Source organism: Spirillospora sp. CA-108201 (assembly GCF_050936235.1).
GTDB lineage: Bacteria > Actinomycetota > Actinomycetes > Streptosporangiales > Streptosporangiaceae > Spirillospora.
On record NZ_JBNJNE010000001.1, the window covers coordinates 1015407 to 1071702 of the forward strand.

51 protein-coding genes (2 of these 51 only partly in view) are annotated in these 56296 nt (G+C 74.5%); 25 read left to right on the forward strand and 26 right to left on the reverse strand.

What is annotated here, in order from left to right:
* The 3 genes in view from ACQEU6_RS04875 to ACQEU6_RS04885 are tightly spaced (each overlapping or abutting the next) and all read right to left on the reverse strand, a layout consistent with a single transcriptional unit that may run on beyond the window.
* A protein-coding gene (locus ACQEU6_RS04875; RefSeq protein ID WP_499329386.1) for a cyclase family protein crosses the window boundary here: on the reverse strand, positions 1-117 show its 5' portion. It extends 702 nt beyond the left edge of the window; 117 of the gene's 819 nt are visible here — the first part of the coding sequence; it begins with the start codon at positions 115-117; the stop codon falls past the left edge of the window.
* Positions 114-965, reverse strand: a complete 852-nt coding sequence (locus tag ACQEU6_RS04880) for an HpcH/HpaI aldolase/citrate lyase family protein (protein WP_499329387.1) — start codon at positions 963-965, stop codon at positions 114-116. Before ACQEU6_RS04880 ends, ACQEU6_RS04875 begins: the two co-directional genes overlap by 4 nt.
* The gene (locus tag ACQEU6_RS04885) at positions 962-2149 is read right to left on the reverse strand and encodes a CaiB/BaiF CoA transferase family protein (RefSeq protein ID WP_499329388.1); all 1188 of its coding nucleotides are present in this window, start codon (positions 2147-2149) and stop codon (positions 962-964) included. The genes ACQEU6_RS04880 and ACQEU6_RS04885 overlap by 4 nt, the downstream gene beginning before the upstream one ends.
* A 235-nt stretch (positions 2150-2384) precedes the next feature.
* Here ACQEU6_RS04885 and ACQEU6_RS04890 point away from each other — a divergent pair, with 235 nt between their 5' ends.
* From ACQEU6_RS04890 to ACQEU6_RS04935, 10 genes are read left to right on the forward strand one after another with little or no spacing between them, the layout of a single operon-like run.
* Positions 2385-3635 carry an ABC transporter substrate-binding protein gene (locus ACQEU6_RS04890; protein ID WP_499329389.1) on the forward strand — a complete coding sequence of 417 codons (1251 nt, stop codon included), beginning with the start codon at positions 2385-2387 and terminating at the stop codon, positions 3633-3635.
* Positions 3632-4648: a branched-chain amino acid ABC transporter permease gene (locus ACQEU6_RS04895; protein WP_499329390.1), complete on the forward strand. Its 1017-nt coding sequence runs from the start codon at positions 3632-3634 to the stop codon at positions 4646-4648. The genes ACQEU6_RS04890 and ACQEU6_RS04895 overlap by 4 nt, the downstream gene beginning before the upstream one ends.
* The gene (locus ACQEU6_RS04900; RefSeq protein WP_499329391.1) at positions 4645-5697 is read left to right on the forward strand and encodes a branched-chain amino acid ABC transporter permease; all 1053 of its coding nucleotides are present in this window, start codon (positions 4645-4647) and stop codon (positions 5695-5697) included. Before ACQEU6_RS04895 ends, ACQEU6_RS04900 begins: the two co-directional genes overlap by 4 nt.
* Positions 5694-6443, forward strand: coding sequence for an ABC transporter ATP-binding protein (locus ACQEU6_RS04905; RefSeq protein ID WP_499329392.1), 750 nt, complete (start codon positions 5694-5696; stop codon positions 6441-6443). Before ACQEU6_RS04900 ends, ACQEU6_RS04905 begins: the two co-directional genes overlap by 4 nt.
* Positions 6430-7131 (forward strand): ABC transporter ATP-binding protein, encoded by a 702-nt coding sequence (locus tag ACQEU6_RS04910; RefSeq protein WP_499329393.1) that lies wholly within the window; start codon positions 6430-6432, stop codon positions 7129-7131. Before ACQEU6_RS04905 ends, ACQEU6_RS04910 begins: the two co-directional genes overlap by 14 nt.
* Positions 7128-8474 (forward strand): MmgE/PrpD family protein, encoded by a 1347-nt coding sequence (locus ACQEU6_RS04915; RefSeq protein ID WP_499329394.1) that lies wholly within the window; start codon positions 7128-7130, stop codon positions 8472-8474. Before ACQEU6_RS04910 ends, ACQEU6_RS04915 begins: the two co-directional genes overlap by 4 nt.
* The gene (locus tag ACQEU6_RS04920; protein ID WP_499329395.1) at positions 8471-9112 is read left to right on the forward strand and encodes an aspartate/glutamate racemase family protein; all 642 of its coding nucleotides are present in this window, start codon (positions 8471-8473) and stop codon (positions 9110-9112) included. The genes ACQEU6_RS04915 and ACQEU6_RS04920 overlap by 4 nt, the downstream gene beginning before the upstream one ends.
* The gene (locus ACQEU6_RS04925) at positions 9109-10503 is read left to right on the forward strand and encodes an FAD-dependent oxidoreductase (RefSeq protein ID WP_499329396.1); all 1395 of its coding nucleotides are present in this window, start codon (positions 9109-9111) and stop codon (positions 10501-10503) included. Before ACQEU6_RS04920 ends, ACQEU6_RS04925 begins: the two co-directional genes overlap by 4 nt.
* Before the next feature lie 10 nt (positions 10504-10513).
* Complete coding sequence (locus ACQEU6_RS04930) at positions 10514-11983, forward strand: dihydroorotase (RefSeq protein WP_499329397.1); 1470 nt, start codon at positions 10514-10516, stop codon at positions 11981-11983.
* Between the two features lie 22 nt (positions 11984-12005).
* On the forward strand, positions 12006-12782 hold the full coding sequence (locus ACQEU6_RS04935; RefSeq protein ID WP_499329398.1) for an IclR family transcriptional regulator: 777 nt from the start codon (positions 12006-12008) through the stop codon (positions 12780-12782).
* Here ACQEU6_RS04935 and ACQEU6_RS04940 read toward each other — a convergent pair.
* Positions 12779-13507: a phosphodiesterase gene (locus ACQEU6_RS04940; RefSeq protein ID WP_499329399.1), complete on the reverse strand. Its 729-nt coding sequence runs from the start codon at positions 13505-13507 to the stop codon at positions 12779-12781. The two genes, ACQEU6_RS04935 and ACQEU6_RS04940, sit on opposite strands and share 4 nt — an antisense overlap.
* 46 nt (positions 13508-13553) lie before the next feature.
* Between ACQEU6_RS04940 and pdxR the strand changes: the two genes are divergently transcribed.
* From pdxR to ACQEU6_RS04955, 3 genes are all read left to right on the forward strand, one after another.
* Complete coding sequence (gene pdxR / locus ACQEU6_RS04945) at positions 13554-14942, forward strand: MocR-like pyridoxine biosynthesis transcription factor PdxR (RefSeq protein ID WP_499329400.1); 1389 nt, start codon at positions 13554-13556, stop codon at positions 14940-14942.
* A gap of 143 nt (positions 14943-15085) precedes the next feature.
* Positions 15086-15631 carry an AAA family ATPase gene (locus ACQEU6_RS04950; protein WP_499329401.1) on the forward strand — a complete coding sequence of 182 codons (546 nt, stop codon included), beginning with the start codon at positions 15086-15088 and terminating at the stop codon, positions 15629-15631.
* A gap of 111 nt (positions 15632-15742) precedes the next feature.
* Entirely contained in the window at positions 15743-16114 is a 372-nt protein-coding gene (locus ACQEU6_RS04955; RefSeq protein WP_499340089.1) for a VOC family protein, read from the forward strand.
* 15 nt (positions 16115-16129) lie between these two features.
* On the opposite strand, the gene ACQEU6_RS04960 is transcribed toward ACQEU6_RS04955, so the two are convergent.
* From ACQEU6_RS04960 to ACQEU6_RS04975, 4 genes are all read right to left on the reverse strand, one after another.
* Positions 16130-16342 carry a hypothetical protein gene (locus tag ACQEU6_RS04960; RefSeq protein ID WP_499329402.1) on the reverse strand — a complete coding sequence of 71 codons (213 nt, stop codon included), beginning with the start codon at positions 16340-16342 and terminating at the stop codon, positions 16130-16132.
* 90 nt (positions 16343-16432) lie between these two features.
* Positions 16433-17107, reverse strand: coding sequence for a response regulator (locus ACQEU6_RS04965; protein ID WP_499329403.1), 675 nt, complete (start codon positions 17105-17107; stop codon positions 16433-16435).
* Positions 17108-17180: 73 nt separating this feature from the next.
* Positions 17181-18236 (reverse strand): sensor histidine kinase, encoded by a 1056-nt coding sequence (locus ACQEU6_RS04970; protein ID WP_499329404.1) that lies wholly within the window; start codon positions 18234-18236, stop codon positions 17181-17183.
* 139 nt (positions 18237-18375) lie between these two features.
* Complete coding sequence (locus ACQEU6_RS04975) at positions 18376-18831, reverse strand: MarR family winged helix-turn-helix transcriptional regulator (protein ID WP_499329405.1); 456 nt, start codon at positions 18829-18831, stop codon at positions 18376-18378.
* An 82-nt stretch (positions 18832-18913) separates the two neighbouring features.
* On the opposite strand from ACQEU6_RS04975, the gene ACQEU6_RS04980 reads away from it, so the two are divergent.
* Entirely contained in the window at positions 18914-20419 is a 1506-nt protein-coding gene (locus tag ACQEU6_RS04980) for an MDR family MFS transporter (RefSeq protein ID WP_499329406.1), read from the forward strand.
* On the opposite strand, the gene ACQEU6_RS04985 is transcribed toward ACQEU6_RS04980, so the two are convergent.
* Genes ACQEU6_RS04985 through ACQEU6_RS04995 form a run of 3 tightly spaced genes read right to left on the reverse strand, consistent with a single transcriptional unit; the run spans position 20416 to position 22713 of the window.
* Entirely contained in the window at positions 20416-21081 is a 666-nt protein-coding gene (locus tag ACQEU6_RS04985; protein ID WP_499329407.1) for a response regulator transcription factor, read from the reverse strand. The two genes, ACQEU6_RS04980 and ACQEU6_RS04985, sit on opposite strands and share 4 nt — an antisense overlap.
* Before the next feature lie 20 nt (positions 21082-21101).
* On the reverse strand, positions 21102-21530 hold the full coding sequence (locus tag ACQEU6_RS04990) for a pyridoxamine 5'-phosphate oxidase family protein (protein WP_499329408.1): 429 nt from the start codon (positions 21528-21530) through the stop codon (positions 21102-21104).
* On the reverse strand, positions 21511-22713 hold the full coding sequence (locus tag ACQEU6_RS04995) for a sensor histidine kinase (protein WP_499329409.1): 1203 nt from the start codon (positions 22711-22713) through the stop codon (positions 21511-21513). Before ACQEU6_RS04995 ends, ACQEU6_RS04990 begins: the two co-directional genes overlap by 20 nt.
* Positions 22714-22884: 171 nt before the next feature.
* Between ACQEU6_RS04995 and ACQEU6_RS05000 the strand changes: the two genes are divergently transcribed.
* Positions 22885-25551 carry an alpha/beta fold hydrolase gene (locus ACQEU6_RS05000; RefSeq protein WP_499329410.1) on the forward strand — a complete coding sequence of 889 codons (2667 nt, stop codon included), beginning with the start codon at positions 22885-22887 and terminating at the stop codon, positions 25549-25551.
* A 108-nt stretch (positions 25552-25659) separates the two neighbouring features.
* Here ACQEU6_RS05000 and ACQEU6_RS05005 read toward each other — a convergent pair whose 3' ends face one another.
* The 10 genes from ACQEU6_RS05005 to tkt all read right to left on the reverse strand — a co-directional run bounded on the left by ACQEU6_RS05005 (position 25660) and on the right by tkt (position 39312).
* Positions 25660-25992, reverse strand: a complete 333-nt coding sequence (locus ACQEU6_RS05005; protein ID WP_499329411.1) for a cupin domain-containing protein — start codon at positions 25990-25992, stop codon at positions 25660-25662.
* A gap of 43 nt (positions 25993-26035) precedes the next feature.
* Positions 26036-27241 carry a L,D-transpeptidase gene (locus ACQEU6_RS05010; protein ID WP_499329412.1) on the reverse strand — a complete coding sequence of 402 codons (1206 nt, stop codon included), beginning with the start codon at positions 27239-27241 and terminating at the stop codon, positions 26036-26038.
* Positions 27242-27380: 139 nt separating this feature from the next.
* Entirely contained in the window at positions 27381-28148 is a 768-nt protein-coding gene (gene pgl / locus ACQEU6_RS05015; protein WP_499329413.1) for a 6-phosphogluconolactonase, read from the reverse strand.
* On the reverse strand, positions 28145-29251 hold the full coding sequence (opcA, locus tag ACQEU6_RS05020) for a glucose-6-phosphate dehydrogenase assembly protein OpcA (protein ID WP_499329414.1): 1107 nt from the start codon (positions 29249-29251) through the stop codon (positions 28145-28147). The genes pgl and opcA overlap by 4 nt, the downstream gene beginning before the upstream one ends.
* Positions 29252-30778 carry a glucose-6-phosphate dehydrogenase gene (zwf, locus tag ACQEU6_RS05025; RefSeq protein ID WP_499329415.1) on the reverse strand — a complete coding sequence of 509 codons (1527 nt, stop codon included), beginning with the start codon at positions 30776-30778 and terminating at the stop codon, positions 29252-29254.
* Between the two features lie 132 nt (positions 30779-30910).
* Positions 30911-32521, reverse strand: coding sequence for a hypothetical protein (locus tag ACQEU6_RS05030; protein WP_499329416.1), 1611 nt, complete (start codon positions 32519-32521; stop codon positions 30911-30913).
* Complete coding sequence (locus ACQEU6_RS05035) at positions 32518-34200, reverse strand: phosphoheptose isomerase (protein ID WP_499329417.1); 1683 nt, start codon at positions 34198-34200, stop codon at positions 32518-32520. Before ACQEU6_RS05035 ends, ACQEU6_RS05030 begins: the two co-directional genes overlap by 4 nt.
* A 123-nt stretch (positions 34201-34323) precedes the next feature.
* The gene (locus tag ACQEU6_RS05040) at positions 34324-35979 is read right to left on the reverse strand and encodes a glucose-6-phosphate isomerase (protein WP_499329418.1); all 1656 of its coding nucleotides are present in this window, start codon (positions 35977-35979) and stop codon (positions 34324-34326) included.
* Positions 35976-37091 carry a transaldolase gene (gene tal, locus ACQEU6_RS05045; protein ID WP_499329419.1) on the reverse strand — a complete coding sequence of 372 codons (1116 nt, stop codon included), beginning with the start codon at positions 37089-37091 and terminating at the stop codon, positions 35976-35978. Before tal ends, ACQEU6_RS05040 begins: the two co-directional genes overlap by 4 nt.
* Positions 37092-37185: 94 nt before the next feature.
* The gene (tkt, locus tag ACQEU6_RS05050) at positions 37186-39312 is read right to left on the reverse strand and encodes a transketolase (RefSeq protein ID WP_499329420.1); all 2127 of its coding nucleotides are present in this window, start codon (positions 39310-39312) and stop codon (positions 37186-37188) included.
* 541 nt (positions 39313-39853) lie between these two features.
* Between tkt and ACQEU6_RS05055 the strand changes: the two genes are divergently transcribed.
* From ACQEU6_RS05055 to ACQEU6_RS05065, 3 genes are all read left to right on the forward strand, one after another.
* A complete protein-coding gene (locus tag ACQEU6_RS05055; RefSeq protein WP_499329421.1) occupies positions 39854-40843 on the forward strand; it encodes a heme o synthase in 990 nt (329 codons plus the stop codon).
* Between the two features lie 77 nt (positions 40844-40920).
* Positions 40921-42144, forward strand: coding sequence for a PrsW family intramembrane metalloprotease (locus ACQEU6_RS05060; RefSeq protein ID WP_499329422.1), 1224 nt, complete (start codon positions 40921-40923; stop codon positions 42142-42144).
* Between the two features lie 82 nt (positions 42145-42226).
* Entirely contained in the window at positions 42227-43225 is a 999-nt protein-coding gene (locus ACQEU6_RS05065; RefSeq protein ID WP_499329423.1) for a COX15/CtaA family protein, read from the forward strand.
* A gap of 7 nt (positions 43226-43232) precedes the next feature.
* Here the strand turns inward: ACQEU6_RS05065 and polX are convergent, their stop codons facing one another.
* The 5 genes from polX to ACQEU6_RS05090 form a co-directional block, all read right to left on the reverse strand.
* Positions 43233-44951: a DNA polymerase/3'-5' exonuclease PolX gene (polX, locus tag ACQEU6_RS05070; RefSeq protein WP_499329424.1), complete on the reverse strand. Its 1719-nt coding sequence runs from the start codon at positions 44949-44951 to the stop codon at positions 43233-43235.
* A gap of 38 nt (positions 44952-44989) precedes the next feature.
* Positions 44990-45826, reverse strand: coding sequence for a proteasome subunit beta (gene prcB, locus ACQEU6_RS05075; protein WP_499329425.1), 837 nt, complete (start codon positions 45824-45826; stop codon positions 44990-44992).
* Positions 45827-45897: 71 nt separating this feature from the next.
* The gene (locus tag ACQEU6_RS05080) at positions 45898-46857 is read right to left on the reverse strand and encodes an EamA family transporter (protein WP_499329426.1); all 960 of its coding nucleotides are present in this window, start codon (positions 46855-46857) and stop codon (positions 45898-45900) included.
* 3 nt (positions 46858-46860) lie between these two features.
* Complete coding sequence (locus ACQEU6_RS05085) at positions 46861-47577, reverse strand: ABC transporter permease (protein WP_499340090.1); 717 nt, start codon at positions 47575-47577, stop codon at positions 46861-46863.
* 50 nt (positions 47578-47627) lie between these two features.
* Positions 47628-48554, reverse strand: a complete 927-nt coding sequence (locus tag ACQEU6_RS05090) for an ABC transporter ATP-binding protein (protein WP_499329427.1) — start codon at positions 48552-48554, stop codon at positions 47628-47630.
* Between the two features lie 173 nt (positions 48555-48727).
* Here ACQEU6_RS05090 and ACQEU6_RS05095 point away from each other — a divergent pair, with 173 nt between their 5' ends.
* From ACQEU6_RS05095 to sufB, 7 genes are all read left to right on the forward strand, one after another.
* Entirely contained in the window at positions 48728-49969 is a 1242-nt protein-coding gene (locus tag ACQEU6_RS05095; RefSeq protein ID WP_499329428.1) for an arginine deiminase, read from the forward strand.
* Positions 49969-50970 (forward strand): ornithine carbamoyltransferase, encoded by a 1002-nt coding sequence (gene argF, locus ACQEU6_RS05100; protein ID WP_499329429.1) that lies wholly within the window; start codon positions 49969-49971, stop codon positions 50968-50970. The genes ACQEU6_RS05095 and argF overlap by 1 nt, the downstream gene beginning before the upstream one ends.
* Before the next feature lie 29 nt (positions 50971-50999).
* Positions 51000-51935: a carbamate kinase gene (gene arcC, locus ACQEU6_RS05105; RefSeq protein ID WP_499329430.1), complete on the forward strand. Its 936-nt coding sequence runs from the start codon at positions 51000-51002 to the stop codon at positions 51933-51935.
* Positions 51932-53395 carry an amino acid permease gene (locus tag ACQEU6_RS05110; RefSeq protein WP_499329431.1) on the forward strand — a complete coding sequence of 488 codons (1464 nt, stop codon included), beginning with the start codon at positions 51932-51934 and terminating at the stop codon, positions 53393-53395. The genes arcC and ACQEU6_RS05110 overlap by 4 nt, the downstream gene beginning before the upstream one ends.
* Positions 53388-54434: a universal stress protein gene (locus ACQEU6_RS05115; protein WP_499329432.1), complete on the forward strand. Its 1047-nt coding sequence runs from the start codon at positions 53388-53390 to the stop codon at positions 54432-54434. The genes ACQEU6_RS05110 and ACQEU6_RS05115 overlap by 8 nt, the downstream gene beginning before the upstream one ends.
* 135 nt (positions 54435-54569) lie before the next feature.
* The gene (locus ACQEU6_RS05120; RefSeq protein WP_499340091.1) at positions 54570-55361 is read left to right on the forward strand and encodes a helix-turn-helix transcriptional regulator; all 792 of its coding nucleotides are present in this window, start codon (positions 54570-54572) and stop codon (positions 55359-55361) included.
* Positions 55358-56296 carry the 5' portion of a Fe-S cluster assembly protein SufB gene (sufB, locus tag ACQEU6_RS05125; protein WP_499329433.1) on the forward strand. The gene runs 474 nt beyond the window's last position, so only the first 939 of its 1413 coding nucleotides appear in the window; it begins with the start codon at positions 55358-55360; the stop codon falls past the right edge of the window. Before ACQEU6_RS05120 ends, sufB begins: the two co-directional genes overlap by 4 nt.

The following is a 56296-nucleotide window of genomic DNA, read 5'->3' on the forward strand; positions in this document are numbered from 1 at the left end:
CATGCGGAACCCGGGATGGTTGGGCGAGCAGGGCATCCCGGTGAAGAAGGGCTGGCCCAGCTCGATCAGCCGGACTCCTCCGGCGACGGCCGCGAGCAGCGGATCCTGCGTGTTCATCGATGGCCTTCCTTGACGGGCCGGGCGGCGGTGGCGGCGGACGCCGCGGCGTCGAGCAGCCAGGCGGCGCGCTCGACGACCGCCTTGTCCACGAACCGGCCGGCGGAGTCGATCCATGCGGCCTCGCGGTGCTCGGCGAGCCGGCTCATGAGGTCCCGCGCCCACGCGACCTCGTCCGGGTCGGGCGCGAACGCCTCGTGCACGACGGGGATCTGCGCGGGGTGGACGACCGAGCGCCCGAAGAACCCGGCCCGCCGCCCCGCGAGGGTGTCGGCGCGCAGGCCGTCGAGGTCGCGGACGGCCGTCCAGACGCTCTGCGGCGGGGACGGGAGCCCGGCGGCGCGGGCGGCCACGACGACGCGCGAGCGCGGCCACGCCAGCGCGTCGCCGCCCGCCACCCGCAGGTCGGCGGACAGGTCGGCCTCGCCCAGGGAGATCCCGGCGACGAGCGGGTGCGCGGCGGCGAGCGCGAAGGCGTTCTCCACGCCGAGGGCCGACTCCAGGACGGGGAACACCGGGACGCCGAGCGCGTCGGCGGCGCGGCGCAGTTCGGCCGGGTCCTCGCACTTGGGGATCCGTACCCCGGCGAGGCCGCCCGGAGCGCCCGCCAGGAGCGCGATGTCCTCGGCGCCGTCCGGGGTGGCGGGCGCGTTGATCCGCACGTGGGCGGCGCGCTCGCCGTCCAGGCAGCCGAGGGCGTTCAGGACGGCGCGCCGGGCGGCCCCCTTGACCGGTGGCGCGACCGCGTCCTCCAGGTCGAGGACCACCGCGTCGGCGTCCGAGGCGAGCGCCTTGGCGATCCGGTCCGGGCGGTCGCCCGGGACGTAGAGCCAGGTCCGCGGCGTCACCCGATCACGCCCTTGGCCCGCAGGTCCCTCAGCCCGGCCCCGTCCACGCCGTAGCGGGCGAGGATCTCGGCGGTGTGCGCGCCGAGCGGCGGCCCGGCCGAGGTGATCCGGCCCGGCGTGCCCGACAGCCGGAACAGCACGTTCTGCATCCGCACCGGGCCGAGCTCGTCGTCGGGGACGGAGGCGATGGTGCCGAGCGCCTCGAACTGCGGGTCGGCCATCACGTCGGCGGCGGTGTAGACGGGGGCGACGGCGGCCTGCGCCTCCTCGAACGCCTTGACGACCTCGTCGCGGTCGCGGCCGGCGATCCACGACCCGACCGCCTCGTCCAGCACGTCGGCGTGCCGGGCGCGCTGCGCGCCCGTCGCGAACCACGGCTCCTCGATCAGCTCGGGGCGGCCGACCAGCCGCATCACCCGCTCGGCGATCGACTGCGCGCTGGTGGAGACCGCGACCCAGCCGCCATCGCGGGTCTGGTAGGTGTTGCGCGGCGCGTTGTTGTGCGAGCGGTTCCCGGTGCGGGCCTGGAGCTCGCCCAGCTGGTCGTAGGCGATGATCTGCGGGCCGAGCAGGGTGAGGATCGGCTCGATGATGGCCAGGTCGACCACCTGGCCCTCGCCGGTCGCCTCCCGCGCACGCAGCGCCGTCATCACCGCGAACGCGGTGGTGAGCGCGGCGATCCCGTCGGCGAGGCCGAAGGGCGGCAGGGTCGGCGGGCCGTCCGGCTCCCCGGTGATCGCCGCGAATCCGCTCATCGCCTCGGCGAGCGTGCCGAACCCGGGCCGGCGGGCGTAGGGGCCGGTCTGCCCGAACCCGGTGACCCGCGCCAGCACGAGCCGCGGGTTGATCTCGCGCAGTTCGTCCGGGCCGAGCCCCCAGCGCTCCAGCGTCCCGGGGCGGAAGTTCTCGATCACCACGTCGGCGTCGGCGGCCAGCCGCCGGAACAGCTCCTGCCCCTCGGGCGAGCCGAGGTAGAGGGTCATTGCCTTCTTGTTGCGGGCGAGCATCTTCCACCACAGGCCGACGCCGTCGCGCTGCGCGCCGTGGCTGCGCACGGGGTCGCCCGCCGGATGCTCGATCTTGATGACCTCGGCCCCGAAGTCGCCCAGCAGCGTCGCGGCGAGGGGGCCGGCGAACAGCGTGGCCGTGTCGAGGACCCGGACTCCGGACAGGGCGTCGGTCATGGACGGCACCGCCTTCGCAGGTTGTTTCTCTTAGAGAAACAATGATGGATGTTGTGTCCGGATCGCGCGACGACCCGGGGCCTTCAAGTTGGCACTGCTTATCGAGTTCCGTCAAGTTTCACCTAGATATTGACCCGATGGCGTGACGGATGCCACCATGACGCCACAGTGACCTGCTGTTCCTCTAGGCGGAACACATGTCGGGGGAGCAGGGACAGACGGGCAGGAGGGATGAATGTCGGCTCGCAAGCTCGCCGCCGGACTCGGCGCGTGCGCGGTCCTGCTGGCCGCGGCCGGCTGCGGCGGCTCGGCGCCGTCCGGCGCGGCCGGGGTGGCGGCCGGGCGCGACGAGGGCCCGGTCAAGATCGGCGCCCTGCACCCGGTCAGCGGCGCCAACGCCGTCGACGGCCAGCAGATGCGGCGCGGCGCGCGGATGGCGGTGGAGGCGATCAACGCCGCCGGCGGCATCCGGTCCCTCGGCGGCCGCAAGGTCGAACTGGAGACCGGCGACACCCAGGGCAAGGCCGAGGTCGGCCAGAGCGAGGCCCAGCGCCTCATCTCCGCCGGCGCCGTCGGGCTCGTCGGCACCTACCAGAGCGCCGTCAGCACGAACGTCGCGGTCGTCGCCGAGCGCAACCGGGTGCCGTTCGTCATGGACGTCACCGCCTCGGACGCGATCTTCTCCCACGGCTACACGTACGCGTTCCGGGTCCAGCCGGGCAGCGCCGCCATCGCGGGCGCCGCCGCCCGCTACCTCAAGGAGGTCTCGGAGCGGGCGGGCAGGCCCGTGCGCAAGGTCGCGTTCCTGCACGAGCAGACCGACTTCGGCAGCGGCGCCGCCGAGGCGTTCACCGCGGCGGCGAAGCGGCTCGGCATCGAGGTCGGCCCGGACATCAGCTACGACGCGCTCACCGTGTCCGACCTCACCGCGCAGATCACGCAGGTCAAGGCGTCCGGAGCGGACGTCCTCGCCGTCGCCGGCTACTACCGCGACAGCCTGCTCGCGGCCAAGGCCGTCGCTTCGGTCAAGCCCGCCCTGAACGCGATCTGGGGCGTGTCCAACGGCGCCTACGACCAGCCCAAATTCGTCGCCGACGGCGGCGCTGCCGCCGAGCGGATCTTCAGCACCAACTACCACTTCGACGCACGGAGCCCCCAGACGGAGCGGCTGCGGGCCGACTACCAGCGGCGCTACGGCGCCCCCATGCGCACGGGCGCGGTCCTCGCCTACGACGCGGTCCAGGTGATCGCGCAGGGCGTGGAGCGCGCGGGCACCACCGACGCGGAGAAGGTGCGCGACGCGATCGCGTCCTCGAAGGTCGAGCCCCTCACGGTCGGCACCGGCCCGATCTCCTTCGCCCCGAACGGGGACAACCGCAACGCCCTGCCCGTCCTCATGCAGGTGCAGGGCGGCGGGGTCAAGCAGGTCTACCCGCCGGAGAAGGCCGAATCCCAGCCCAACTACTCGGTGACGTGGCGGTCATGAGCGACATCGGAACCAAGGCCCAGTCCCCTCCCACCCCCGCCGTCCGGCGCCGCCTCCCCGGCGGCGTGACGGCGGCCGTCCTCAAGCGCGCCGCCGTCACCGGCGGCCTGGTGGCGGCCGCGATCGCGGTCGCCCTGATCAAGTCCGGCAGCGGCCTCGTCGTCTGGCAGTCGGTGGTCACCGGCCTGCTGATGGGCGGGCTGTACGGGCTCATCGCGATGGGCCTCACGCTCATCTTCGGCGTGCTCGACATCGTGAACTTCGCGCACGGCGCGCTGCTCGCCATCGCGATGTTCATCGCGTTCGGCGTCGTGCAGGGCACCGGTCTGCACCCCTACCTGGCGCTGCCGGTCGCCGTCCCCGCCCTGTTCCTGATCGGCGCGGCCGTGCACCGCGGCCTGCTCGGCGGGACGGGCGGCGCGTCGCTGGAGAACCAGCTGCTCATCACGCTCGGCCTGTCGCTGCTGCTGGAGAACGGGCTGCTGATGTTCTTCGGCGCCGAGCCCAAGAACGTCGCGCTGCCCGGCGACTTCCAGTTCTCGCTGTTCGGCGCGGTCGTGCCGGGCGCCCGGCTGTACGCCTTCCTCGGCGCCGTCCTGATCGGCGCGGCGCTGTTCTGGATGCTGCGCCGCACCCGGTTCGGGACGGCGATCCGCGCGGTGGCCGCGAACCGGCCGGGCGCGGAGCTGGTCGGCGTGAACGTCCGCCGCGTCCACACGCTGACGTTCGCGATCGGCACCGCGTGCGCCGGGGCGGCGGCGGTGCTGGCCGCGCCGCTCGTCACGGTGACGCCCACGCTCGGCGAGCAGTTCAACATCACCGCCTTCGTCGTGGTGGTGCTGGGCGGGATGGGCAACGTCGCGGGGGCCCTCGCGGGCGGCCTGCTCATCGGGCTGGTCGAGCAGCTCACCACGATCTACATGGACGGCCAGAGCTCCCTGCTCGGCGTGTTCGCCGTCTTCCTGGTCGTGCTCTTCCTCCGCCCGCAGGGGCTGTTCGGGAGGCGGGCATGACCGGCATCACCCTCACCGGCCGTCCCGGCGCCGGCGCGGCCCCGGTGAAGGCGCCGCCGCTGCGGCCGCAGAACCGGCAGCTCGCCGTCCTGGCCGTGCTGCTGCTCCTGGCGATCCCGCTGCCGCTGGTGCTGCCGCCCGCGCAGGGCGCCGTCGCCGTCCGCATCCTGATCTTCGCCCTGATGGCGATCGGCTGGAACGTGATGAGCGGGTTCGGCGGCATGTTCAGCTTCGGGCACGCCGCGTTCTTCGGCCTCGGCGCCTACACCAGCGCCTACCTGCTGGTCGAGCACGGCGTGTCGCCCTGGATCGGGATGCTCGCCGGGATGGCGGTGGCGGCGGCCGTCGCCGTGGTCATCGGGTTCTTCGCGTTCCGCTACCGGCTCAAGGGCGCCTACTTCGCCCTGGCGACGTTCGCGTTCGCCGAGATGCTCCGGCTGGTGGCCACCACGTCGGAGTTCACGGGAAAGGCGGTCGGGTTCACCGTCCCGCTGATCCAGGGCTCCTCGCTCTGGAAGATCCAGTTCGCGGCGGACTCGCCCGCCTACTTCTGGGTCGCGCTCGCCCTCGCGGGCCTCGCCGCCCTGGCCAGCATCCTGTTCCTGCACTCGCGGACCGGACGCTACGTCGCCGCGATCCGCGACGACGAGCTCGCGGCGGCGTCCCTGGGCGCCCCGGTCCTGCGGTACAAGCTGGTCACGGTCGCGCTGTCGGCCGCGATCACCTCCGTCGCCGGAGCCCTCTACACGCAGTACTACCTGTTCGTGAACCCGGACCTGGCGTTCGGCTCCTCGGTGTCGATCCAGGCGATCGCGGCCGTGGTCATCGGCGGGATCGGCACGGTCTGGGGCCCGGTCGCCGGGGCGGTCATCCTCGGCGCGCTGGCGGACGTCACCGCGACGCTGCTGCGGACCCCGCCCGGCTTCCTGGACTTCCTGCAGGGGCGCAGCGGCCTGGACGTCGCGGTCTACGCCGTCCTGCTCATCCTGATCGTCCGGCTGCTCCCCAAGGGCATCGTCGGCACGATCGCGGCGAGGTGGCGCGGATGAGCCCGTCCGGAGAGACCGTGCTGACCGTGTCCGGCGTCGGCAAGCACTTCCGGGGCCTGCGCGCGCTGGCCGACGTCGACCTGCGGGTCGCCGAGGGCGAGATCCTCGGCGTGATCGGCCCGAACGGCGCCGGGAAGACGACGCTGTTCGACGTCATCTGCGGCGCCCTCGCCCCCGACGAGGGCCGGGTCGAGTTCGGCGGCCGGGACGTCACCGGCGCCTCGCCCGACCGCATCGCCCGCGCCGGGATGGTCCGGACGTTCCAGCTGATGCGGCCGTTCGGGAGCATGACCGTCCTGGAGAACGTCGCCCTGGCCGCCCAGCACCGCCGCCAGCCGCCGCACCGCCTGCGCGCGCGGTCGATGGACGTCGTGGAGCGGGTCGGGCTCGGGGAGTGGGCGCACCGGGGCGCCACCGAACTGCCGACCGCCGGGCTCAAGCGCCTCGAACTCGCCCGCGCGCTCGCGATGCGGCCGAAGGTGCTGCTGCTGGACGAGGTCCTCGCCGGGCTCGTCCCGGCCGAGCGCGAACCCGTCCTGGACCTGCTCGCCGCGCTGCGCGAGGAGGACGGCACGACGCTGCTGTTCATCGAGCACATCATGGCGGCCGTGATGCGGCTGTCGGACCGCGTCCTCGTCCTGGACCAGGGCCGGGTGCTGGCCGCCGGGACGGCCGCGGAGGTCACCTCCGACCCCCGCGTGATCGAGGCGTACCTCGGAGAGGAGCCGGACGATGCTGACGATTGACGGGCTCTGCGCCGGCTACGGCCGCATGCGGATCCTGCACGAGGTCGACCTGCGGCTCGGCGAGGGCGAGATCGTCGCGCTGGTCGGCGCGAACGGCGCGGGGAAGACGACCACGCTGCGGGCGGTGTGCGGGCAGGTGCGGCCCATGTCCGGGACGGTGACCTTCGCGGGCGCGTCCACGGCCGGGCGGCGCCCCGACCAGCTCGTCCGGGACGGCCTCGTGCACGTCCCCGAGGACCGCGCGCTGTTCGGCGCCCTCACGGTCGAGGAGAACCTGCGGATGGGCGCCTGGACCCGCCCGCCCGCCGAGTCCGCCGCGCGGATGCGGGAGGTGTTCGAGCTGTTCCCCGTCCTCGCCGAGCGCCGCGCGCAGGTCGCGCAGACGTTCAGCGGCGGGCAGCAGCAGATGCTCGCGATCGGCCGCGCGCTGATGGCGCGGCCGAAGCTGCTCATGCTGGACGAGCCGTCCACGGGCCTGTCGCCCAAGCTCACGTGGGCGATGCTCGACGCGGTCAGGCGGATCCGCGACACGGGCGTCGCCGTCCTGCTCGTCGAGCAGAACGCCAAGCAGGCGCTCGGCATCGCCGACCGCGCCTACGTCATGGAGAGCGGATCGACCGTCCTGCACGGGACGGGCCGCGAGCTGGCCGGATCCGCCGAGGTCAGGAAGGCGTACCTGGGACTGTGACGGATGCGGTGGAGGCCACGGCGCGGCTGGGGGAGTGGGTCGCGCGGCTGGACGCGGCGCGGGCCCCGGAGCCGGTGCTCGAACGGCTGTCGCTCGTCCTGCTCGACGTGATCGGTGTGACGGCGCTCGGCGCGGGGCTGGAGGAGGCGCGCGCGATCCGCGGGGCGTGGAACGCCCCCGCCGGGCCCGCGCCGCTGATCGGCGCCGGGCGCTGCGTCTCGGTCGACGCCGCCGCCTGGCTGAACGCGACGGCGCTGGTCTGCCTCGAACTGGACGAGGGCAACAAGTACGCCAGGGGGCATCCGGCGGCGCACGGGTTCCCGGCCGTCCTGGCGCTGGCCTCGGAGGTGGACGCCTCCGGCGCGGACACGGCCGCCGCCCTGCTCGCCGCCTACGAGGTGGCGTCCCGGTTCGGGCGGGCGTCCCGGCTGCGGCCGGGCGCGCACCCGCACGGCAGCTGGGGCGTCGCGGGCGCGGCCGCCGGATGCGCGCGGCTGCTCGGCCTCGGCCCGGACGCCGTCGCCGCCGCGATCGACACCGGGGCGGGGCTGCCGGTGGCGGGGCACTTCGCGTCCGCGACCGACGGCAACCCGGTGCGCGACGCCTGGATGGGCGCGGCCAACATGTCCGGCCTGGTGGCGGCCCGCATGGCCTCGGCCGGGTCCGCCCGCAACACCGGGACGGCCGCGCTCTCGCTCGGGACCCTGCTGGGGGAGTTCGACCCGTCCGAGCTGACCGCCGGGCTCGGCGACCGCTGGGACATCGCGCGCGGCTACTTCAAGCGGCACGCCTCCTGCTCGTTCACCCATCCGGCCGCGGACGCCGTCCTGGACCTGCGGCCCGGGCTCGACCCGTCCCGGATCACCGAGATCGTGGTCGAGACGCACGCGCTCGGCGCCGGGCTGGCCTCGCCGCGCTGGGACAACCGGCTGTCGGCGATGTTCTCCACGCCGTTCGCCGTGGCCGCGGCCCTCCTGCACGGCGAGGTCGGCCCGCGCACGCGCCTGGAGGACCCGCGCCTGCGGGCCCTCGCCCGGCGCGTCCGGCTGGTCGCGGCGGACGACCTGACGGCCCGGCTCCCGGACGAGCGCGCCGCGCGCGTCACCGTCGCGCTGGCCGACGGGACGTCCCGCATCCGCGAGGTGCCGAACCCGGTGGGCGACGCCGACCACCGCCCCCTGGACGAATGGGAGCTCCTCGCCCTGCTGAGGCGGTGGCTGCCCGGCCGCGGGGACCTGATCGGCAGGGCCGCGGCCTTCGCCCGCGACCTGCCCGCCCTGGACCACGCCGGCGGGCGCCTGCGCGAACTCGCCGGCGGAGACGAGACGGAGGAGCCGAGATGATGCGCGCCCTTGCGGTGACGCCGATCCACCTGCCGCCGGAGGAGATCCGGAGAAGGCAGGCCCGCTACGACCGGCTCGCCCCGCCGGGGCTGTCGGTCGAGCTGCGCGACGTCGGTCCCGCCGCACCCGGGTCGCTGGACGACGAGGCGTCGATCCGCGCGTCCGAGAGCGAGGTCGCCGCCGCCCTGGCGCGGGCCGGGGACGGCTTCGACCTCGCGTTCCCCGACTGCGTGCTGGACCCGGCCGTGCCCGACCGCCCCGCCCCTGACCAGGAGGTTCCGGTGAACGGGCTGCTCAGACTGAGTAGTCTGTACCTTTCTGCGATGAATGTACGGTTCGGTGCGGTGGTGCGGAACGAGGCGATCGGTGCGGAGCTGGGCCGCCGCCTCGCCGCCTACGGCCTGGACGCCCACACCGCCGGGATCGAGGTGCTGGACCTGCCCTTCGACGCCGTCGCCGACGCGGGCGCCTGGAACGCCGCCCTCGGCGCGGCCGTGGACGCCCTCGCCGCCCGCGGCGCCGCCGCCGTGATCAACGGCTGCTCGGCCGTCGACGTCGAGAGGCACCGCCTCGCGGCCCGGATCGTCGACCCCACGGACCTGGCCCTGCGGCTCATGGCGGTCGGGAGGGACGCGTGACCGGCGGACCCGACCTCGTCGTCGCGGGCGCCGGCGGCGGCCTCGCCGGGGCGCTGCGCGCCGCCGAGCTCGGCCTCGGCGTGCTCGTCGTCGAGGCGAGCGAGCACTACCGGCGCGGCAACAACACCTCGATGTCGACCGCGATGTTCCCCGGCGCGGGCACGCGCTGGCAGGAGGCCGCGGGCGTCGAGGACTCCCCGGACCGCTTCGCCGCCGACATCGCGGCCAAGACCGGCGGCCGTGCCGACGCCCGCCTCGCCCGCACGCTCGCCGAGGTCAGCGGCCCCCTCGTGGAGTGGCTCGCCGACTCGGCCGGGCTGCCGCTCTCCCTGGTCACCGACTTCAACTACCCCGGCCACTCCGTGCACCGCTGCCACTCCGTCCCCGGCCGGCACGGCTCCAGCGTGATCGACCACCTCGCCCGCCGCGTCCGCGAGCACCCCGGCATCGACCTGCTCGTCCCGGCCGAGCTCGTGGACGTGACGACCGCGCCGGGCGCCCCCGGCGTCCCCGCCGCCGTGCGCGGGGCGGTCGTCCGGTACCCGGACGGGACCGAGGAGGAGATCCCCGCGGGGGCCGTGCTCCTCGCCACCAACGGCTTCGGCGCCGACCGCGCCCTGGTGGAGCGCCACCTGCCCGAGATCGCGGGGGCCCTCTACCAGGGCGGCGAGCGGTCCCGCGGGGACGCGCTGCGGATCGGCGGCGGGCTCGGCGCCGCCACCGGCTACCTGGACGCCTACCAGGGCCACGGCGCCGTCGCCGCCGGCGCGGGCACCCTCGTCGGCTGGGCCACGATCATCCACGGCGGGATCATGGTGGACCTCGCCGGCCGCCGGTTCGGCGACGAGACCCGCGGCTACTCCGAGTACGCCGCCGAACTGGCCGCCCGCCCCGGCTCCACCGGCTGGATCGTCCTGGACGAGACGATCTTCGAGCAGTGCCGGCCGTTCCAGGACTTCCGCGACACCGTCGAGTCGGGCGTGCTGGTCTGGGCCGACGACGCCGAAGGCCTCGCCGAGGCCACCGGGCTGCCCGCCGAGGCCCTCGCCCGGGAGCTGGGGGCCGGCGCCGCCGCCGCGCGCGGGGAGCATCCCGACGAGCACGGCCGCACCCACTGGGAGCGGCCGCTCGCCCCGCCCTACGCCGCCGTCCGCGTCGTCCCCGCGCTCTTCCACACCCAGGGCGGGCTGCTCGTCGACGGGGACGCCGCCGTCGTCGACCCCGGCGACCGCCCCATCCCCGGCCTGTACGCGGCGGGCGGCGCCGCCGCCGGGATCTCCGGCCACGGCGCCGGCGGCTACCTGCCCGGCAACGGCCTGCTGCCCGCCTTCGGGCTGGCCTACCTGGCGGCCGGCGCCATCGCCCGCCGCACGACCACCCGAGAGAACTGAGGAGACCACCATGGCGACGACCGAGCTGCTGCTGAAGAACGTGCGGGTGGTCCGCCCCGACGCCCCCGACGGCACCGAGCCCGAGCCCCTGGACATCGCCGTGAACGACGGCGCCGTCGCGCGGGTCGCGCCCGGGCTGCCGGACGACGACGCCGCCACCGTGATCGACGGCCGAGGGCGGCTCGCCTTCCCCGGCGTCGTGGACGCCCACCAGCACTGGGGCATCTACAACGAGCTCGCCGCCGACACCCGCACCGAGAGCCGCGCCGCCGCGCAGGGCGGCGTCACCACCGCCCTGACCTACATGCGCACCGGCCAGTACTACCTGAACAAGGGAGGGCCGTACCGCGAGTTCTTCCCCGAGGTGCTCAGCGCGGCCCGGGGCAACGCCTACGTCGACTACGCCTTCCACCTCGCGCCGATGATGGCGCGGCACATCGAGGAGATCCCGTACCTGGTCGAGGAGCACGGCGTCACCTCGTTCAAGGTCTTCATGTTCTACGGCAGCCACGGCCTGCACGGGCGCTCCTCCAGCCAGAGCGACTTCCTCATGACGCCCCCGGAGGAGCGCTACGACGTGGCGCACTTCGAGTTCGTCATGCGCGGCGTCCAGAAGGCCCGCGAGCAGCTCGCCGAGTACGCGCCGCACATCTCCCTGTCGCTGCACTGCGAGACCGCCGAGATCATGACCGCGTACACCCGGATGGTGGAGCGCGACGGGTCGCTGACCGGCCTGCGCGCCTACAGCGCGTCCCGCCCCCCGCACTCGGAGGGCCTCGCCGTCACCATCGCGTCCTACCTCGCGCACGAGACGGGCCTGCCCAACATCAACCTGCTGCACCTGTCGTCGGAGAAGGCGCTGTCGGCCGCGCTGACCATGGCCGGCGCCTTCCCGCACATCGACTTCCGCCGCGAGGTCACCATCGGGCACCTGCTCGCCGACGTCGACACCGCGCACGGCCTGGGCGGCAAGGTCAACCCGCCGCTGCGCGAGCGCTCCGACGTCGAGGCGCTGTGGCGGCACGTCCTCGCCGGCGAGGTCGACTGGGTCGTCAGCGACCACGCCTGCTGCCGGGACGAGATGAAGTTCGGCGCCGACCGCGACGACGTCTTCCTCGCCAAGTCCGGCTTCGGCGGCGCCGAGTACCTGCTGCCCGGCCTCGTCGGCGAGGGCCTCAAGCGCGGCCTGTCCCTCCAGCGCGTCGCCCGGCTGACGTCATGGAACCCCGCCCGGCGCTACGGACTGCTCAACAAGGGCGCCATCGCCGAGGGGTACGACGCCGACATCGCCCTGGTCGACCCGGACGTGTCCTGGACGGTCCGCGCCGCCGACTCCGAGTCGACGCAGGAGTACACGCCGTTCGAGGGCTTCGCCATGACCGCGCGGGTCACCGACACCTTCGTGCGGGGCCGCCGCGTCTACGCCGACGGCGAGATCACCGGCGCACCCGAGGGCCGCTACCTTCACCGCGGCCGCTGACCCCGTTCCCTAGGATCGTCCAGTGACCAACCAGACCGCCGCTCCGGCCCCGGGGGGAACCGAGGTCGCCGGGCGCGTCGCCGACGTGCTCCTGCTGTTCGCAGGCGGGCCCGAATACCTCGGCGTCACCGCCATCGGCCGCGAGCTCGGCATCTCCAAGGCCGTCGTGTACCGCATCCTGCAGTCGCTCGTGTCGCGGGAGATGCTGGAGGCGGGCACGTCCGGCTACCGGCTCGGGCCCGCCGCCGTCGCCCTCGGCGTGAGCGCCCTGCGGCGCTTCAACGTCCGCAACGCCGCCGCGCCGGTGCTGCGCCGGCTGCGGGACGAGACCGGCGAGACGACCACACTGTCGGGGCTCGTCGGCGACGAGCGGGTCTACCTCGACCAGTTCGAGAGCACCCGCGAGGTCAAGATGACCGTCGAGGTCGGTCGGCGGTTCCCGCTGCACGCGGGCTCCTCGGGCCGGGTGATCCTCGCGTTCCTGCCCGAGGAGCGGCGCGAGGCCGTGCTGGCCCGCCCGCTGGCGGCGCTGACCGACCGGACCGTCACCGGCGGGGCGGCGCTGCGCGCCGGGCTCGCCGAGACGGCCCGGGAGGGCGTCGGCGTCTCCTTCGGCGAGCGGCAGGCCGACGCCGGGTCCGTCGCCGCGCCGCTGTTCGGCCCCGACGGCGAGGTCCACGGCTCCATCAGCGTGTGCGGGCCCCGGCACCGCTTCACCCCCGAGGCCGTCGAGCGGTACCGGGCGCTGGTCCGCGACGCCGCCGAGGAGATCACCCGGACCTGGACCGCGCACCGCTAGAAGGTGCGGTAGTGCGTGCTCAGGCGGCCCTCGTCGTCCAGGACGTGGAAGGCGGCGCCCGGGGGAGCGTCCAGGTCGGCGACGCCGCCCTCCTGCCACGGCAGCCGGAGGGTGGACACGACGCCGGGCGCCACGAGCAGGGGCCGTCCCGCGAAGGTCGTGGCCGCCGCCGTGTGGGCGTGCCCGCACAGCACCGCCACGACCTGCGGGTGGCGCAGCACCACCTCGGCCAGGCGCCGCTCCCCGAACTGGCGTATCCCGTCCACGCAGGGGATCTGGAGCCTCGCGGGCGGGTGGTGGAAGCACACGAACGCCGGTGCGTCCGGGGCCGCCGAGAGCCGCCGGTCGAGCCACCCGATCGTCTCGTCGTCGAGCCGCCCGTGGTCCTCGCCGGGGACGGTCGAGTCGCACATCAGGAACGTGGCCCCGCCGATCTCGTGGACGCGGTTGACCGGGCCCGCGCCCGGCGGCTCGTCCAGCAGGACCTCCCGGTACGGGCCGCGCCTGTCGTGGTTGCCGGGGCAGGCCAGCACCGGATGCGGCGACGCGAGGACCTTGCGGGCCTGCTCGTACTCGGCGCGCTCGCCGTGGTCGGCGATGTCCCCGGTGACGAGGACGGCGTCGACCGGCACGCCGTTCAGGTGGTCCATGACGCGGGCCGCGCGTCCGGCCCGGTCCTCGCCGCCGTCCAGATGGGTGTCGCTGAGCTGCGCGAAAACAATCATGCCGCGAATCTAGGCGCCGACCGGACCAGTATTAAGATCCAGTCACATGCGCAGAGAATGGGCCGGTTCGGTGGACCTGCATCTGGACGTCGACCGCCTCGGCGGCCGCCGCGCCGGACTCGAACGCGCCCTCCGCGAAGCCGTCAGGTCACGGCGGCTGGCCCCCGGCGACGTCGTCCCCTCGACCCGCGCGCTGGCCGCCGAGCTGGGCCTGGCGCGCGGGACGGTCAGCGCCGCCTACGACCAGCTGGCGGCGGAGGGCTACCTCGCGGCGGTCCCGGGCGGGCGGACGCGGGTCGCGGCCGGTCCCGCGCCGGCGCCCCCGCCGCCGGAGCCGGAGTCCGCCCGGGCGCCGGCACACGACCTGCTGCCCGGGCGGCCCGACCTGAGCACGTTCCCCGCCGCGGCGTGGCTGCGCTCGACCCGCCGCGTGCTGGCGTCCGCCCCGCCCGACGTGCACGCGCTCGGCGACCCGCGCGGGCGCCGCGAACTGCGCGAGTCGCTGGCCGGATACCTGGGCCGGGCCCGGGGCGTGCACGCCGACCCGGCCCGGATCGTGGTCACCTCCGGCTACGCCCAGTCCCTCGGCCTGCTCGCCTCCGTGCTGCGGGACCTCGGGACGGAGTCGGTCGCGATGGAGGAGCCGGGGCATCCCTTCCACCGCGCGATCGTCCGGCGCGCCGGGCTCTCCGTCGTCCCGCTGCCGGTGGACGACCGGGGAGCGCGCCCGGGTCCGCCCGGCCGGGCGGGCGCCGCCGTGCTCACACCGGCGCACCAGTACCCGACCGGCGCGACCCTTCCCCCGGACCGCCGCCGCGCCTTCGCCGCCTGGGCCCGGGACGCCGACGGCATGATCGTCGAGGACGACTACGACGGCGAGTTCCGCTACGACCGCCAGCCGGTCGGGGCGCTGCAGGGCACGGCGCCCGACCGCGTCGTGTACGGCGGCACCGCGTCCAAGACCCTGGCCCCGGCGCTGCGCCTGGCCTGGCTGGTCCTGCCCGCGCACCTGGTCGAGCCCTTCGCCGAGGCCAAGCGCCTCGCCGACGCCCACACCCCGTCGCTCTCCCAGCTCGTCCTCGCCGACCTCATCGCCTCCCACGCCTACGACCGGCACGTCCGCGCCGCCCGCCTGCGCTACCGGCGCCGCCGCGACCTCCTGGTCGGGACGCTGCGCGACCGCGTCCCGCGGGTCCGGGTCCACGGGGTCGCCGCCGGGCTGCACGCCCTGGTGCTGCTTCCCGACGGCGGGCGGGATGAGGGCGAGGTCATGCGCCGCGCCGCGTTCCATGACCTCGCCCTCATGCCTCTGCGCGACCACTGGCAGGACCCCGGCGAACGCCCGCAGGGCCTCGTGGTCGGTTACAGCACCCCCGTCGGCGCCGCCTACCCGGCCGCTCTGAACGCCCTCTGCGCCGTGCTCGCCCAGGCGTGATATCCCCAAGGGCGACAGATCGGCCACTCACCGTGGAGGGCGGCCCTGCCGGCGTCCCCGCGCCCCGCCTGTGGCCCACGGTCGCCGTCCTCCCTGACCCGGCCCGGTGAGGGGCGCCCGCCGCCCGCCCCTAGGGTGATCACATGCCCAGCAGCGTCCTCGTCCTGACAGGCCCTCCCGGAGCGGGCAAGTCGACGGTCGCGGGCCGGATCGCCCGCCGCCGGCGGAAGGCCGTCCACCTGCACACCGACGATTTCTGGCACGGCATCGTGGCCGGTGCGATCCCGCCGTACGAGCCGGCGTCGCGCGCCCAGAACGAGACCGTCATGGAGGTGATCGCCGGCGCGGCGTTCACCTACGCGAGCGGGGGCTTCGTCACCGTCGTCGACGGGATCGTCGGCCCGTGGATGCTCGGCCATTTCCGCGAGCAGGCGCGCCTGCGCCCCTCCGTGCCCTTCCACTACGCGGTCCTGCGCCCGCGCCGCGACGTCGCGCTCGCCCGGGCCCAGGCCCGGACCGAGCCCGGCGCGCTGGTGGACCGCAGCCCGATCCTGGCGATGTGGGACCAGTTCGCCGACCTCGGCGAGTTGGAGCGCCACGTGCTCGACACCTCGGACGAGGACGTCGCCGGGACCGAGGAGCGGGTCGCGGAGGCCCTCGCCTCAGGCCGCCTGCGGTTGCGCCTCTAGGAGCGGCGCCCGGAACCGGGCCGGCCCGACGGTACTCCGCTCGACGACCGGTACGGGTCTCTGCCACGGTGGGGGGCAGATATTCGATCTTCGTAGGACGTGGGGGCGACCGTGGCGTGCCGGATCAGTGAACTGGTGCTCGACTGCCGCGACCCGGAGAGGCTCGCGGAGTTCTGGTGCGAGGCGCTCGGGTTCGTGGTGCTGGACAGGGACGGCGACGACATCGAGATCGGCCCGCCGGAGGGGTTCGGCGGGCTCCACCCGACGCTGATCCTCAGCCGCAGCGAGGAGCCGAAGAACGGCAAGCTGCGCCTGCACTTCGACGTGAACGCCACGGACCGTGACCAGGACGCCGAACTGGAGCGGCTCCTGGCCGCGGGGGCGCGGCCGGTGGACGTCGGGCAGACCGGGGAGGAGAGCTGGGTCCCCCTGGCCGACCCCGAGGGCAACGAGTTCTGCCTGCTCCGCGCCCGCCTCGCCTGACCGCCGGGGCCGGGCTCACCGGCCGGCCCCGAAGCGCGAGCCGGCGACGGCGCCGACGAGCGCGGACAGGACCGGCACGACGATGAAGGCGGCCAGCAGGACGGGAGTGCCGTCGACGTCGAGCGTGCGGTCCAGGACGAAGGTGAAGAACGCTCCCACGGTCTCGGTCAGCAGGAAGCCCGCGGCCCCGCCGACCACGAACCCGATCATGGCGCCGGTGTGGTTCATGGTCCCCAGGATCGGGACGCGGCCGCCCCGGCCGCATCGGCCCGCGGCGGGCATCCGCGCTACACCGCCGGTTGCGGGCCCGCGGCGCGCCTACCTCCCCGGTCGCATCCAGCGCGGGCTGACCATGCCGGACTCGTAGGCGAGGACGACCAGCTGCGAGCGGTCCCGCACGTCCAGCTTGGTCATGATGCGGCTGACGTGGGTCTTGGCGGTGGCGGGGCTGAGGACGAGACGGGCGGCGATCTCGTCGTTGCTGAGCCCGGCCGCGACGAGCAGCATCACCTCACGCTCCCGCACGGTGAGGGAGCCGAGGCGCGGGCCGGGGGCGGGCGCCTGCGCCCGCCCGGCGAACTCGCCGATGAGGCGGCGGGTGACGGACGGCGTGATCAGCGCGTCCCCGCGCGCCGCGACCCGGACCGCCTGGATCAGCTCCGCCGGCTCGGTGTCCTTGAGCAGGAAGCCGGTCGCCCCGGCGCGCAGCGCCCCGTACACGTACTCGTCCAGGTCGAAGGTCGTCAGGATCACCACCTTCACGCCGTCGAGCCGCGGGTCGGTGGTGATCCGGCGGGCGGCCTCCAGACCGTCCATGCCGGGCATCCGCACGTCCAGCAGCGCCACGTCCGGACGCAGCTCGCGGCACGCGGACACCGCCCGGGCGCCGTCCGGGGCCTCGCCGGTGACGGTGATGTCGTCCTCGTCGTCGAGGATGGAGCGGAACCCGGCCCGGACCAGTCCCTGGTCGTCGGCCAGCAGAACCTTGATCATCGTGTGGACGCCTCGTTCCCGTAGGGCAGCCGGGCCCGGACGACGAACCCGCCGCCCGGCCGCGGCCCCGCCGTCAGCTCGCCGCCGAGGGCGCGGGCCCGCTCGCGCATCCCGTCGACGCCGCTGCCCGGACCGGGCGGCGGCGCGGCGGCGCCCGGCCGTCGTCGGCGACCTCGACGAGCAGCGCGCCGGGCCCGCGCTCGACGCTGACGGTGACCTCCGCGGCGGCGGCGTGCCGCGAGACGTTGGTGAGGGACTCCTGGACGATGCGGTAGGCGGCCAGGCCGACCTCGGTGGGCGGGTCCGCCCCGCCGGTGACGCGGCCGTGCACGGTGAGCCCCGCCGACCGGGCCGACCCGATCAGGCCGCCGATCCCGTCCAGGGAGGGCGGAGGCGCGGTCGGCGCCTCCTCGTCGGCCTGCCGCAGCACCCCGAGGGTCGCGCGCAGGTCGCGCAGGGCCTCCCGGCTCGACCCCTTGATGGCGGCGAGGGCCGCCTCGCCCTGCGCCGGGTCGCGGTGGAAGCGGTGCAGCGACGTCCCGGCCTGGACGTTGATCAGCGAGAGGTGGTGCCCCACGACGTCGTGCAGCTCGCGGGCGATGCGCAGCCGCTCCTCGCCCGCGGCGCGCCGCTCGGCCTCGCGCAGGTAGACGAGCCGGCTGTGCCGCACCCATCCGAGCGCGACCACGGCCACCAGCCACCCGGTCAGCATGAACAGCGCCACGCCGTTGACGTCGCGGTTCCCGAGCAGGGTGCCCGCGCCGGTGGCGATCACGGTCAGCGCCGCGAGGACGACCGCGGCCTGGAGCCGGCCCCCGGCCGCGACCGCGTACAGCGCCGCGATGACCGCGATCATCAGCCCGCCGTCGTGCAGGCTGGCGACGTAGTACACGCCGGTGGTCACCAGGACGAGGACCGCGACGGGCACCGGCCGCCGGCGGGCGAAGAACAGCGCCCCGCAGGCCAGGAGGATCAGGGCCCAGTCGGACGCGGTCGCGGACCACGGCTCCTCCCGCGGGCCGACGAGCGACTTCAGGCTGCTGACGGCCACCACGGCGAGCACTCCGCCCGCCAGGGCCGCGTCCCGCGCGCGCCCTGCCGGCGGCAGCGGGACCAGGCGACCACCCATTCCGCCAGCCTAGGCGGCGGCCCGGCCCGGCATCGTCCTCCGCGAGGCCGAGCGCATCGCGCCGGACCCGCAACCGGGGGTGTAGACGGGCGCCGCCCGCCCGCGACCGGGGGAGGACGCGGGGCGCCCGCGCCGGCGGTCAGTCCTCGTAGGTGTGGACGAAGCGGGACAGGAGGCGGGCGAACGCGGAGCGCTCCTCGTCCGTCCAGCCGCTCATGGCACTGGCGAAGTGCTCCTGCCGGGTGCGGCGGGTGGCCTCGACGACGGTCCTGCCCGCGTCGGTGAGCTCCAGGTGGATGCGGCGGCCGTCCTCCTGCGAGGCGACCCGCCGGACGTAGCCCGACTTGACGGCCTCGGCGACGATGCGGCTGCCGCGGGAGGCGTCGACGCCGAGCCGGGCGGCCACCAGGCCGACGCTCATCTCCTCGCCGGGCCGGTCGGGACCCTCGTCCACGATGTCCACGACGTGCAGGACCTGCACGTCCACGGGGAGGTTGTGGTCCCGGATCGCCGCCTTGCCCAGCCGCTGCCGCGACATGCCCCGGCGCAGCCTGACCATGCTCCGCTCGACGGCGTCCAGCGCCTCGTCGCTCATGGCGCCAAGTCTAGATGGATTGCGCGACTCATCTACATGTGCTTAGCATCTACATGTCTTAAGCATAGAAAAGGAGGTCCGCGTGATCGAGACGACCGCGCCGATGACCGACCGGCACCGGCTCCTGGTGTTCGGCGGGCTCATGCTCGCCGGGCTGATGTCCTCGCTGGACGCGACGGTGCTCGGCACCGCGCTGCCGACGATCGTCGGAGACCTCGGCGGGCTCGACCGGCTCGCCTGGGTGTCGACGGCCTACGTGCTGGCCACCAGCGTCACCGTCCCCCTGTCGGGACGGCTCGGGGACCTGTTCGGGCGCCGCCGCGTCCTGCTGACCGGCCTGCTCGGCTTCCTCGCCGCGTCGGCGGCGTGCGGGGCGGCGCCCACCATGACCTGGCTGATCGTGTTCCGCTCCGTCCAGGGCGCGGCGGCCGGCTGCCTGATGAGCTCGATGTTCGCGCTCACCGGGGAGCTGTTCGAGCCGCGCGAGCGCGCCCGCTACCAGGGGTACTCGGCGATCGTCTTCGCCGTCTCCAGCATCGCGGGACCGCTGGCCGGAGGCGTCCTCACCGACCATGCGTCATGGCGGTGGGTGTTCTACCTCAACCTGCCGCTCGGCGTCGCCGCCACCGCGCTGGTCGTGCTGTTCCTGCGGCTGCCGGCGCCCCAGGGCAGGCCGCGGATCGACTACGCCGGGATCGTCCTGCTCGGCGCCGCCGTCACCTGCTTCACCCTGTTCACCAGCTGGGCCGGAACGCGGTACGCGTGGGGCTCGCCCGCCGTCCTGGCGCTGGCGGCCGCCTCGGCCGTGCTGTTCACCGTCTGGGTGCTCGCCGAGCGCACGGCCGCCGAGCCGATCATCCCGCCGCGGCTGTTCCGCGACCGGTCGTTCGGCGCGGCCTGCGCGGTCGCGGCCGTCGGCGGCGCCACCGGGTTCGGGCTCGCCACCTACCTGCCGATGTTCTTCCAGGTCGTCGGGGGAGTGGGCGCGACCAGGTCGGGCCTGCTCCTGCTGCCGATGATGCTCGCCCTGCTGGTGTCGTCCGTGGCGGCGGGGAAGTACATCCACCGCACCGGCCGCTACCACCGGCTGCCGGCGGCGAGCATGGCGGTCAGTGCGGCCGGGATCGCGCTGCTGGCCACCATGGACGCCCGCACGGGCCTCCCCGCCGCGGGCTGCTACATGGCGGTGCTCGGCTTCGGCGCCGGGCTGTCCCAGCAGGTCGTCATGCTGATCGCGCAGCAGGCCGCGCCGCGCCGCGACCTCGGCGCGGCGAGCTCGGGCGTCTTCGCGAGCCGGATGCTCGGCACCGCCGCCGGGATGGCGGTCTTCGGCGCCGTCGTGTCGAACCGGTTCGCCGAGGAGATCGCCTCGCGGGTCCCGGAGGGCCGGGTCCCGGCGTTCGGCGACGCCGTCCGCCCCGAGGTGCTGGAGACCCTCCCGGCGCCGGTCCGCGACGGCGTCGCCGAGGCGTTCGCGGACGCGTTCTCCACCCTGTTCGTCGCGGCGCTGCCCGTCGCCGCGGTGGGCCTGGGGGCCGCGCTGCTGCTCCGCCACGTCCCGCTGGCGCGGCGCGGCCCCGAAGGTTAGTCGTCGAGGGCGGCGTCGTGGACGAGGAGGGCGATCTGGACGCGGTTGTTCAGCTCCAGCTTGGTCAGCAGCCGCGACACGTACGCCTTCACCGTGGCGACGCTGAGCGACAGCTCCCTGCCGATCTCGCCGTTGGTCCGGCCCCGCCCGACGAGCGCGGCCACGGCCCGCTCGCCGTCGCTCAGCCGGGCCAGCAGCTCGCGGGCGCGGGCCCGGCGCGGGTCGGCGCCGCTCTCGGCCACGTACGCCATCATCTTGCGCAGCACCGCGGGCGACATCATCGGCTCGCCGGCCGCGACCTGGCGGATCGCCCGGACGATCTCCGGCGGCGGGGTGTGCTTCAGCAGGAAGCCGCTCGCGCCCGCGCGCATCGCCCGCAGGATGTGGTCGTCGCTGTCGAACGTGGTCAGGATGATGATCTCCGGCGGCTCGCGGCGGCCCCGCAGCAGCGCGGTCGCCGCGAGCCCGTCCAGCCGCGGCATCCGGATGTCCATCAGCACCACGTCGGGCCGGTGCTGGTTCACGGCGGCGACGACCTCGGCGCCGTCGGCGACGTCGGCGACCACCTCCAGGTCGTCGGCGCTCGCCAGCATCATCGACAGGCCGGCCCGGACGAGCGCGTCGTCGTCCACGATCAGGACGCGGACGGGAGGGGAGTCCATCCCGCCACCCTACGGGCGGTTCAGGCGCGGCGCAGGCGGCGCCCGGTGACGCTCGACGCGGCCAGCCGGAACCATGCCTCCCGGTCGCCGCCCGGCCACGGCCGGACCTGCGCCGCCTCGGCCTTCTCCGCCTCGGAGAGGGGGTGCGCGCCGCCGCGCAGCAGCACGCTCCAGCCCTCGTGGTGGGCCTCCTCGAAGCGGTCGACCTCGAAGGCCGCCCGGACCTCCCCGCCGGTCACCGCCGACAGCAGGTTGCGGTTCAGCCGGCCCGACGCCGACGTGCGGAAGATCACCGAATCGCCCTCGACGGCGTAGTTCACCGGGACGACCGTCGGCCCCTCGCCGTCGTCGAACGCCACCCGGCCGATGGTGCCGCCGGCGAGGAGCTTCATGCACTCGGCGCGGTCGAGTTCTTCGAGGACGGGCTCGTCAGAGGAGTTCGCTGCCATGCGTATCTCCTTTCCCACCGGTCCCGGCGCCATGCGCGGCCTGCAGCGGAAGGCGGGCGCGCAGCCGGAACCGCCCGTCGCCGGTGCGGCCGTGCTCCAGGGTCCCGCCGAGCAGCGCCACCCGCTCGGCGAGGCCGACGAGCCCCGTGCCGGAGCCCGGGAGGGGCAGGGCGGGAGGGCCGGGGGGCATCGCGTTCACGATCTCGACGTCCAGGTCGGCGCCCGCGTTCAGGAGCACCCTCACGTCCGCGTCCGGCGCGTGCTTGCGGGCGTTCGTCAGCCCCTCCTGGACGATCCGGTAGGCGTGCCGCCCGACGCGGGACGGGACCAGTCCGGGGTCGGGGACGCTCTGCTCCAGGGTGACGCGGCCCCCGGCCCGCCGCGACTCCTCGACGAGCCCGGGGACGTCCGCGAGCGTCGGCTGCGGGCGCTCGGGATCGGCGCCGGGCGCGTCGTCCCGCAGCACCCCGATCACCTCGCGCAGGTCCTCCATCGCCTCGTAGGCGCTGCGCCGGATGATCCCGGCGGCCTCGCGCTGCCCCTCCGGCGTGCCCGGGCCGAACTCCAGCGCCCCCGCGTGCACGGCCAGCAGCGAGATGCGGTGCGCGAGGACGTCGTGCATCTCGCGGGCGAGCCGCTCGCGCTCCAGCAGCCGGGCCTCCTCGACCCGCAGCCGCTGCTCGGTCTCGGCGGCGCGGGCCCGCTCCTCCAGCGAGGCGATGAGCTGCCGCCGGGACCGCACCAGCATGCCCGTCGTGACGAGGACCGCGTAGATCAGCGCGAAGATGACGCTGCCCTCGAGGAAGTCCTCGCCGGACCCCGCGACCCAGAACAGTCCGATGATCAGCGCCAGGCTGGCGCCCGCGATCGGCAGCGCGATCCGCCAGGGGCGCAGCATCGCCAGCGAGTACATCGCGATCGCCGCCGTGCCGAGCGCCGTCGTCGCCGCCCACTGCGCGAACACCATGACGACCGCGACCGCCACGGGATGGCGCCGCCGGAAGAGCAGGAGGAACACGCAGGTGGCGGCCCCGACCAGCACGTCCTGGCGGACCGCGATCGTCTCGCCGGGGGGCAGGTCCTCCACCGTGCCCTGGAGCAGCACCCAGCCGAGCGCCATCGCGGCGCCGACGGCGCCGAGGTCGCCGAGCCAGTCGCGCCACGATCGTCGCAGGAGGTTCACCCGCCCAACGGTAGCCATGGCGCCCGCGCCGGTCAGCGGCCGCAGGTCGGCGGGGCCATCGACTTTGGTCGCCGGGTGCGCGCCCGCCCCGCCCGCTGGGGCTGTCCCCACCCCGCGGCCGCCCGCTGCCCGCAGTGTGCCCGCGGCCGCGCCCGCCTAGCGTCGAAGACCATGACGACCACACACCCGAGGCGGCGCCGGGCCGCCAGCCGGGCCGCCAGGCGGGCCGTCGCGGTTCTGGCGGCGGGGGCCGCCGTCGCCGCGGCCGCCGCCGTCCCCGCGCCCGCCCGAGCCGAGCCGGCGCCGGCCGGCTGCACCGACCGCACGGCGACGCTGCGGGCCCTGGAACGGATGACCGGGACGCACGGCCTCACCGGAGCCGCCGTGCGCGTCGACGACCCCGCGTGCGGCGCCTGGACGGCCGGCAGCGGGGTGGCCGACCGCCGCACGCAGCGGCCGATGCGGGCGGACCTGCGGGTGCGGATCGCCAGCGTCACCAAGACGTTCACGGCGGTCGCCGTGCTCCAGCTGGCCCGGGAGGGCCGGATCTCGCTGGACGCCCCGGTCGAGCGCTACCTGCCCGGCCTGGTCGACCGGGGCGGCTACGACGGCCGGAAGATCACCGTGCGGAGCCTGCTGCGGCACACCAGCGGCCTGCCCGACCACATGGACACCTTCACGAGCCCGGACGGGTACCGCTTCCGGCACTTCGAGCCCGAGCAGCTGGTGGAGCGGGCGCTGACGCTCCCGCACCCGGGCCCCGGCTGGCACTACTCGACCACCAACTACGTCCTCGCGGGGCTCATCGCGGAGAAGGCGAGCGGGCACAGCCTGGAGGACGAGGTGCGGCGCCGGATCATCCGGCCGCTGCGGCTGAGCGACACCTACTGGCCGGGGGACGGCACGCGGATCAGGGGAGCGCACGCGCGCGGCTACCTGCGCGAGGAGCGCGACGGGACCGTCCGGTGGGAGGACTTCACCGAGATGAACACGACGGTGGCCTGGGCCGGCGGCGCGATGATCTCCAGCCCCCGCGACCTGAACGCCTTCTTCGGCGCGCTGGCGGACGGCCGCCTGCTGCCCCCCGCGATGCTCGCGCAGATGCGGCGGACGGTTCCCGCCGACCCCGACCGCGTGTGGGACGGCGCGGCCTACGGCCTCGGCCTGATCGGGACCCCGCTGCGCTGCGGCGGCACCTGGTGGGGGCACGCCGGCGGCCTCGAAAGCTACATCACCGTCTCGGGCACCGCGCCGTCCGGGCGCCGCGTGACGGTCGCCCTCAACGAGAACCCCTCCACCAAGGAGGCGTTCGACGACCAGATGAGGCTCGTCGAGACGGCCTTCTGCGACGGGGCCGCCGCGCCGGGCGCGGCGCGCGCCGCCGAACCGGCCGCCGCCACGTCGGGGAGGGACGGCCTCGCCCGCTTCTACGACCAGCGGCTGAACTGGAAGGCGTGCACGCTCGGCTCCGGCGACGAGGTCGGCAAGGAGCTCGACGAGGCGGGCGCCCGGTGCGCGGACGTCACCGTCCCGCTCGACTACCGCCGCCCGGAGGGCCGCACCATCACCGTCGCGATCTCCCGGTTGGCGGCGTCCGGCGGCGCCCGCCGCATCGGGACGATGATCCTCAACGGCGGCGGCCCGGGACCGGCCATCGACATGCCGCCCTACATGCGCTCCGTCATGGGGAAGGCCGGCCCGCGCTACGACCTCGTGGGCATGGACCCGCGCTCGCTCGGCCGCAGCGCCCCGGTCGACTGCCACGGGCCCTCGGGGACCTGGATCAGGTCGGCGGGGGAGAGCCGCCGCTCCTTCGACCGGTCCGCGGCGTTCGCCAAGGACCTGGCCGACCGGTGCGCGCGGACGAACGCCGGCGTCCTGCCGCACGTCAGCACGCGCAACATCGCCCGCGACATGGACGTCGTCCGGGGCGCCCTCGGCGAGCGGAAGGTCTCCTACAACGGCGCGTCGTACGGCACCTACCTCGGGTCGGTGTACGCGACGATGTTCCCCGGCCGCCTCGACCGCGTCGTCCTCGACAGCTCGGTCGACCCGGCGCGGTTCGGCCCCCGCCTCCTGGCCGGCACCGAGGGCGCCAACGACCACGCGCTCGGCGCGTGGGCCGACTGGGCGGCGGAGCGCGACGCGACCTACGGCCTCGGCGGCACCCGCGCCGAGGTCCTCGGCACCGTGCGCGGGCTCGTCGAGGCGTCCGCCAAGGCGCCCCTGGTCGTCGGCCGGTACCGCGTGGACGACACGACGCTGCCCGTCGTGCTGTTCGACAACCTCGGCACCGACGAGGAGGAGCCCAGGGCCGTCCTGGCGGAGTCGATGCGCGTCTTCGCCAAGGCCGCGGCGGGGCAGAGCGTCCAGCCGACCAAGGAACTGGACGAGGAACTGGCGTTCCTGCTCACCGGCGCCGAGTCGGTCTACGGGAGCGGGCAGACGGCCATCATCTGCGGGGACGCGGCCGCGCCGCGCGACGCGGCGTTCTACCGCCGCGACATCGAGCGGAACCGGGCGGCGAGCCCGCTGTTCGCGCCGCTGACCCGCAACGTCAACCCGTGCGCGTTCTGGCCGGCGCGGCCGGCCGAGCGGCCGACCGAGGTCGGCGGGCCGCTGCCGGCGCTGATGGTGGCCGCGACCGGCGACACCCGCACCACCTACGCCGACAACCGGGCGCTGCACGGGCTGCTGCGCGGGTCGCGGATGGTCACGCTGGACGCCGACGTCCACGCGCCCTACCAGCGCGGCTATCCGAACACCTGCGTCAGGGACACGGTCAACGACTACCTGTCGACCGGCCGCCTTCCCGCGCGGGACCTCACCTGCGCCTGAGGCGGCGCGCCCTCCCGCCGGAGGCGCCGGGCCGGGCCGACCCGACATCGGGGCGGTCCGGCCCGGCTCGCGCCCCGCACCGTCGGCCGGACCTGTCGGCCGGACCTGTCAGCCGGACTTGGCCACGGTGAGCAGCACCGCGGCGTCCTCCAGCGCCTCCAGGCCGTGCCGCACGTCCGGGACGATCAGCAGGTCGCCGGCGATGCCGTCCCAGGAGTTCTGGCCCGCCACCAGCCGGACCCGCCCCCGCATGACCAGGACCGTCGCCTCACCGGGGCTCTCGTGCTCCGCCAGCGACGTGCCCGCCGTCATGGCGATCAGCGTCTGGCGCAGAACGTGCTCGTGCCCGCCGTACACGGTGTCGGCGCCGCGCCCGGTCGAGGCCGCGGCGGCGCGCTTCATCAGGTCCCGTACCTGTGCGTCCAACGAGAGCTTCTGCATGCCACCAAGTGTGCCAGCGGGGTCGTGGACGGCGCCGGTGACCTCAGGTGAGGGGCGTGCCCATGACCGGCCTGCCGACGGCGCTCCCCTTCAGCCAGCCGTCCCAGGACTTCGCCCACGGCGTCGGCCCGTTCCCGAACTGGAGCCGCCGCGACGTGCCCGTCACCTTCACCACGTCGCCCCGGTTGGTGAAGTCGAAGAACCACTTCGCGTCGCCGGGGGAGGCGTTCACGCACCCGTGGCTGACGTTGTCGTTGCCCTGGGCGTCGGTCGACCACGGCGCCGAGTGGACGAACGTCCCGCTGTAGGTGAGGCGGACGTTCCACTTCGTCGGGATCCGGTACTCGCCGGGGTCGCCGGTGGTGGCCGAGTCCATGACGATGTGCGCCGCCTTCTCCTGCGCGATCATCGTGCCGCTGTAGCTGTCGTGGCCCGGCTTGCCGAGGCTCACCTTCATCGTCCGCACGGTCCTGCCGCCGTCGGTCGCCGTCGCGCGGTGCTTCCTGGCGTCGATGGTGGTGATGTGCCGCGGCCCGACGGTGAAGCCGACACTGCGGTCCTTCATCCCGTACATGCCCTCGCCGGCCTTCAGCCCCGCCAGGTGCGCGACGACCTTCACCTTCTGGCCGGACGGCCAGTAGTCGCGGGGCCGGAAGTCGACCTCCCTGTCGCTCACCCAGTACCAGGCGCCCTCGACCGGCTTGGACATGCGGACCTCAAGCGCCTTCTCCACCGCCGCCTTGCCCGCCTTGGTACCGACCGGTTTGGACAGCAGCAGCTGGACGGGCATGCCGACGCCGACGGTCTCGCCGTCCAGCGGGGACATGCCGCTCTCCAGCTTCTTGCGCGGCGTCAGCGTCGTGAACGTCGACGTCGCGGTGGCCTGCTTGCCGCCGTCCCCGGTCGCCTTGGCCGCGACCGTGTACGTCGTGGACGGCTGGAGCGTCCACGACGACGTCCACGACCTCCCGTCGGCGGCGAGCTTCCCGCCGGCCTTCGCGCCCTTCTTACCGTAGGTGAGGGTCACGCTCGTGAGCTTGCCGTGATCCGCGGTGACGGTGACCGGCTTGTCCGGGGCCGCCTGCCGCGTCCCGTTGGCGGGCGTGACGGCGAGCTTCACCGCGTCCCCGGCCTCGCCGCCGTCACCGCCCTCGCCTCCACCGCCGCCCCCGGAGGAGCAGCCCGCAGCGGCGATCACCACCGCCCCGGCGACCGCCGCACTCACCGTCCCGGTCCGACCCTTGAGCACCTGAGAACTCCTCACGCTCGACGCGGGTTTCCCTCGGTCAGGGTATGCACGGTTTTGCGCAAGGCATGCGGGAGCACCGCTACTGTTCAGTCTTCTCCCAGGTGTACGGGCCTTCCGTCAGGAGGGGTTCACGGGGCGGTCACGCCTTCTCGCCCGGCGGGAGCTCGGAGGCGGCGGCGCGGTCGAGCAGGAACAGGGTCCGGCTCCGGCCGCGGGCCCCGGCGCAGGGGACGTGGAACGGGTCCGCGTCCGGCGCCAGCCCGAGTCCGATGGCCTTCGCCTTGGACTCGCCCGCAGCCAGCAGCCACACCTCGTCCGCCGCCCGCAGGGACGGGAACGTCAGCGAGATCCGGGTCGGGGGCGGCTTCGGGGCGCCCCGCACCGCCGACACGGCGCCCTCGTCGCGCAGCGCCGGCAGCTCCGGGAACAGCGACGCCACGTGCGCGTCGGGGCCGACGCCCAGCATCAGCACGTCGAAGGCCGGGACCGGGCCGCCGCCGGGTCCGGCGGCGGCCCGCAGCTCGGCGGCGTACCGCTCCGCCGCGGCCTCCGGGTCGTCGCCGTCCGGGCCGTCGGCCGCCGGCATCGCGTGCACCCGCGAAGGGTCGAGCGGGACGTGGTCGAGCAGCGCCTCGCGCGCCCCGGTCTCGTTGCGCTCGGGGTCTCCGGCGGGCAGGAAGCGCTCGTCGCCCCACCACACGTCCAGCCGGCCCCAGTCGACCGCGTCCCGGACGCCCGTGGCGGCGAGCGCGGCGAGCACCGCCGTGCCGACGCCGCCGCCGGTGAGCACGACCGACGCCGAACCGCGCGCCGCCTGGGCGTCGGCGATCCGCGTCAGCAGCCGGGCCGCGGCGGCCTCGGCGAGCAGGGCCTGGTCTTCGTGGACCAGGACGGTCCGGGTGGTCACGCGTCCCCCGCCCTGCCGCGCCCCTTGCGCGCCGGCTGCTTGGAGTCCGCCTGCTTGGAAGCGGACGGCTTGGCCTCGGCCTGCTTGGCCTCGGCCTGCTTCGACTCGGCCTGCTTCTTGGCGGCGCCCGTCGCGGCGGCGCCGGAGGTCGCCGACGCCGGCTCGCTCGCCGCGCCCGGCTTCTGCGAACCGCCCGCCAGGTCCTTGGCGAACCGGGCGGCGGCGTCGCGGTAGACCTCGTCGGGGTCGAGGCGCCGCAGCTCCTCGGCCAGCAGCTCCGCCATCGGCCGCCGCATCAGCGCCACCTGCCGGTCGGGCTGGCCGGGGCGGCACAGCGTCGCGACCCGCCCGTCCGGGCGGTCGATCACGAGGTCGCCGCTCGTCGTCGCGAGCCGGACCCCGGTGATGCCGGGGCCCTCGGAGACCGTGCGGTCCACCGGGACGCCGAGCCGGACCGACAGCCACGCCGCCAGCAGCTCCGCGCTCGGGGAGTCCGGCTCGGCCATCACCTCGCCGGCGGTGATCTCGTCGTGCTCCTGGTCGAGGGCGGCGGCCAGCAGCGACCGCCAGGAGGTCAGCCGCGTCCAGGCGAAGTCGGTGTCGCCCGGCCGGTAGCCCTCGGCGAGCTGGGCGAGGGTGCCGAGCCGGTCGCGCGCCGCGTAGGCGTCGGTCACCCGGCGCTGCGCCAGCCGGCCGAGCGGGTCCTTGGCGGGCACCTTCGGCACCTTGCCGCCGGGCCACCACGTCACCACCGGCGTGTCGGGCATCAGCAGCGGCACGACGACGCTGTCGGCGTGCTCGGCGAGCGGCCCGTACATGCGCAGCAGCACCGTCTCGCCGGGGCCGGTCTCGCCCATCCGGATCTCGGCGTCGAGCCGCGAGGAGTTGCCGCGCGGGTCGCGGGAGATGACGGTCAGCACCCGGCAGGGGTGCTCGCGCGCCGCCTCGGTCGCGGCGCGCACCGCATCGTACTGCGCCGACTCGTCCGTCACGATGATCAGTGTGAGCACCATGCCGACGGCCGGGCCGCCCATCAGATGCCGGGACTGCGTCAGCGCGTCCTGGATCTTGCGGGTCGTCGTGCCGGTCAGATCGATGTTCATCTAGAGCCGCCTCCAGGTTCGGCCGTCCCGCGCCATCAGCTCGTCGGCGCTGTCGGGCCCGTAGCCGCCGGACTTGTACTGGTCGAGGCCGCCGCGGCTCGCCCAGTACTCCTCGATCGGGTCGAGGATCTTCCAGGACAGCTCGACCTCCTCCTGCCGGGGGAACAGCGGCGGGTCGCCGATCAGCACGTCCAGCAGCAGCCGCTCGTACGCCTCGGGCGAGGCCTCGGTGAACGACTCGCCGTAGGCGAAGTCCATGTTGACGTCGCGGATCTCCATCGAGGTGCCGGGCACCTTCGAGCCGAACCGGACCGTGATGCCCTCGTCCGGCTGCACCCGCATCACCAGGGCGTTCTGCCCGAGCTCCTCGGTGTCGGTGTGCGAGAACGGCAGGTGCGGCGCCTGCTGGAACACCATCGCCACCTCCGTCACCCGGCGGCTCAGCCGCTTGCCGGTGCGCAGGTAGAACGGGACGCCCGCCCAGCGGCGGTTGTCGATCTCCAGCTTGACCGCGGCGTAGGTCTCGGTGCGCGAGTCGGCGGGGATGCCCTCCTCCTCCAGGTACCCCCGGACGCTCACGCCGCCCTGCCAGCCCGCCGCGTACTGCCCGCGCGCCGTCGACCGGGCCAGGTCGCCCCGCACCCGCACCGCGGAAAGGATCTTGGCCTTCTCGGCGCGGACGGCGTCGGCGCCGAACGACGTCGGCTCCTCCATCGCCGTGAGCGCCAGCAGCTGCAGCAGGTGGTTCTGGATGACGTCGCGGGCGGCGCCTATGCCGTCGTAGTACCCGGCCCGGCCGCCGATCCCGATGTCCTCGGCCATCGTGATCTGCACGTGGTCGACGAAGGAGCGGTTCCAGATCGGCTCGAACATCGTGTTGGCGAACCGCAGGGCCAGGATGTTCTGCACCGTCTCCTTGCCGAGGTAGTGGTCGATCCGGAAGATCGCCTCCTCGGGGAACACGCGGTGCACGGTGTCGTTCAGCTCGACGGCGGTCTTCAGGTCGCGGCCGAAGGGCTTCTCGATGACGACCCGGCGCCACGAGCCCTCCTCGCGGTCGGCGAGGCCGCTGCGCTGCAGCTGCTCGACGACCTCCGGGAAGAACTTCGGGGGGATCGACAGGTAGAAGGCGTAGTTGCCGCCCGTGCCGCGGCTCTCGTCCAGCTCCTTGACCGCCATCGCCAGCGCGTCGAACGCGCCCGGGTCGCTGAACTCGCCGGGGACGAAGTGCATGCCCTCCATCAGGTGCGTCCACACGTCCTCGCGGAACGGGGTCCGCGCGTGGGCCTTGACGGACTCGTAGGCGATCTGGCGGAAGTCCTCGTTCTCCCAGTCGCGGCGCGCGAATCCCACCAGGGAGAAGCCCGGCGGCAGCAGCCCTCGGTTCGCCAGGTCGTAGATCGCCGGGAGGAGCTTCTTGCGCGACAGGTCCCCGGTGACCCCGAACAGCACGAGCACGCACGGCCCGGCCACCCGCGGCAGGCGCTTGTCCCGCGGGTCGCGGAGCGGATTGGCTGTGTTGGTCACGTGGCCCCCTCTGATCGCACTGCGCCTTCTTCGACTACTGCTGCAAGCATCCTGCCCCAACTCGTCTCGCGGGCCCCAACCGGGAACCGCCCCCTGTCCGGCCGCGGTCTCCGGTCCCCGCTGTGTGAGCGCTCATATGTCCCCTCTGGCGGCGTCGAGCAGCCGGGCCAGCCCGGCCCGCCGGTTCTGCAGATGGAGCCGGACCACCGGGCGGCCCGCCGCGCGCGCGTCGCGGGCGTCCCCGAGCGCCCGCGCGAGCTGCAGCATGCCGAGCCCGTGGTGCCGGCCGGGGACCGGCACGTCGCGGACGACGTTCCCGGTCACCAGGAGGTAAACGCCCCCGTCCGGGTGATCATTTCCGCCGGCGGGCGGCCGCGCGCCCCAGTCCACCCGCACCGGCCGCCCGCAGCGGGCGGCGAGCAGCGCGGCGAGCCGGCGCACCTGCGCGCCCTGGCCGCGCGCCTCGTCGGGGTCGAGGCAGGCGACGAGCGCGAGGTGCTCGCCCCGCCCGACCCGGGCGGCCAGCGCGTCCAGCAGCCCGGTGAGCCCGGCCGCGCCGGCCAGCGCCGGGACGGTCGTGTGGGCCTCGACCGCCCGCCCGGGGTCGCCCTCGGCGAACAGCGGCTCGCCGGTGCCGTCGTCCAGCGTCATGGGGGCGGGCCGCCCCACCGCCAGCGGGTCGGCCTCCAGCAGGTAGGACGCCACGGCGGCGGCGTACTCCCACACGACGAGCTGCGCCGCGAGGGGTCCGGCGACCGTGGCGTCGTCCTGGTGCGGGCGGCCGTCGAACGTCAGCAGGAACAGGTCGTCGTCGGGCAGCAGCGGCAGGCCCCCGTCCTGGACGACCGGCGCCAGCCGGCTGCCGGCCGCCTCCCGCAGGAGCAGCGCGGCCCACCCGGCGATCCCCGGCAGCGCCGCCGGGTAGCCGCCGAGCACGGCCGTCCGCCGCCCGGCCCGGGCCGCGCCGCCGAGGATGGCGCCGAGCACGAGCCCCGGGTTGTTCTCCGGCCGCGTCAGCGACGGCAGGACGGCGGTGGCCTCCTCCAGCAGCGCGGCGACGTCGGCGCCCGCGAGCGCGGCGGGCACCAGCGCGTACGGGGACAGCGCGCCGAACGCGGTGGGCGCCGGAGCCTCCACCAGCGGGTGTCCCGCCTCCGCCGCGTGCTTGGCCGCCGCCGCGCGCGGCTCGGCGACCGTGACGAACCGCCGCGCGACCCCGGCGGGGGACAGGCCCTCCTCGCGCAGCGCCTCCGCGAACACCTCGCGCAGCGCCTCGGTCGCCGGGTCGTCGCCGGTCACCACGAACGCCGTCCGGCTCAGCCGCTCCGGGTCCTCGCGGACGCGCAGCGGCGCCCCGGGATCCGGGCCGTCCAGCACCGTCAGGGCGCCGCGGCCGTCCGGCGCGGCGAGCCCGCGGGCGCGGACGATCAGCTCGGCGGCGCGGGCCGGGGCGCCGCCGCCGAGCAGCACCACGTCGGTCAGCCCGTCCTCGCGGGCCCGCTCGCGCAGCTTTTCGGCACGGTCCAGCACCGCGCGGCCGGGACCGGGCTGCCCGGGCCAGCACAGCGGGCGGCCCTCCACCGCGGCGCCGGCGGCCGACGGCCACAGCGAGGCGTCCTCCGAGGCGAGCCGGACCGGCACCTCGTCGATCCACAACCGGCCCATGACCCGCTCGGCGGCCTCCTTCAGCGGACCGCGCGCGGTGATGGCCGTCTCCCCCGAGACGACGGCGGTGAAGCTCACGGCCTGCGCGCCCCCGCCACGGCGCGGACCGCCTCGATCAGCCGCCCCGCGCCGTCCACCGGGTTGCGCAGGTGCAGCCGGATGACCGGCAGCCGCCGCGCGCGCAGCGCCCGCAGCTCCCCGAGGGCGCGGGCGGTCTGCAGCTGCGCCAGGCTGTAGGGCCGTCCGGGGACGGGGTGCGCGGCCAGCGCGTCCCCCGGCGCCGGGTCGCCGGTGATGATCAGGAACGCGCCGTTGCCCGGACCGTCCTTGTGTACCGGGCCCGTCGCGTGCGGGTAGCCGGGCCCCGGACCGTAGGCGACCGGGCGTCCGGACGCGCGGGCCAGCGACGGCGCGAGGTAGCGCCCGGAGAAGTCGCCCGACAGGTACGTCATCACGGCCAGGTAGCCGTCGGACGGCACCGAGGAGACCAGGCCGCCGAGGACCGTCTGCAACTCGGCGCCGGGCGGCCACGGGAAGTCGGCGTGCACCTCGATGTCGTCCTCGACGTACACCGGCCGCTCCGCCGTGAGCGACCCGCCCGCGACCGTGCGCAGCAGCGTGGCGGCGTCGTCCTCGGCCTCCTGGACGACCGCGCTGCCCGCCTCGAAGGGGTTCACGCCGAGCAGCCACCCGGCGACCGCCGTCGCGTACTCCCACAGCAGGAACTGCGCCCCGAGCGGCGCCCACACCGAGGTGTCGGACTCGTCCTGCGCCGCCGAGCGCGGATTGACCGAGACGCCGTGCACGTCGGGGAAGTCGCCCCGCCCGCCGGGCGGCTCGAAGGCCAGCACGCCGCGCCCCCGCTTGCCGGTGCCGACCGCGAGCAGCTGGGAGATCCACGCGCTCAGCGCGCCCGGCCCGCCCGGCTCGCGCAGCAGCACCTTGTCGCGGGCGACGCCGCCCGGTCCCTGCTGCGCGCAGCCGCCGATGACGGCGCCGAGCAGCAGCCCCGGGTTGTCCTCGTCCTTGGACAGCGACGGCACCAGCGACGCCGCCTCCTCCAGCAGCCGGTCGGCGTCCGCGCCGGCCAGCACGGCCGGGACGAGCCCGTAGGCGGACAGGGCGCCGTAGTGGCCGGGCAGGTAGGGGTCGGTCAGCCCGATGCGGTAACCGCACTGGCGGGCGAAGTCGTGCAGCGGGCTGCCGTGGTCGGTGATGACGAGGAACCGGCTCGCGATCTCCCGCTCCGACATGCCCCGCTCCCGGAACGCGGCCGCGAAGATCCGGCGGTAGGCGTCGCCCTCCAGGGACACGCCCGCCTTGCTGGCCAGCACGACCAGCGTGCGGTCGAGCCGCTCCATCGCGAACGCGAGCGCGGCGGTGTCGCCGCCGTCCAGGACGGTCAGCTCGCCGGACGGCCGCCCGTCCGCGCCGCCGGCCCCCGCCGGCGCGGACGCCTGCGCCTCCACGACGGCCTGCGCGGCGAGGCTCTCCGCGCCGACGCCGATCAGCACGACGTGGTCGAGGCCCGAGTACCGCGCCTCCGACACCAGGCCGTCCACCTGGTTCAGCAGTCCGCGGGAGGCGAAGGGCAGGTCGAGCCAGCCCAGCCGGCTGTGGTCCACCGCCCGCCGCCCCCACAGCTGGGGGTCCTTGGCGGCCAGCGCGCCGGGGACGCCGCAGCTCACGAGGTAGTCCCGCGCCTGCAGCGCCGAGTCCAGCACGTCACCGCGCGTGAGTACGTCGAATCCTGACACCGTTCCCTCCCGGCCCCCATCGTTTCAGGAGAGAAAGGGCATCCGCACCATCTCCGTCGATCTTCTTGGTCGCGTCCCGGATCCGGCCGGTCGCAATGAGTCGACGCGGCCGGACCCGGTCGCTCAGCCCAGCGCCGCGGCGAGCCCGTCGAGGCCCTCGGCCCGGTCGCGCAGGTGGATCCGGAAGGCCGGACGGCCGAGCGAGCGCAGCACCCGCAGGTCGCCGAACGCCTGCGCGAGTTGCAGCTCGCCCAGGCTGTAGGGCTTGCCCGGGACCGGGACGTCGCCGGTGACGGCACCCGTGACCTGGAGGAACGTCCCGTTCGCCGGGCCGCCCTTGTGGTACTGCCCGGCCGCGTGCAGGCAGCGCGGCCCCCAGCCGAACGTGACGGGGGCGGGGTGCCTGCGGACCTTCGCGCCCCGCGCGGCCAGCAGCGCCCGCACCTCCGCCGCCGCGGCGTCCCCGGACCTGTCCAGGTAGGCCAGGAGCGCGAGGTAGCCGCCGTCCTGGACGTCCTCCAGCAGGACGTCCAGCGCCTCGGTGAGGGTTTGCGCGCCCCGCAGCGCGTCCTCGGGGGCGTGCACCTCGACGGCGCCCTCGACCAGCTCCGGCGGCCGGTGCACCACCGTCGGGGCGGCGCCCTCCTCCGAACGCAGCAGAGCCGCCGTGCTCTCCCGCGACTCGGCGACGTCGGGCTCGGCGAACGGGTCGACCCCGATCACGCGGCAGGCCACCGCGACCGCGTACTCCCACAGCAGGAACTGCGCGCCGAGCGGCCCCGCGACGCTCACGCCCGCCTCGCGCCCGGGGCCCGGCTCGTCCGGGCGGCGGCCGAGGATGACGCGCCGCAGATCTCTGGTCAGCTCGAAGCCGGGCGCGTCGACGCCCTCCACCACGACCGGGAGCAGGCCCTTGCCGTCCTTGCCCATCGCCCCGGCGACCAGCTGCTCCGCCCACGCGGCGAAGCCGTCCAGGCCGGAGCCGAGGTCGGCGATCACCAGCTTGTCGCGGGCGCCGAGCGCCGAGGAGGCGAGCGCCGCGCCGAGCGCCAGCGCGGGGTTGTCGTAGGGCTGCCGCAGCGCCGCCGCGAGCCGGGCCGCCTCGTCCAGCAGGACCTCGACGTCCACGCCCGCGAGCGCCGCCGGGACCAGCGCCCGGGCGCCGAGCGCGCCGAACCGGCCGTCGACGTCGGGCTCGGCCGGGACGAGACGGTGCCCGACCTCGCCGGCCGCCCGGTGGAGGGCGGAGCCCTCCTCGGCCACGACGACGAACCGGCGCGCCAGCTCGTCGCCCTTCAGCCCGGCCTCGGAGAAGGCGCGCCCGAAGACGCGCCGGAGCGACTCGGCCTCGACGCCCTCGTCCGCCACGACGACGAGCGTCCGGTCCAGGCCGCCGGCCAGGACGGCGGACACCTCGTGCGGGTCGGTGGTGTCGAGGACGGTCAGGTCCGCGCCCGCCGTCCGGCAGATCGCGTCCGCGGCCAGCGCCGGGCCCCCGGACGCGGCCAGCACGATCCGGTCGAGCCCGGCGGAGCGGACCTCGCCCACCAGGCCCGACAGCCGGTCGCTCAGGTACCGCGAGGTCTCCGGCAGGCCCAGCCAGCCGAGCCTGCGGGCGGCCAGCGGGGCCGCGTCGGGCCCCCACAGCTTGGCGTTGCGGGACGCCAGCGAGCCCGGCACGCCGTCGGAGACGAGACGGTCCAGGACCGTCTCGCTCTCGTCGACGACGGCGCCGCGGATGGTGACCGAGATCCCCCCGGCGGTCACCACCGAGGTCACGCGCCGGCCTTCTTGGACTCCAGCTCGCCGGTGATGGTGTCGAGGAGCTCCTTCCAGGACGCCTCGAACTTCTCGACGCCCTCCTCCTCCAGCACCCGGACGACGTCGTCGTAGCCGACGCCGGCCTCCTTCAGCGCCGCCATGTGCGCGCGGGCGTCGTCGTAGGCGCCCCGGACGGTGTCGCCGCGGACCTGGCCGTGGTCGGCCTCGGCCTCCAGCGTCGCCTCCGGCATCGTGTTGACGGTGCCCGGCGCGACCAGCTCGTCCACGTACAGCGTGTCGTTGAGGTCGGGGTCCTTCACGCCGGTCGAGGCCCACAGCGGCCGCTGGGGGCGGGCCCCGGCGTCCTTGAGCGCCTTCCAGCGGTCGGTGCCGAACTTCTCCTCGTACAGCGCGTAGGCGAGCCGGGCGTTCGCGAGGCCCGCCTTGGAGCGCAGCGCCTTCGCCTCGTCCGAGCCGATCTTGTCGAGCCGCTTGTCGATCTCGGTGTCCACCCGGCTGACGAAGAACGAGGCCACCGAGGCGATCTTCGACAGGTCGTGGCCGTTCTCCCGGGCCTTCTCCAGCCCGGCGAAGAACGCGTCGACGACCTTGCCGTAGCGCTCCAGCGAGAAGATCAGCGTCACGTTCACGCTGATGCCCTCGGCCAGCACCGCCGTGATCGCCGGCAGGCCCTGCTCCGTCGCGGGGATCTTGATCAGCAGGTTGGGCCGGTCCACCATCCACCACAGCGCCCGCGCCTCGGCGACCGTGCGGCGGGTGTCGCGGGCCAACCGCGGGTCGACCTCGATCGACACGCGGCCGTCCAGGCCCTCCGTCCGGTCGTAGACCGGGCGCAGCACGTCGCAGCCCCACCGGATGTCGAAGGTGGTGATCGCGCGGGACGCCTCCTCGACGTCGACGCCGCGCACCGCGAGGTCGCGGACCTGGTCGTCGTAGGCGTCGCCCTTGCTCAGCGCCTTCGCGAAGATCGTCGGATTGGACGTGACGCCGACGACCTGCCTGTCCTTGACCAGCTCCGCCAGGCCGCCGGTGCGCAACCGCTCGCGGCTGATGTCGTCCAGCCAGATCGACACGCCCTCGCCCGAGAGCTTCTTCAGTATCTCGCTCATCGCTTTCTCCTCGTCGTCGTCTTCGTCGCCCCGCCGGGGGCGGGCGGGCGGAGCCCAGGGGTGCGCGGGCGCCGCCCGCCTCGCGGGCCCCGACTCAGTTGCCGGTCGTCTCGCCCTGCCCGGCGCCCGGCGCGTGGGCCTTGATGAGGCTGGCCTTGGCCGCCGCCACCACGCGCTCGGACGTGATGCCGAACTGCAGGAACAGCGTCTTGTAGTCGGCCGAGGCGCCGAAGTGCTCCAGGCTCACCGACTCGCCGGCGTCGCCGACGTAGCCGCGCCAGCCGAGCGCCACGCCGGCCTCGACCGACACCCGGGCGCGCACGCCCGGCGGCAGGACCTCCTGCCGGTAGGCGTCGGTCTGCTCCTCGAACCACTCCACGCACGGCATCGACACGACGCGGGTCGGGGTGCCCTCGGACTGCAGCGTCTCGCGCGCCTGCAGCGCCAGCTCCACCTCGCTGCCGGTCGCGATGACGATCACTTCGGGCCGCCCGCCCTCGGCGTCGGCCAGCACGTAGCCGCCCCGGGCGGCGCCCTCGGCGGACGCGAGCTCGCCGCCGCGCTCCAGCGTCGCCAGCTTCTGCCGGGTCAGCGCCAGGCCGGCCGGGCGGTCGGCGTGCCGCAGGATCGTCCGCCACGCCACCGCCGTCTCGTTGGCGTCGGCCGGGCGGACGACGTCCAGGCCGGGGATGGCCCGCAGTGCCCACAGGTGCTCGACGGGCTGGTGGGTCGGGCCGTCCTCGCCGAGGCCGATCGAGTCGTGCGTCCAGACGAAGGTGACCGGCAGCTTCATCAGCGCGGCCAGCCGGACCGCCGGGCGCATGTAGTCGCTGAAGATCAGGAACGTGCCGCCGTAGGGGCGGGTGCCGCCGTGCAGGGCGATGCCGTTGCAGATCGCGGCCATCGCGTGCTCGCGGACGCCGAAGTGCAGCGTGCGGCCGTAGCGGTGGCCGGGGAACTCCTTGGTCTGGAACTCCTCCGGGATGAAGGACGGCTCGCCCTTCATCGTCGTGTTGTTGCTCTCCGCGAGGTCGGCCGAGCCGCCCCACAGCTCCGGCAGCACCGGCGCGAGCGAGGCCAGCACCTCGCCGGACGCCGCGCGGGTCGCGATGGACCCGCCCGCCTCGAACTCCGGCAGCGCCTCCTCCCAGCCCGCCGGAAGCGTCCGGGTGGAGATCCGGTCGTACTCCGCGGCCCGCTCGGGGTTCGCCGAGCGCCAGACGTCGAAGGTCTTGGCCCACGCGGCGTGGTCGGCGCGGCCCCGGTCGGACACGGCGCGGGCGTGGGCCAGCACGTCCTCGGGGACCCGGAAGCTCTCGGCCGGGTCCATGCCGAGGATCCGCTTGGTCGCGGCGACCTCGTCCGCGCCGAGCGCCGAACCGTGGATCTTGCCGGTGTTCTTCTTGTTCGGCGCGGGCCAGCCGATGATCGTGCGCAGCGCGATGAAGGACGGGCGGGACGTCTCGGCCTTGGCCGAGGCGAACGCCTTCGCCAGCGCGGCGACGTTCTCCTCGTAGTCGCCGTCCTGCGTCCAGTCGACGTGGTGCACGTCCCAGCCGTAGGCGGCGTACCGGGCGCGCACGTCCTCCGACAGCGCGATCGCCGTGTCGTCCTCGATCGAGATGTGGTTGTCGTCGTAGAGCAGGACCAGGTTGCCCAGGCGCTGGTGCGCCGCCAGCGCGCTCGCCTCGTGGCTGATGCCCTCCTCGATGTCGCCGTCGGACGCGATCGCCCAGATGGTGTGGTCGAAGGGGGACTCGCCCTCCGGCGCGTCCGGGTCGTAGAGGCCGCGCTCGCGGCGGGCCGCCATCGCCATGCCCACGGCGTTGGCGATGCCCTGCCCGAGGGGCCCGGTGGTGGTCTCCACGCCCGCGGTGTGCCCGTACTCCGGGTGGCCGGGCGTGAGGCTGCCCCACTTGCGCAGCGACTTCAGGTCGTCCAGCGTCAGCGGGTAGCCCGACAGGTACAGCTGGATGTAGAGGGTCAGGCTGGAGTGCCCGCACGACAGCACGAACCTGTCCCGCCCGGCCCAGTGCGGGTCCGTCGGGTCGTGCCGCAGGAACCGCTGGAAGAGAAGGTAGGCGGCCGGCGCGAGGCTCATCGCCGTCCCAGGGTGACCGGAGCCCGCCTCCTCGACCGCGTCCATGGCGAGGGCGCGGATCACGTCCACCGCGCGCCGGTCCTGGTCGGACCACTCAAACGTGCTGTTGTCCCTGCTCACGGAAACGCCAGGCTCCTCTCGAACCGATGTCAAAGAACCGCTCTTCAATGTTGTGCGCCGGCGGCCCCGCGGACCCCTCACAGGGCACAACCCCGGCGGTGCGGCGCCTCTTCCTCCGCCCCGCACGGCCGTACGGGGCGGGGGCGAAGATCATGCCCGCGCCCAGCCGCGAGCCTATCGCGCGGGAGGGCCGCCGCAGGCGGGGGCGCGGAACCGCTGCGGCGCACGCCGGGCACCGGGCCGCGGCGCTTCATGCACCCTTGCCCTGACGCCCCGCCGACTAACCCCCCGCACGGGTGATCCGCCGGGTGATCCGACATCGCCCCCCGGCCCGGCCGGGGCGGCCGGCGGCGAGCACGGCGCGTCCGGCGACCCGGTGCGCGCTCCCCGGAGGGGGCGGACTACAGTGATTGCGCGGCTGACGCCAGCGGCCGCGGCAAGACGACCCAGCCGAAGTCGCACCCAGCCGAGGCCGACCCGATCGCGGGGCGCCGCCAGGGTGGTACCGATTTCCCATCCCTAGTCAGACGTGGACCCGATTGTGACGGTGCTCAGTAACAAGCGCGGGATCGACCTGGACGAGCAGGTGCCGGAGGCGCCCGCGTCCGGGCTCGCGCCGCCCCCCGCCGAGCGGGCCGCCCGGCGCACGCCCGGCGCGAGCGTGCGCGCCTACGTGGCGCTGACCAAGCCGCGCGTGATCGAGCTGCTCTTGATCACCACCATCCCGGTGATGTTCCTGGCGGACCGGGGCGTGCCGCCGCTGTCCACCGTGCTGCTGACGCTGGCGTTCGGCACCATGTCCGCCGGCGCCGCCAACGCGATCAACTGCTACATCGACCGCGACATCGACGCCAAGATGCGCCGCACCCGGCGCCGCCCGCTGGCCCGCCACCAGGTCACCCCGGCCCGCGCCCTGGTCTTCGGGGTGACGCTCGCGGTGCTGTCCACCGCCGGGTTCCTGCTCGCGGTCAACCCGGTCGCCGCGGCCGGCTCGCTGTTCGCGATCCTGTTCTACGTCTTCGTCTACTCGCTGCTGCTCAAGCGGCGCACCTCGCAGAACGTCGTGTGGGGCGGCATCGCCGGGTGCATGCCCGTCCTCATCGGGTGGGCCGCCATCACCGGGAGCGTCGCCTGGACGCCCCTCGTCCTGTTCGGCGTGGTGTTCCTCTGGACGCCGCCGCACACCTGGACGCTCGCGATGCGCTACCGCGAGGACTACGCCGTCGCCAAGGTCCCGATGCTGCCGGTCGTCGCGTCCGAGCGCCGCGTCGTGGTCGAGAGCCTCGTGTACACCTGGGCCACCGTCGCCTGCTCGCTGCTGCTGTGGCCCGTCGCCGGGATGGGCCCGGTGTACGGGGCCGTCGCCGTCGTGCTCGGGCTGGTCTTCCTGGCCGAGGGGCACCGGCTGCTGAAGGCCGTGCGCGCCGGGGTGACCGGCGTCCACCTGCGGCCGATGCGCTTCTTCCACCTTTCGAACGTCTACCTGGCGCTGCTGTTCACCGCCGTGGCGATCGACCCGCTCCTGTACTGACCGGCGCGCTCCCGCGCCGCCGCGGGGACCGCCCGCCCCTTAGCGGTCGGTGCGACCTGCCGTTACGCTTTCGCGTTATGGCGAGCATGGATCCCAAGGCGGTGCTCGAAGGCCGTGTCCCCGGGCGGCCCCCGGTCGGCCTGATCCTCGGCATGACCGTGTCCGGGCTGTGCGCCGTCGTCGCGCTCGGCACGGACGCCGCGCTCGGCGGGGCCGGCTTCTGGGTCGGGGTCCTCCTCGCGATCCTGCCGATCCCCGTGCTGATCGCCCTGGCCCTCACCCTCGACCGGCTGGAGCCCGAGCCGCCGCGCGCCCTCGCCTTCTCGTTCATGTGGGGCGCGGGCGTCGCCGTGCTGGGCGCCCTCGTGCTCAACACCGCCGGGATGCTGTACGTCACCGTGCCCATCTTCGGCGAGACGGAGGGCCACTTCGTCAGCGCCGTCTTCGGCGCGCCGGTCATCGAGGAGGCGCTGAAGGGCGCCGTCCTGTTCGGCATGCTGTGGTTCCGCCGCAACGAGATCGACGGGTTCGCCGACGGGATCATGTACGCCGCCATGGTCGGGCTCGGCTTCGCCATGATGGAGAACGTCACCTACTACATGCGGGCGTTCGAGGACGGCGGCGCGCAGCAGCTCCAGGCGGTGTTCGTCCTGCGGGGGCTGATCGCGCCGCTCAGCCACCCGCTGTTCACCTCGATGACCGGCCTCGGCGTCGCCTACGCCGCCACGCACCGGCGCGGCCAGATCCTCGCGCCGCTCGCCGGGCTGCTCGGCGCCATGGTGCTGCACGGGCTGTGGAACGGCGCCGCCACGTTCGGGCTCGGCGGCCTCGGCATCGTCTACCTGCTGGACTTCTGCGTCCTGGTCGCGCTGATCGTCATCGTGTTCGTCGAGCGGCGCGGCACCGTGCGCCGCATCGAGGCCTACCTGCCGATGTACGCGGGGACGGGCCTGGTGACGCCGCAGGACGTGCGGATGCTGCGCTCCATTCCGTCGCGCCGCGCCGCCCGCCGCTGGGCCCGCTCGGTCGGCGGCGCGTCCGCCGGGCGCGCCATGGTCGACTACCAGCTCGCGGCGACCGAGCTGGCGCTGCTGCACAAGCGCGTCGACCGGGGCGTCGCGGACCAGCGCTGGTTCGTGACCCGCCGCGACTCGCTGCTCGAACTGATGTCACTGGCCAGGCAGGCGTTCCTGCGCACCCCGCCGCGCCCCGGAGCGGGCCTCCAGGCGGGGCCGCCGTGGGCGCGGCAGGGGCCGTCGGGCTTCCTGCCGCCGCGGCCGCCCGGCCCCTACGGCGGCTGACCCGCGGACCCCGGAGTAGCGGCGCGGGGGGTGGACGGGGGCCGGGTCACGGCCATCGGGACCCGGCCATACGATTGGTGCCGTGGCAGAGCGAGAGTCGTCCAACCTCCTGATCCGGACCTGGAACGCCGTGTGGCGCCCGACGCCCGGGTCCCTGCGGCTGCTCGCGCTGATCGGCGTCATCGGCAACGTGGTGATCGTCGTCAGCGGCGGCGCCGTCCGGGTCACCAAGTCCGGCCTCGGCTGCCCCGACTGGCCGCGCTGCTCCGGCGACAGCCTCGTGCCGACCCACAACCCCGAGCACCACGTGCTCAACATGTCGATCGAGTTCGGCAACCGCCTGATCACCTTCGTGGTGCTGGGCGTCGGCGTGCTGGTGTTCGTCGCCGCGCTGCGGCTGCGTCCGCGCCGCCGGAGCCTGGTGCGGTGGGCGCTGGCCCAGCCGATGAGCGTCGTCGCCCAGGCGGTGATCGGCGGCATCGTCGTGCTGTCCAAGCTGCACCCGGCGGCCGTCTCGCTGCACTTCCTGGTCTCACCGGCCCTGCTGGTGTTCTGCGTCGCGCTGTGGATCCGCGCGGGGGAGGGCGACGGGGCGCCCCGGCCGCTCGCCGGGCCCTGGACGCGCCGCCTCGCCGCCGCGCTGCTGGTCTCCTGCGCCGCCGTGCTCGTCGCGGGCACCGTCGTCACCGGCACCGGCCCGCACGCGGGCGACGCCGAGTCGCGCCGCTACGGCTTCGACATCACCGACGTCGCCCGCATCCACGGCGAGCTGGCGTGGCTCACCATCGCGCTGACGCTGATCGCCATCGTGGTCCTGCACCGCACGGGAGCGCCCGCCGCCGCCCGCCGCCGTGCCCACGAGCTGGCCGGGCTGATCGTCGCGCAGGGCGCCGTCGGCTACGTCCAGTACTTCCTCGGCGTCCCCGCCGGCCTGGTGCTCCTGCACATGCTCGGCGCGGTGCTGATGTGGATCGCGGCGTTCCGCCTGTTCTTCGCCCTGCGCGACCGGGGCCCCGTCCCCGCCGCCGCGGGACCGGCCTCGGCGGCCCCGCGCCCCGCCGAGGCGCCCCAGCCCGCCTGACCCGGGCTCAGGCCTTCCGCAGGAACGCGCGCAGGCGCTCCAGCGGCCAGGTGTTGACGACGTCGTCGGGTGTCAGCCAGCCCCGCTGCGCGGTGCCGACGCCGTAGCGGATGTTGCGGTGGTGGCCGACCGAGTGGGCGTCGGTGTCGACGGAGAACTTCACGCCGAACCGCTTCGCGCGCCGGACCAGGTCGGCGGGCAGGTCGAGGCGGTCGGGGAAGGAGTCGATCTCCATCGCGGTGCCGGTGCGGGCGGCGGCGCGGAACACCTCGTCCCAGTCGGCGTTCACCGGCGCCCGGCGGCCGATGCTGCGGGCGGTGGGGTGGCCGATCACGTGGACGTGGGGGTTCTCGCACGCCCGGACGAGCCGCCGGGTCATGCTCGCCTCGTCCTGCGTGAAGTGGGAGTGGACGGAGGCGACGCAGACGTCGAAGCCGGACAGGAAGTCGGCGTCCCAGTCGACGCCGCCGTCGGGATCGATGTTGAGCTCGGTGCCGTGCAGGAGCGTGAGCCCGGGGAACCGCTCCCGCAGCTCGGCGATCCGCGCGCGCTGGGCGAGCATCTTCTCGTCGGTCATGCGCTGCATGACCAGGTTCGGCGCGTGGTCGGTGATCGCGTAGTACTCCAGGCCGCGGTCCCGCGCGGCGGCGGCCATGTCCTCCAGGGAGGCGACGCCGTCGGTCAGGTCGGTGTGGCTGTGCAGGTCTCCGCGCAGGTCCTCGACGGTCACCAGGCGGGGCAGCTCGTCCTTCAGAGCCGCCTCGATCTCGCCGGAGTCCTCGCGGAGGGCGGGGTGGACCCAGGGCAGGCCGAGGCGCTCGTAGACCTCCTCCTCGGTCTTCGACACGATCAGCTCGTCGGTCCCGGCGTGGAACAGCCCGTACTCCGACAACCTGAGCCCCGCCTTCACGGCGATCTCGCGGGTGCGGATGTTGTGCGCCTGCGAGCCGGTGAAGTACTGGAGCGCGGCGCCCCACGACTCGGGCGGGACGACGCGCAGGTCGACCTGCAGGCCCCGGGAGGTGCGGACCGAGGTCTTCTTGTCGCCGCCCGCGATCACCTCGGCGACGAACGGGAGCGCGGTGAACGCCTCCATGATCGGACGCGGGTCGCGGGAGGCGGCCAGCACGTCCACGTCGCCGATCGTCTCGCGCATCCGGCGCAGCGAGCCGGCGTGGGCGCAGCGCTCCACCTGGGGCAGCGCGGACAGGGCCGCGACGACCTCGTCGGCGACGCCCGCCGCGGCGTCGACCAGGACGCGCTCGCCGGAGCCGCGCATCAGCTCGATGCCGTGCCGGATGTTCTCCTCGGTCTTGGCGCCGAAGCCCTTGAGCCCGCGGAGCCTGCCCTCCTCGACGGCCGCGGCCAGCTCGTCCACCGAGGAGACGCCGAGCGCCTCGTAGACGGCGAGGGCCTTCTTCGGGCCGAGCGTGGGGATCGCGGTCAGCGCCCGGACCCCGGCGGGGATCTGCGTGCGCAGCTCCTCCACCTGCCGGATCGTGCCGGTGGTGTTGTAGTCGAGGAGCTTCTTGGCGATCGCGTCGCCCACCCCCGGGATCGTGCGCAGCCCGGCCAGGTCGAGGCCGGCGATGTCGCCCGGGTGGCCCGCGACCGCCCGCGCCGCCTTCTCGTACGCCCTGATCTTGAAAGCGTCGCCGCCCGTGATGGACAGCAGGTCGGCCAGTTCCTGGATGAGGGCCGCAGCCTCGTCGTTCGCCCGTGCCATGGGCCGAGTCTAGAAGGCGGGTACGACGTTTCCGGCGCTCAGCGCAGGGGCGCGGCGGGCCCGCCGGGCCGCTCGCCGCGGCCGCGCACGACCTCCCCGGTGATCGCCTCGACCTGCTCGGCCGGCAGCGCCCGGTAGCCGTCGGCGGTGACGACCGCGACCGTCGGGTAGATGCGCCGGGTCGGGTCGGGGCCGCCGGTGGCGGTGTCGTCGTCGGCCGCGTCGTAGAGGGCCTGGACGCACACGGTGGCGGCGTCCTCCAGGGACAGGTCGTCGCGGTAGAGCTTCTTCAGCGCGCCGGACGCGTACGGGGAGCCGGAGCCGTCGGCGTGGAAGCCGCGGGCCTCCTGCGGGGCGCCGGTGATGTCGTAGGTGAAGATCCGCCCCTCGCCGGACTCGGGGTCGAGGCCGGCGAACAGCGGGACGACCGCCAGCCCCTGGAGGGCCTGAGCGAGGTTGGCCTGGATCACCGCGCCGAGGCGGCGGGCCTTGCCCGGCAGCGAGAGCGGGACGGTCTCCATCTTCTCGTAGTGCTCCAGCTCCACCTGGAACAGCCGGACCATCTCCAGCGCCAGCCCGACCGTTCCCGCGAAGGCGACGGCGGAGTACTCGTCGGCGCGCTGCACCTTGTCGAGTTCGCGGTAGGCGATGCGGTGGCCCTGCGTCGCGCGCCGGTCGCCGGCCATCATGACGCCGCCCGGGAACGTCAGCGCCAGGACCGTCGTCCCGTGCGGCAGCTCGGGCGCGTCCCCCTCGGGCACCCGGTTGACGGGCAGCAGGTCAGGGGAGTGCAGGCGCAGGAAGTCGACGAACGACGCCGACCCCGCCTCGAAGAACTCGGGCGGAATCCCCTGGTCCTCGCTCCGGCCGATCACGGCGGCTCCTCTCCGGCTTGATGATCGCGACGTTCCGATCCTTCCACGCTGCCACACGGGGCCGCCACCGCTCAGGCCTCGGGCGCCTCGGGCGGTTCCTTCCGGCTCCGGGTGGCGCCCGCGCAGGCGACGATGACGCAGCAGATCGCGACCCACTGCCGGGCTGTGAGGATCTCGCCGAGCAGCGCCACACCGACGAGCGCCGCCACGGCGGGCTCCAGGCTCATGAGGATCCCGAAGACGCGGGCGGGCATCCGCCGCAGCGCCTCCAGTTCGAGCGAGTACGGGATCACCGACGACAGCAGCCCGACGCCGAGGCCGATGAGCACCAGGCGCGGGTCCAGCAGCGCGGTGCCCGCGGACGCCACGCCGAGCGGGAGGACGGCGACGGTCCCGACGACGCTGGCGAGCGCCAGACCGGTGGAGCCGGGGAAGCGCCGGCCGGTCGCGGCGGTGAGCACGATGTAGCCGGCCCAGCACGCCCCCGCCAGCAGCGCGAACGCGATGCCGGCCGGGTCGAGTGCGCCGGAGCCGCCCTTGGCCAGCATGACGACGCCCGCCCCCGCCAGCACGACCCACAGCGCGTCGCGGGGGCGCCGGGAGGCGACGATCGAGACCAGGAGCGGCCCGAGGAACTCGATCGTGACCGCGACGCCCAGCGGGATCCGCGAGAACGACTGGTAGATCGAGAAGTTCATCAGCGCCAGCGCCAGGCCGAAGACGGCGGCGATCGCGAGGCTGGAGCGCGAGTGGTCGCGCAGGACGGTCCGCAGCGCCTTGCGGGTGAGGAAACCCAGCACGATCGCCGAGGTCAGCAGCCGCATCGTCACGACGGCGCTCGGCGGCAGCCGGTCGAACAGGTGCTTGGCCAGGCCGGCGCCGACCTGCAGGGAGATGATGCCGACCAGGATCAGCGCGGGCGGCGGCACCGACCCGAGCGACAGCTTCCGCGACGACACGGCCCGCGACCAGGAAGGCCGGGCGGAGCGGGGCGCGCCGCCGAACGAGCCGGGGGCATCGGACAGGGCCATGCGCTACTCCCACCTGAAGAAGCGGGCGGCCAGGGCGAGGCCCGCGACGGCCCAGACGGCGAGGACCGCCAGCGGCTTTCCGGGGAACGCGGCGCCGTGCTGGAGCACCTGGCGCAGCCCCTCGGACAGCGCCGAGATCGGCAGCAGCTCCAGGGCGGACCGCACCCCGCCGGGGAACCGGTCCAGCGGGAAGACGACGCCGCCGAGGACGAGAAGCAGGATGTAGACGAGGTTGGCGGCGGCGAGGGTGGCCTCGGCGCGCAGCGTCCCGGCCATCAGCAGCCCGAACCCGCTGAACGCGGCGGTGCCGAGCACCAGCAGGGCGAACACCGAGGCGGGGTCGCCGTGCGGGTGCCAGCCGAGCGCCAGCGCCACCGCGCAGACCACCGCGGCCTGCACGGCCTCGACGGCGACCACGCTGAGCGTCTTGGCGGCGATGAGCCCGCCGCGCGGGAGCGGGGTCGCGCCGAGCCGCTTGAGGACGCCGTAGCGCCGCTCGAAGCCGGTGCCGATGGCCTGGCCGGTGAACGCCGTGGACATCACCGCGAGGGCGAGGATGCCGGGCGCGAGGAAGTCGACGCGGCGGCCCGCGCCGAGGTCGACCAGGGACGTGGCGCTGAACAGCGCGAGCAGCACCACCGGGATGATCAGCGTGAGCAGCAGCTGCTCGCCGTTGCGCAGCACGGCGCGGAACTCGTAGCCGGCCTGGGAGAGGATCATCCGCGGCAGCGGCGCGGCGCCCGGCGCGGGGGCGAGGTCCAGCGGGGTCGTCACGAGCGCAGCTCCCGTCCGGTGAGTTCCAGGAAGACGTCCTCCAGCGTGCGCCGCTCGATCCGCAGGTCCTCGGTCATGACGCCGTGCGAGGCGCACCAGGCGGTGACCGTGGCCAGCAGCTCGGGCCGGACGTCGGCCTCGATCAGGTAGTGCCCGGCGGGCGACTCCTTGGCGGCGCTCCCGGCGGGCAGCGCCGCGAGCAGCTCCTCCAGGCCGAGGCCGGGCCGGGCGCGGAACCGCAGCTGGCGCTCGGCGCCGGTCAGTTCCTCCGGGCTCCCCTGGGCGACGACCCCGCCGCCGTCGACGATCACGACGTGGTCGGAGAGGCGCTCGGCCTCCTCCATGTTGTGCGTCGTGAGCACGACCGACACCCCGGCGGCGCGCAGTTCGCCGATCAGGTCCCACGTGGCGTGCCTGGCCTGCGGGTCGAGCCCGGTGGTGGGCTCGTCGAGGAAGACCAGCTCGGGCCGCCCGACCACGGCGACGGCCAGGGAGAGCCGCTGCTGCTGCCCGCCCGACATCCGCCGGAACGGCGTGCGGGCCTGGTCGGTGAGGCCGAGCCGCTCCAGCAGGGCGGAGGCGTCGAGCGGCGCGGTGTGGAACGAGGCGACGAGCCGCAGGAACTCGCCGGCCCTGGCGGTGCCCGGCACGCCGCCGGACTGCGGCATCACGCCGACCCGGGGGCGCAGGGCGCGCCCGTCGGCGGCCGGGTCCAGGCCGAGGACGCGGACGGTGCCCCCGTCGGCCCGCCGGAACCCCTCGCAGATCTCGATCGTGGTGGTCTTCCCGGCGCCGTTCGGGCCGAGCAGCGCGGTGACCGCGCCCCGGGCGGCGCTGAGCGACAGGCCGTCCACGGCCGTCACCGGGCCGTAGCGCTTGGCGAGCGAGTCGATTTCGACCGCGCCGTCTCCGGGGGGTGTCATGGTGACGAGTTTAGGTCCGGAGCAGGACAGGTCCGCGCCCGGACCCGGGCGTCCGCGCGTGCGGCCGCGGTGAAGCCGCCCGGTGGAAGTCGATCTAGTTTCGCCGCCGCGCCCGGGGGAATCCGCGATCTGGGGGAGCCGCGGCGCCGTGGCCGTGCTCCGGGGAGGTGGGGATGGCGTTCCGCGTCGATTCGGAGGTCGGGCGGCTCCGGGAGGTCCTGCTGCACAGGCCCGAGCTGTCGCTCAAGCGGCTCACCCCCTCCAACGCCGCCGGGCTGCTGTTCGACGACGTCCTGTGGGTCAGGCGGGCGGTGGAGGAGCACCGGGAGTTCGAGGACGTCCTGCGCGCCCAGGGCGTGCGGACGCACCTGCTGATCGACCTGCTGGCCGAGACCGTCACGATCCCCGAGGCGCGCCGGCACATCCTCGACCGGGTGGTCGACCCGCACTGGTTCGGCCCGCTGGCCACCGACGCGATCCGCAACTGCTTCGACGCCATGGACGTGCCGGATCTGGCGGTGTTCCTGATCGGCGGCATCACCAAGCGGGAGATGCTGGAGCGGATGCCCGAGCCGGCGTCCATCGCGTTCCACTCCATCGGGATGGACGGGTTCGTCCTGCCGCCGCTGCCCAACCACCTGTTCACGCGCGACACGTCCTGCTGGATCTACGACGGCGTGTCGATCAACACGATGCGCATGAAGGCCAGGATGCGCGAGACGGTGAACATGGAGGCGGTCTACCGCTGGCATCCGCTGTTCGCGGCCGGCTACGACCGGCCCGCCGAGGGCGGGTACCGCGTGTGGAACCGCGGCACCGCGATGGCGCCGGCGACGCTGGAGGGCGGCGACGTGCTCGTCCTCGGGAACGGCAGCCTGCTGGTCGGGATGAGCGAGCGCACGCGGCCGCAGGCGGTGGAGATGCTGGCCCAGTCGCTGTTCGCCGCGGGCTCCTGCGACCGGATCGTCGCCCTGCGGATGCCGCGCAAGCGGGCGTTCATGCACCTGGACACGGTCCTGACGATGGTCGACCACGGGGTGTTCACCAAGTACGCGGGGATGGGCATGCTGCCGTCCCACACCGTGGAGCCCGGCGACAACGAGAAGGAACTCAAGATCACCGATCATCCGCCGGAGGACATGCACCGGGCCGTCGCCGCCGCGCTCGGGCTGGACGGCGTCAAGGTCCTCACGCCCACCCAGGACGTGTTCGCCGCCGAGCGCGAGCAGTGGGACGACGGCGCGAACGTGCTGGCCGTCGCGCCCGGCGTGGTGATCGCCTACGAGCGCAACGCCACGAGCAACCACCACCTGAGCAGGGCCGGCATCGAGGTCGTCACGATCCGCGGCAGCGAGCTCGGCCGAGGCCGCGGCGGCCCGCGCTGCATGAGCTGCCCGCTCGTCCGGGACGCCTGATGGCGGCCGACCTGCGGGGGCGCAGCCTGCTCAGGGAACTCGACCTCACGCCGGAGGAGTTCGGGTACCTCATCGACCTGGCGGCCGAGCTGAAGGCCGCCAAGCGCGGCGGGACGGAGACGCGGGCCCTGGCGGGCAGGAACATCGCGCTCATCTTCGAGAAGACCTCCACCCGCACCCGCTGCGCGTTCGAGGTCGCCGCGCACGACCAGGGCGCCCACGTCACCTACCTCGACCCCGGCGGGACGCAGATCGGCCACAAGGAGTCGATGAAGGACACGGCGCGCGTCCTCGGGCGGATGTACGACGGCATCGAGTACCGCGGATCCAGCCAGGGGCGCATCGAGGAGCTGGCTGCGCACGCGGGCGTCCCGGTGTGGAACGGGCTGACCGACGAGTGGCACCCGACGCAGATGCTCGCCGACATGCTCACCATGCGCGAGCACAGCGGCAGGCCGCTGCGCGAGGTCACGTACGCCTACCTGGGCGACGCGCGCAACAACATGGGGCATTCCTACGTGGCGGCCGGGGCGCTGCTCGGCATGGACGTCCGCATCGTCGCCCCGCGCGATCTCTGGCCCGACGAGGAGACGGTCGTGGGGCCGTCGCGCGCGGTCGCGGCCGGGACGGGGGCGGGCATCACCGTCACCGAGGACGTCGCGGACGGCGTACGCGGCGCCGACTTCGTCATCACCGACGTGTGGGTGTCGATGGGCGAGCCGGCCGGGGTGTGGGACGAGCGGATCGCGCTGCTCACGCCCTACCAGGTCAACGCCGAGGTCATGCGGGCGACCGGCAACCCCGCCGCCAGGTTCATGCACTGCCTGCCGGCCTTCCACGACCGGGGGACCGCCGTGGGGGAGGAGATCTACCGCAGGACCGGCCTGGACGCGCTGGAGGTCACCGACGAGGTGTTCGAGTCCGAGGCGTCGATCGTCTTCGACGAGGCCGAGAACCGGATGCACACGATCAAGGCGGTCATGGTGGCGACGCTCGGCTGAGCTCGGGCCGCCGGGGAGGGGGAGGACGCATGCGCGTGGTCGTCGCGCTCGGAGGGAACGCGCTGGTCGAGCGGGGGCAGACGCCCGACGCCGAGCTCCAGCGCGGCAACGTCGACCGGGCCGTGCGGTCGCTGGCGCCGCTCGCCGAGCGGCACGAGCTGATCATCACGCACGGGAACGGGCCGCAGGTCGGGGTGCTGGCGCTGGAGAGCGTCAACGACCCGAACCTGACCCGGCCCTACCCGCTGGACACGATCGGCGCCGAGACCCAGGGCATGATCGGCTACTGGATGCTCCAGGCGCTGCAGAACGCGCTGCCCGGCCGCCAGGTGATGGCGATGATCAACCAGACGCTGGTGTCGGCGGTGGACCCGGCGTTCGGGAACCCCACCAAGTTCGTCGGCCAGGTCTACGAGCGGGAGGAGGCGGAGAAGCTCGCCGCCGAGTACGGCTGGACCGTCCGGGCCGACGGGGACCGCTGGCGCCGCGTGGTGCCGTCCCCGCGTCCGCAGCGGGTGATCGAGACGCGGCTGATCAGGGAGCTGGTCCGGCTCGGCACGGTGGTGGTGTGCGCGGGCGGCGGCGGCGTCCCGGTCTTCCGCAACGACGTGGGGCGGCTGGAGGGCGTCGAGGCGGTGGTCGACAAGGACTCCACCGCGGCCGTCCTCGCCGAGAGCATGGACGCCGACGCGCTGCTCATCCTCACCGACGTGCCCCGCGTGATGCGCCACTACGGAACGCCGAGGCAGGAGGAGATCACCCACACGACGCCGTACGAGCTGCGCGGCGAGGACTTCCCCGCGGGGTCGATGGGCCCGAAGGTCGAGGCGGCGGTGAGCTTCGTCGAGCGGACGGGCGACATGGCCGCGATCGGGATGCTCGACCAGTGCGAGCGGATCCTGGAGGGGACCGCGGGGACGATCGTCACCCCGAACGCCACCTGGCCGCTGGCGAGCACCCTGTGACCGGGGCGGCGCCGGAGGCCTTCGCGCGCAGCCTGCTGCGGACCAAGCCCGTCGACCTGATCGTCGCCGAGGGCGGGCACGGCGAGGGCGGCGAGCTGCGGCGCACGATGAGCCTGCTGCAGCTCACGCTGTTCAGCGTCGGCGCGACCCTCGGCACCGGCATCTTCGTGGTCCTGGGCGAGGCGGTCCCGCTGGCCGGGCCCGCGGTCGTGCTGTCGTTCGTCCTCGCCGCCGTCACCGCCCTGTTCTCGGCGCTCTCGTACGCCGAGCTGGCCGGGACCATCCCCGTGTCAGGCTCGTCCTACTCCTACGCCTACGCGACGCTGGGCGAGCTGGTCGCGTGGGTCTGCGGCTGGTGCCTGCTGCTGGAGTACGCCGTCTCGGTGTCGGCCGTGGCGGTCGGCTGGGGCTCCTACCTCAACGCCTTCCTCGACGGCGTGGCGGGCTTCATGATCCCGGCGCAGATCAGCAACCCGCCCGGGGAGGGCGGCCTCGTCAACGTCCCGGCGGTGATCGTGGTGCTGTTCGCCACGCTGCTGCTGCTGCGCGGCACGTCCGAGAGCGCCGCCGCGAACACGGTCATGGTGTTCCTCAAGATCGCGGTGCTGCTGTTCTTCTGCGCGATCGCCTTCACGGCGTTCCGCGCGGGGAACATGTCCCCGTTCGCGCCCATGGGGTGGGCGGGCATCAGCGCGGCCGGCTCCAAGGTGTTCTTCTCCTACATCGGCTTCGACGCCGCCTCCACCGCGGGCGAGGAGGCGAGGAACCCCCGCCGCGACCTGCCCCTCGCGATCATCCTCTCGCTGGTCATCGTGACCGCCCTGTACGTCCTGGTCGGGCTCGCCGCGGTGGGCGCCATGAACTGGACGCGGTTCTCGCTCAGCGGCTCCGAGGCCTCGCTGGCGCAGGTGCTGGACTCAGTGAGCGGGAAGGCGTGGCCCTCGGCCGTCCTGTCCCTGGGCGCGGTGGTCGCCATCGCCAGCGTCGTGCTCACCGTCATGTACGGGCAGACCCGCATCCTGTTCGCGATGTCGCGGGACGGGCTCGTCCCGCACGTCTTCCAGAAGGTGAGCCCCCGGCGCAGGGTGCCGGTCGCCAACACCGCCATCGTGGCGGCGTTCATCGGGATCCTCGCCGCGGTGATCCCGCTCGGCCGGCTGGTCGACGCCACCAGCATCGGGACGCTGTTCGCGTTCGCCCTGGTCAGCGTCGGCGTGATCGTCCTGCGCCGCACCCGGCCGGACCTGCCGCGCAGCTTCCGCGCGCCGCTGTACCCGGTGACGCCGCTGCTCGGCGTCGCGCTGTGCGTGTACCTGATGGTCGGCCTCGGCAGCGTCACCTGGACCGTCTTCGCGATCTGGACCGCCGTCGGCCTGGTCGCCTACTTCCTGTACGGCCGCCGCCACTCGCGCCTGGCCGCCCGCAACGCAGGGCCCATCGGAGGGAGCCCGCATGAGTGAACCGAACGAGAGTGAACCGCGGGGCAGCGGAACGCGGGGCGGGGAGCCGGACGGGCTGCGCGTGGTGGTCGGGTACTCGCCCGACGAGCGCGGCGACGACGCCCTGGCCCTGGCCGCGCTGATCCGGTCGGCGGACCGGTCGCGCCGCCTGGCGCCGCTGACGGTCGTCAACGTCCATCCGCCCGCCTGGCCCGCGCGCGGCGCCGCCTCGGTGGACGCCGAGTGGGTCGCCTACCTCAGGAGCCAGGCCGAGGAGGCGCTGGCCGGGGCCACCGCGCGGCTCGGCGAGCTCCAGGTGCCGCGGCCGGAGGTGGACCCGCGGGTGCGCGCCCACCGGGGCAGCGGGCGCGGCCTCATCGAGGTCGCGCGGGAGGTGGGCGCCGATCTGGTCGTCATCGGCTCGGCGCCGGGCGGCCGCCGCGGCCGGATCGCCATCGGCAGCACCGCCGACCAGCTCCTGCACGACTCGCCCGTGCCGGTCATGCTGGCGCCGCGCGGGTACGCCGGCGAGTCGCTGCGCCACCACCGGGCCCTGGGGCCCGACCGCGCGGCGCGGCGGCTGGAGCGGATGACCGTGGCGTTCTGGCCCCGCCGCGACGTCGAGGGCCCGCTGCTGGCCGCCGCCGCGCTCGCGCGGACGCTGGGGCTGCCGATGCGGCTGCTGACGCTGGTGCTGCGCCCGGCCGCCCTCGCGGTCAGGCTGGGCGGCGGCGTCGGCGGCGCCCTGGACCGCCAGGTCGCCCAGGCCGACGAGGACCTGCGGGAGGCGGCGGGCCTGCTCGGGGCCCGCCTGGGGGACGGGATGCCGGTGGAGCGCCTCGCGGAGGTCGGGACCGGCGTCGCGGGCACGCTCGACGCCGTGGATATGCTGCCGGGAGAAATCGTCGCCTGCCTGCCCGGCCGTCACGGGCCGCTGCGCAAGGTGTTCCTCGGGGAGGGCTCCGGCAAGATCGTCCGGGCCGCGCCGTGCCCGGTGCTGGTGCTGCCGCGCGGGACGGGGGCGGGCCCAGACGAGTCCTCCGGCGAACGTCCGGCTTAGGTAAGGCTTACCTGCGTGAGCTACGACATCGGGAATCCGGTGTTTCGCGGGAAGTAATTACGGCACACTGATGTTGTGAAAAACGTGGGCGAGGATCAGACGAGCACCGGGGGCGCCGCCGCGCGCTCTGTCGGCGTGCCGTCCGGCCAGCCCGAGCGCGACACCCGCGCCCGGGTGGCCAGGCTGATCCTCGAACACGGCCCCGTCACCGCGTCCACGCTCGGGGAGCGCGTCGGCCTCACGCCGGCGGCGATCCGGCGGCACCTGGACGCGCTGCTGGCCGAGGGCATGATCGAGGTCCGCAAGGCGCGGGTGCCGCAGTCCCGGCGCGGCCGGGGCCGCCCCGCCAAGTGGTTCGCCATCACCGACGCCGGGCGCAGCGCCTTCGTGCACGCCTACGACGACCTGGCGACCAGCGCCCTGCGGTTCCTCGCCGAGACGGCCGGCGACCACGCGGTCGCCGAGTTCGCCCGGCGGCAGATCGCCGACCTGGAGCGCCGGTACCGGCCCGTCGTCCAGGACGCGCCGCCCCACCAGCGCGTCCGTACGCTCGCCGAGGCCCTGTCGGGGGACGGCTACGCGGCCGCCGCCGCCAAGGCGCCCCAGCCGGGCGGCGGCGAGCAGCTGTGCCAGCACCACTGCCCGGTCGCGCACGTCGCGGCGGAGTTCCCCCAGCTGTGCGAGGCCGAGACCGAGGCCTTCAGCCGGCTGCTGGGCACTCCCGTGCAGCGGCTCGCCACGATCGCGCACGGCGACGGCATCTGCACCACCCACGTCAGCTCCCGCTCGCTCTGCGGGACCGGCGAGACCGGCGAGGGCGGCGCCCGCGCCGCGCACGCCGCCCCTGGCGGGGACGCGGCGGACGAGGGGGCGTCCGCGGCAACGCATCTGACCAGTGACGAGGAGTCCGGAGGGACCTCCCTATGACTACGGCAGCCCACCCGGAGCTCGAAGGGCTCGACAGGTACAAGTTCGGCTGGGCCGACTCGGACGCCGCCGGCGCCTCGGCCCGGCGCGGCCTGAACGAGGACGTCGTCCGCGACATCTCGGCCAAGAAGAACGAGCCTGAGTGGATGCTCGACCTGCGCCTCAAGGGGCTGCGGCTGTTCAGCAAGAAGCCGATGCCCACCTGGGGCTCCGACCTCACGGGCATCGACTTCGAGAACATCAAGTACTTCGTGCGCTCCACCGAGCAGCAGGCCACGTCCTGGGAGGAGCTTCCCGAGGACATCAAGAACACCTACGACAAGCTCGGCATCCCCGAGGCGGAGAAGCAGCGCCTCATCGCCGGCGTCGCCGCCCAGTACGAGTCGGAGGTCGTCTACCACAAGATCCGCGAGGACCTTGAGGAGAAGGGCGTCATCTTCGTCGACACCGACACCGGCCTGCGCGAGCACGCGGAGATCTTCCAGGAGTACTTCGGCTCGGTGATCCCGGTCGGCGACAACAAGTTCGCCGCGCTCAACACCGCCGTGTGGTCGGGCGGCTCGTTCATCTACGTCCCGCCGGGCGTGCACGTGGAGATCCCGCTCCAGGCCTACTTCCGGATCAACACCGAGAACATGGGCCAGTTCGAGCGGACGCTGATCATCGCCGACGAGGGCTCCTACGTCCACTACGTCGAGGGCTGCACCGCCCCGATCTACAAGTCCGACTCGCTGCACTCGGCCGTCGTCGAGATCGTCGTGAAGAAGGACGCCCGCGTCCGCTACACGACGATCCAGAACTGGTCGAACAACGTCTACAACCTGGTGACCAAGCGCGCCGTCGCCTACGAGGGCGCCACCATGGAGTGGGTCGACGGCAACATCGGCTCCAAGGTCACGATGAAGTACCCGGCGATCTACCTGCTCGGCGAGCAC

Bases quoted from the DNA above. Each gene is read 5' to 3' on its own strand.
- ACQEU6_RS04920 (WP_499329395.1), top strand. From the start codon at position 8,471: ATGATGCGCGCCCTTGCGGTGACGCCGATCCACCTGCCGCCGGAGGAG.
- ACQEU6_RS04975 (WP_499329405.1), bottom strand. From the start codon at position 18,831: ATGAGCGACGAGGCGCTGGACGCCGTCGAGCGGAGCATGGTCAGGCTG.
- ACQEU6_RS05090 (WP_499329427.1), bottom strand. From the start codon at position 48,554: ATGACACCCCCCGGAGACGGCGCGGTCGAAATCGACTCGCTCGCCAAG.
- ACQEU6_RS04890 (WP_499329389.1), top strand. From the start codon at position 2,385: ATGTCGGCTCGCAAGCTCGCCGCCGGACTCGGCGCGTGCGCGGTCCTG.
- ACQEU6_RS04930 (WP_499329397.1), top strand. From the start codon at position 10,514: ATGGCGACGACCGAGCTGCTGCTGAAGAACGTGCGGGTGGTCCGCCCC.
- ACQEU6_RS04900 (WP_499329391.1), top strand. From the start codon at position 4,645: ATGACCGGCATCACCCTCACCGGCCGTCCCGGCGCCGGCGCGGCCCCG.
- ACQEU6_RS04905 (WP_499329392.1), top strand. From the start codon at position 5,694: ATGAGCCCGTCCGGAGAGACCGTGCTGACCGTGTCCGGCGTCGGCAAG.
- ACQEU6_RS04895 (WP_499329390.1), top strand. From the start codon at position 3,632: ATGAGCGACATCGGAACCAAGGCCCAGTCCCCTCCCACCCCCGCCGTC.
- ACQEU6_RS05115 (WP_499329432.1), top strand. From the start codon at position 53,388: ATGAGTGAACCGAACGAGAGTGAACCGCGGGGCAGCGGAACGCGGGGC.
- pdxR (WP_499329400.1), top strand. From the start codon at position 13,554: ATGCGCAGAGAATGGGCCGGTTCGGTGGACCTGCATCTGGACGTCGAC.
- ACQEU6_RS04965 (WP_499329403.1), bottom strand. From the start codon at position 17,107: ATGATCAAGGTTCTGCTGGCCGACGACCAGGGACTGGTCCGGGCCGGG.
- ACQEU6_RS05005 (WP_499329411.1), bottom strand. From the start codon at position 25,992: ATGCAGAAGCTCTCGTTGGACGCACAGGTACGGGACCTGATGAAGCGC.
- ACQEU6_RS04910 (WP_499329393.1), top strand. From the start codon at position 6,430: ATGCTGACGATTGACGGGCTCTGCGCCGGCTACGGCCGCATGCGGATC.
- ACQEU6_RS05095 (WP_499329428.1), top strand. From the start codon at position 48,728: ATGGCGTTCCGCGTCGATTCGGAGGTCGGGCGGCTCCGGGAGGTCCTG.
- tal (WP_499329419.1), bottom strand. From the start codon at position 37,091: ATGAGCGAGATACTGAAGAAGCTCTCGGGCGAGGGCGTGTCGATCTGG.
- ACQEU6_RS04950 (WP_499329401.1), top strand. From the start codon at position 15,086: ATGCCCAGCAGCGTCCTCGTCCTGACAGGCCCTCCCGGAGCGGGCAAG.
- ACQEU6_RS04885 (WP_499329388.1), bottom strand. From the start codon at position 2,149: ATGACCGACGCCCTGTCCGGAGTCCGGGTCCTCGACACGGCCACGCTG.
- polX (WP_499329424.1), bottom strand. From the start codon at position 44,951: ATGGCACGGGCGAACGACGAGGCTGCGGCCCTCATCCAGGAACTGGCC.
- ACQEU6_RS04960 (WP_499329402.1), bottom strand. From the start codon at position 16,342: ATGAACCACACCGGCGCCATGATCGGGTTCGTGGTCGGCGGGGCCGCG.
- ACQEU6_RS04940 (WP_499329399.1), bottom strand. From the start codon at position 13,507: ATGATTGTTTTCGCGCAGCTCAGCGACACCCATCTGGACGGCGGCGAG.
- ACQEU6_RS05085 (WP_499340090.1), bottom strand. From the start codon at position 47,577: ATGATCCTCTCCCAGGCCGGCTACGAGTTCCGCGCCGTGCTGCGCAAC.
- ACQEU6_RS04970 (WP_499329404.1), bottom strand. From the start codon at position 18,236: ATGGGTGGTCGCCTGGTCCCGCTGCCGCCGGCAGGGCGCGCGCGGGAC.
- ACQEU6_RS05060 (WP_499329422.1), top strand. From the start codon at position 40,921: ATGGCGAGCATGGATCCCAAGGCGGTGCTCGAAGGCCGTGTCCCCGGG.
- ACQEU6_RS04990 (WP_499329408.1), bottom strand. From the start codon at position 21,530: ATGGCAGCGAACTCCTCTGACGAGCCCGTCCTCGAAGAACTCGACCGC.
- opcA (WP_499329414.1), bottom strand. From the start codon at position 29,251: ATGAACATCGATCTGACCGGCACGACGACCCGCAAGATCCAGGACGCG.
- ACQEU6_RS04985 (WP_499329407.1), bottom strand. From the start codon at position 21,081: ATGGACTCCCCTCCCGTCCGCGTCCTGATCGTGGACGACGACGCGCTC.
- ACQEU6_RS05000 (WP_499329410.1), top strand. From the start codon at position 22,885: ATGACGACCACACACCCGAGGCGGCGCCGGGCCGCCAGCCGGGCCGCC.
- ACQEU6_RS05080 (WP_499329426.1), bottom strand. From the start codon at position 46,857: ATGGCCCTGTCCGATGCCCCCGGCTCGTTCGGCGGCGCGCCCCGCTCC.
- arcC (WP_499329430.1), top strand. From the start codon at position 51,000: ATGCGCGTGGTCGTCGCGCTCGGAGGGAACGCGCTGGTCGAGCGGGGG.
- argF (WP_499329429.1), top strand. From the start codon at position 49,969: ATGGCGGCCGACCTGCGGGGGCGCAGCCTGCTCAGGGAACTCGACCTC.